Origin of the sequence: Kitasatospora cheerisanensis KCTC 2395 (assembly GCF_000696185.1) — a bacterium.
Taxonomy (GTDB): Bacteria; Actinomycetota; Actinomycetes; order Streptomycetales; family Streptomycetaceae; genus Kitasatospora; species Kitasatospora cheerisanensis.
Window position 1 is genome coordinate 7242554 of sequence record NZ_KK853997.1, and the last position, 55955, is coordinate 7298508.

49 protein-coding genes and 10 pseudogenes (2 of these 59 running past the window's edge) are annotated in these 55955 nt (G+C 74.3%); 30 read left to right on the plus strand and 29 right to left on the minus strand.

The window, feature by feature from the left end:
* From KCH_RS32565 to KCH_RS32580, 4 genes and pseudogenes are all read right to left on the minus strand, one after another.
* Positions 1 to 121: the 5' end (the start) of a rhodanese-like domain-containing protein gene (locus KCH_RS32565; RefSeq protein WP_035869110.1), read on the minus strand. It extends 452 nt beyond the left edge of the window; 121 of the gene's 573 nt are visible here — the first part of the coding sequence; its start codon is at positions 119 to 121; its stop codon lies beyond the left edge, outside the window.
* 156 nt (positions 122 to 277) lie between these two features.
* Positions 278 to 631: pseudogene (locus tag KCH_RS46790) on the minus strand (TSUP family transporter); the annotation flags it as partial.
* 189 nt (positions 632 to 820) lie between these two features.
* Positions 821 to 1287: pseudogene (locus KCH_RS46795) on the minus strand (TSUP family transporter); the annotation flags it as partial.
* Positions 1284 to 1706, minus strand: a complete 423-nt coding sequence (locus KCH_RS32580) for a rhodanese-like domain-containing protein (RefSeq protein ID WP_244305531.1) — start codon at positions 1704 to 1706, stop codon at positions 1284 to 1286. The gene KCH_RS32580 and the pseudogene KCH_RS46795, both read right to left, overlap by 4 nt.
* A 323-nt stretch (positions 1707 to 2029) precedes the next feature.
* On the opposite strand from KCH_RS32580, the gene KCH_RS32585 reads away from it, so the two are divergent.
* Complete coding sequence (locus KCH_RS32585) at positions 2030 to 3400, plus strand: MBL fold metallo-hydrolase (RefSeq protein WP_035869114.1); 1371 nt, start codon at positions 2030 to 2032, stop codon at positions 3398 to 3400.
* 128 nt (positions 3401 to 3528) lie between these two features.
* Positions 3529 to 3795 (plus strand): metal-sensitive transcriptional regulator, encoded by a 267-nt coding sequence (locus KCH_RS32590; RefSeq protein ID WP_035869117.1) that lies wholly within the window; start codon positions 3529 to 3531, stop codon positions 3793 to 3795.
* 236 nt (positions 3796 to 4031) lie between these two features.
* Here the strand turns inward: KCH_RS32590 and KCH_RS32595 are convergent, their stop codons facing one another.
* The 3 genes from KCH_RS32595 to KCH_RS32605 form a co-directional block, all read right to left on the minus strand.
* On the minus strand, positions 4032 to 4298 hold the full coding sequence (locus KCH_RS32595) for a metal-sensitive transcriptional regulator (protein WP_035869119.1): 267 nt from the start codon (positions 4296 to 4298) through the stop codon (positions 4032 to 4034).
* Between the two features lie 131 nt (positions 4299 to 4429).
* On the minus strand, positions 4430 to 5371 hold the full coding sequence (locus KCH_RS32600; RefSeq protein ID WP_063750215.1) for a lysophospholipid acyltransferase family protein: 942 nt from the start codon (positions 5369 to 5371) through the stop codon (positions 4430 to 4432).
* A complete protein-coding gene (locus KCH_RS32605) occupies positions 5368 to 6255 on the minus strand; it encodes a GNAT family N-acetyltransferase (protein ID WP_084224052.1) in 888 nt (295 codons plus the stop codon). Before KCH_RS32605 ends, KCH_RS32600 begins: the two co-directional genes overlap by 4 nt.
* Before the next feature lie 364 nt (positions 6256 to 6619).
* Between KCH_RS32605 and mptB the strand changes: the two genes are divergently transcribed.
* The 3 genes and pseudogenes from mptB (at position 6620) to KCH_RS32620 (ending at position 10567) form a co-directional block, all read left to right on the plus strand.
* A complete protein-coding gene (mptB, locus tag KCH_RS32610) occupies positions 6620 to 8068 on the plus strand; it encodes a polyprenol phosphomannose-dependent alpha 1,6 mannosyltransferase MptB (protein WP_051653701.1) in 1449 nt (482 codons plus the stop codon).
* Between the two features lie 224 nt (positions 8069 to 8292).
* Positions 8293 to 8910: pseudogene (locus tag KCH_RS40360) on the plus strand (glycosyltransferase family 87 protein); the annotation flags it as partial.
* Between the two features lie 531 nt (positions 8911 to 9441).
* Positions 9442 to 10567, plus strand: a pseudogene (locus KCH_RS32620) (DUF4037 domain-containing protein).
* Between the two features lie 120 nt (positions 10568 to 10687).
* Here the strand turns inward: KCH_RS32620 and KCH_RS32625 are convergent.
* From KCH_RS32625 to KCH_RS32645, 5 genes and pseudogenes are all read right to left on the minus strand, one after another.
* Positions 10688 to 11400, minus strand: a pseudogene (locus KCH_RS32625) (class I SAM-dependent methyltransferase).
* A gap of 265 nt (positions 11401 to 11665) precedes the next feature.
* Positions 11666 to 12766, minus strand: coding sequence for a glycerate kinase (locus KCH_RS32630; protein WP_035869122.1), 1101 nt, complete (start codon positions 12764 to 12766; stop codon positions 11666 to 11668).
* A 202-nt stretch (positions 12767 to 12968) separates the two neighbouring features.
* Positions 12969 to 13847 (minus strand): sugar phosphate isomerase/epimerase family protein, encoded by an 879-nt coding sequence (locus KCH_RS32635; protein WP_244305532.1) that lies wholly within the window; start codon positions 13845 to 13847, stop codon positions 12969 to 12971.
* 14 nt (positions 13848 to 13861) lie between these two features.
* Complete coding sequence (locus tag KCH_RS32640; protein WP_035869124.1) at positions 13862 to 15010, minus strand: dihydrodipicolinate synthase family protein; 1149 nt, start codon at positions 15008 to 15010, stop codon at positions 13862 to 13864.
* Positions 15011 to 15228: 218 nt separating this feature from the next.
* Positions 15229 to 16380 carry a Gfo/Idh/MocA family protein gene (locus tag KCH_RS32645; protein WP_035869127.1) on the minus strand — a complete coding sequence of 384 codons (1152 nt, stop codon included), beginning with the start codon at positions 16378 to 16380 and terminating at the stop codon, positions 15229 to 15231.
* Between the two features lie 403 nt (positions 16381 to 16783).
* Between KCH_RS32645 and KCH_RS32650 the strand changes: the two genes are divergently transcribed.
* Entirely contained in the window at positions 16784 to 17827 is a 1044-nt protein-coding gene (locus tag KCH_RS32650) for a LacI family DNA-binding transcriptional regulator (RefSeq protein WP_035869130.1), read from the plus strand.
* Positions 17828 to 18006: 179 nt separating this feature from the next.
* Here the strand turns inward: KCH_RS32650 and KCH_RS32655 are convergent, their stop codons facing one another.
* The gene (locus KCH_RS32655; protein ID WP_244305533.1) at positions 18007 to 18510 is read right to left on the minus strand and encodes a MarR family winged helix-turn-helix transcriptional regulator; all 504 of its coding nucleotides are present in this window, start codon (positions 18508 to 18510) and stop codon (positions 18007 to 18009) included.
* 462 nt (positions 18511 to 18972) lie between these two features.
* Here KCH_RS32655 and KCH_RS32660 point away from each other — a divergent pair, with 462 nt between their 5' ends.
* The 8 genes from KCH_RS32660 to KCH_RS32695 all read left to right on the plus strand — a co-directional run bounded on the left by KCH_RS32660 (position 18973) and on the right by KCH_RS32695 (position 28941).
* Positions 18973 to 20013, plus strand: a complete 1041-nt coding sequence (locus tag KCH_RS32660) for a hypothetical protein (RefSeq protein ID WP_051653703.1) — start codon at positions 18973 to 18975, stop codon at positions 20011 to 20013.
* Positions 20010 to 22310 (plus strand): molybdopterin oxidoreductase family protein, encoded by a 2301-nt coding sequence (locus tag KCH_RS32665; RefSeq protein ID WP_035869140.1) that lies wholly within the window; start codon positions 20010 to 20012, stop codon positions 22308 to 22310. The genes KCH_RS32660 and KCH_RS32665 overlap by 4 nt, the downstream gene beginning before the upstream one ends.
* Positions 22311 to 22316: 6 nt before the next feature.
* Positions 22317 to 22934, plus strand: a complete 618-nt coding sequence (locus tag KCH_RS32670; RefSeq protein WP_035869143.1) for a 4Fe-4S dicluster domain-containing protein — start codon at positions 22317 to 22319, stop codon at positions 22932 to 22934.
* A complete protein-coding gene (locus KCH_RS32675) occupies positions 22931 to 23563 on the plus strand; it encodes a QcrA and Rieske domain-containing protein (RefSeq protein ID WP_035869146.1) in 633 nt (210 codons plus the stop codon). The genes KCH_RS32670 and KCH_RS32675 overlap by 4 nt, the downstream gene beginning before the upstream one ends.
* A 52-nt stretch (positions 23564 to 23615) precedes the next feature.
* Positions 23616 to 23984: a hypothetical protein gene (locus KCH_RS32680; RefSeq protein WP_208866011.1), complete on the plus strand. Its 369-nt coding sequence runs from the start codon at positions 23616 to 23618 to the stop codon at positions 23982 to 23984.
* 164 nt (positions 23985 to 24148) lie between these two features.
* Complete coding sequence (locus KCH_RS32685; RefSeq protein WP_035869161.1) at positions 24149 to 24553, plus strand: SHOCT domain-containing protein; 405 nt, start codon at positions 24149 to 24151, stop codon at positions 24551 to 24553.
* 39 nt (positions 24554 to 24592) lie between these two features.
* Positions 24593 to 26638 carry a SpoIIE family protein phosphatase gene (locus KCH_RS32690; protein WP_051653704.1) on the plus strand — a complete coding sequence of 682 codons (2046 nt, stop codon included), beginning with the start codon at positions 24593 to 24595 and terminating at the stop codon, positions 26636 to 26638.
* Positions 26635 to 28941: an ATP-binding SpoIIE family protein phosphatase gene (locus KCH_RS32695; RefSeq protein WP_244305534.1), complete on the plus strand. Its 2307-nt coding sequence runs from the start codon at positions 26635 to 26637 to the stop codon at positions 28939 to 28941. The genes KCH_RS32690 and KCH_RS32695 overlap by 4 nt, the downstream gene beginning before the upstream one ends.
* A 156-nt stretch (positions 28942 to 29097) precedes the next feature.
* Here the strand turns inward: KCH_RS32695 and KCH_RS40365 are convergent.
* Positions 29098 to 30075, minus strand: a pseudogene (locus tag KCH_RS40365) (aldo/keto reductase family protein); the annotation flags it as partial.
* A 316-nt stretch (positions 30076 to 30391) separates the two neighbouring features.
* On the opposite strand from KCH_RS40365, the pseudogene KCH_RS46800 reads away from it, so the two are divergent.
* The 5 genes and pseudogenes from KCH_RS46800 to KCH_RS46295 form a co-directional block, all read left to right on the plus strand.
* A pseudogene (locus tag KCH_RS46800) lies at positions 30392 to 30550 on the plus strand (hypothetical protein); the annotation flags it as partial.
* Positions 30551 to 30854: 304 nt separating this feature from the next.
* Entirely contained in the window at positions 30855 to 31616 is a 762-nt protein-coding gene (locus KCH_RS46805) for an ROK family protein (RefSeq protein WP_341865443.1), read from the plus strand.
* A 194-nt stretch (positions 31617 to 31810) separates the two neighbouring features.
* Positions 31811 to 32821 carry an Acg family FMN-binding oxidoreductase gene (locus KCH_RS32715; RefSeq protein WP_051653705.1) on the plus strand — a complete coding sequence of 337 codons (1011 nt, stop codon included), beginning with the start codon at positions 31811 to 31813 and terminating at the stop codon, positions 32819 to 32821.
* An 87-nt stretch (positions 32822 to 32908) separates the two neighbouring features.
* Positions 32909 to 33250 (plus strand): DUF5713 family protein, encoded by a 342-nt coding sequence (locus KCH_RS32720; RefSeq protein WP_035869170.1) that lies wholly within the window; start codon positions 32909 to 32911, stop codon positions 33248 to 33250.
* 37 nt (positions 33251 to 33287) lie between these two features.
* The gene (locus tag KCH_RS46295; protein WP_425268923.1) at positions 33288 to 33512 is read left to right on the plus strand and encodes a DUF5713 family protein; all 225 of its coding nucleotides are present in this window, start codon (positions 33288 to 33290) and stop codon (positions 33510 to 33512) included.
* 128 nt (positions 33513 to 33640) lie between these two features.
* Here the strand turns inward: KCH_RS46295 and KCH_RS32730 are convergent, their stop codons facing one another.
* On the minus strand, positions 33641 to 34465 hold the full coding sequence (locus tag KCH_RS32730) for a class I SAM-dependent methyltransferase (protein WP_035869187.1): 825 nt from the start codon (positions 34463 to 34465) through the stop codon (positions 33641 to 33643).
* Between the two features lie 495 nt (positions 34466 to 34960).
* Here KCH_RS32730 and KCH_RS32735 point away from each other — a divergent pair, with 495 nt between their 5' ends.
* The 3 genes from KCH_RS32735 to KCH_RS32745 all read left to right on the plus strand — a co-directional run bounded on the left by KCH_RS32735 (position 34961) and on the right by KCH_RS32745 (position 37022).
* Complete coding sequence (locus KCH_RS32735; protein WP_035869190.1) at positions 34961 to 35584, plus strand: ArsR/SmtB family transcription factor; 624 nt, start codon at positions 34961 to 34963, stop codon at positions 35582 to 35584.
* Positions 35581 to 36327, plus strand: a complete 747-nt coding sequence (locus KCH_RS32740) for an SRPBCC family protein (protein ID WP_035869194.1) — start codon at positions 35581 to 35583, stop codon at positions 36325 to 36327. The genes KCH_RS32735 and KCH_RS32740 overlap by 4 nt, the downstream gene beginning before the upstream one ends.
* Positions 36328 to 36449: 122 nt before the next feature.
* Positions 36450 to 37022: a dihydrofolate reductase family protein gene (locus KCH_RS32745; RefSeq protein WP_035869197.1), complete on the plus strand. Its 573-nt coding sequence runs from the start codon at positions 36450 to 36452 to the stop codon at positions 37020 to 37022.
* 97 nt (positions 37023 to 37119) lie between these two features.
* Here the strand turns inward: KCH_RS32745 and KCH_RS32750 are convergent, their stop codons facing one another.
* From KCH_RS32750 to KCH_RS32765, 4 genes are all read right to left on the minus strand, one after another.
* Entirely contained in the window at positions 37120 to 37761 is a 642-nt protein-coding gene (locus tag KCH_RS32750; protein WP_035869200.1) for a DedA family protein, read from the minus strand.
* A 165-nt stretch (positions 37762 to 37926) separates the two neighbouring features.
* A complete protein-coding gene (locus KCH_RS32755) occupies positions 37927 to 38883 on the minus strand; it encodes an electron transfer flavoprotein subunit alpha/FixB family protein (protein ID WP_035869203.1) in 957 nt (318 codons plus the stop codon).
* A 39-nt stretch (positions 38884 to 38922) separates the two neighbouring features.
* Positions 38923 to 39708, minus strand: a complete 786-nt coding sequence (locus KCH_RS32760) for an electron transfer flavoprotein subunit beta/FixA family protein (RefSeq protein ID WP_425268744.1) — start codon at positions 39706 to 39708, stop codon at positions 38923 to 38925.
* Between the two features lie 95 nt (positions 39709 to 39803).
* Positions 39804 to 41501, minus strand: a complete 1698-nt coding sequence (locus KCH_RS32765) for an FAD-dependent oxidoreductase (RefSeq protein ID WP_063750216.1) — start codon at positions 41499 to 41501, stop codon at positions 39804 to 39806.
* A gap of 96 nt (positions 41502 to 41597) precedes the next feature.
* Here KCH_RS32765 and KCH_RS32770 point away from each other — a divergent pair, with 96 nt between their 5' ends.
* The gene (locus tag KCH_RS32770) at positions 41598 to 42206 is read left to right on the plus strand and encodes a helix-turn-helix domain-containing protein (RefSeq protein WP_035869206.1); all 609 of its coding nucleotides are present in this window, start codon (positions 41598 to 41600) and stop codon (positions 42204 to 42206) included.
* 66 nt (positions 42207 to 42272) lie between these two features.
* Here KCH_RS32770 and KCH_RS32775 read toward each other — a convergent pair whose 3' ends face one another.
* From KCH_RS32775 to KCH_RS41880, 3 genes are all read right to left on the minus strand, one after another.
* The gene (locus KCH_RS32775; protein ID WP_051653706.1) at positions 42273 to 42953 is read right to left on the minus strand and encodes a hypothetical protein; all 681 of its coding nucleotides are present in this window, start codon (positions 42951 to 42953) and stop codon (positions 42273 to 42275) included.
* Between the two features lie 229 nt (positions 42954 to 43182).
* Positions 43183 to 43470, minus strand: coding sequence for a hypothetical protein (locus tag KCH_RS41875; RefSeq protein ID WP_035869209.1), 288 nt, complete (start codon positions 43468 to 43470; stop codon positions 43183 to 43185).
* Positions 43467 to 44153: a hypothetical protein gene (locus KCH_RS41880; RefSeq protein ID WP_035869212.1), complete on the minus strand. Its 687-nt coding sequence runs from the start codon at positions 44151 to 44153 to the stop codon at positions 43467 to 43469. Before KCH_RS41880 ends, KCH_RS41875 begins: the two co-directional genes overlap by 4 nt.
* Before the next feature lie 673 nt (positions 44154 to 44826).
* On the opposite strand from KCH_RS41880, the gene KCH_RS32790 reads away from it, so the two are divergent.
* The 4 genes and pseudogenes from KCH_RS32790 (at position 44827) to KCH_RS32805 (ending at position 47648) form a co-directional block, all read left to right on the plus strand.
* Positions 44827 to 45363 (plus strand): DUF6230 family protein, encoded by a 537-nt coding sequence (locus KCH_RS32790; RefSeq protein ID WP_425268858.1) that lies wholly within the window; start codon positions 44827 to 44829, stop codon positions 45361 to 45363.
* Between the two features lie 131 nt (positions 45364 to 45494).
* Positions 45495 to 45944, plus strand: coding sequence for a DUF6114 domain-containing protein (locus KCH_RS32795; protein WP_084224056.1), 450 nt, complete (start codon positions 45495 to 45497; stop codon positions 45942 to 45944).
* Positions 45945 to 46163: 219 nt separating this feature from the next.
* Positions 46164 to 46802, plus strand: coding sequence for a 5-oxoprolinase subunit B family protein (locus tag KCH_RS32800; RefSeq protein WP_035869214.1), 639 nt, complete (start codon positions 46164 to 46166; stop codon positions 46800 to 46802).
* Positions 46789 to 47648 (plus strand): annotated as a pseudogene (locus tag KCH_RS32805) (5-oxoprolinase subunit C family protein). Before KCH_RS32800 ends, KCH_RS32805 begins: the two are co-directional and overlap by 14 nt.
* 13 nt (positions 47649 to 47661) lie before the next feature.
* Here the strand turns inward: KCH_RS32805 and KCH_RS32810 are convergent.
* The 3 genes and pseudogenes from KCH_RS32810 to KCH_RS47485 all read right to left on the minus strand — a co-directional run.
* Complete coding sequence (locus tag KCH_RS32810) at positions 47662 to 48870, minus strand: vWA domain-containing protein (protein WP_035869217.1); 1209 nt, start codon at positions 48868 to 48870, stop codon at positions 47662 to 47664.
* A 157-nt stretch (positions 48871 to 49027) separates the two neighbouring features.
* Positions 49028 to 50247 (minus strand): annotated as a pseudogene (locus KCH_RS32815) (AAA family ATPase).
* Between the two features lie 386 nt (positions 50248 to 50633).
* Positions 50634 to 51864, minus strand: a pseudogene (locus KCH_RS47485) (hypothetical protein); the annotation flags it as partial.
* Between the two features lie 167 nt (positions 51865 to 52031).
* Between KCH_RS47485 and KCH_RS32825 the strand changes: the two are divergent.
* A complete protein-coding gene (locus KCH_RS32825; RefSeq protein WP_063750220.1) occupies positions 52032 to 52949 on the plus strand; it encodes an oxygenase MpaB family protein in 918 nt (305 codons plus the stop codon).
* Between the two features lie 146 nt (positions 52950 to 53095).
* Here KCH_RS32825 and KCH_RS47690 read toward each other — a convergent pair whose 3' ends face one another.
* Positions 53096 to 53173 carry a 50S ribosomal protein bL37 gene (locus KCH_RS47690; RefSeq protein WP_482793303.1) on the minus strand — a complete coding sequence of 26 codons (78 nt, stop codon included), beginning with the start codon at positions 53171 to 53173 and terminating at the stop codon, positions 53096 to 53098.
* A gap of 191 nt (positions 53174 to 53364) precedes the next feature.
* Between KCH_RS47690 and KCH_RS32830 the strand changes: the two genes are divergently transcribed.
* Positions 53365 to 53550, plus strand: coding sequence for a hypothetical protein (locus KCH_RS32830; RefSeq protein WP_035869220.1), 186 nt, complete (start codon positions 53365 to 53367; stop codon positions 53548 to 53550).
* A 187-nt stretch (positions 53551 to 53737) separates the two neighbouring features.
* Positions 53738 to 54031 carry a WhiB family transcriptional regulator gene (locus KCH_RS32835; RefSeq protein ID WP_035869222.1) on the plus strand — a complete coding sequence of 98 codons (294 nt, stop codon included), beginning with the start codon at positions 53738 to 53740 and terminating at the stop codon, positions 54029 to 54031.
* A gap of 121 nt (positions 54032 to 54152) precedes the next feature.
* On the opposite strand, the gene KCH_RS32840 is transcribed toward KCH_RS32835, so the two are convergent.
* From KCH_RS32840 to KCH_RS32850, 3 genes are all read right to left on the minus strand, one after another.
* Positions 54153 to 54512: an ATP-binding protein gene (locus KCH_RS32840; RefSeq protein WP_244305535.1), complete on the minus strand. Its 360-nt coding sequence runs from the start codon at positions 54510 to 54512 to the stop codon at positions 54153 to 54155.
* A 207-nt stretch (positions 54513 to 54719) separates the two neighbouring features.
* Entirely contained in the window at positions 54720 to 55073 is a 354-nt protein-coding gene (locus KCH_RS32845; protein ID WP_244305536.1) for an STAS domain-containing protein, read from the minus strand.
* 145 nt (positions 55074 to 55218) lie between these two features.
* A protein-coding gene (locus KCH_RS32850; RefSeq protein ID WP_035869231.1) for an RNA polymerase sigma factor SigF crosses the window boundary here: on the minus strand, positions 55219 to 55955 show its 3' portion. 193 nt of this gene lie beyond the right edge of the window; 737 of the gene's 930 nt are visible here — the last part of the coding sequence; its start codon lies off the right edge, out of view; the stop codon is at positions 55219 to 55221.

A 55955-nucleotide genomic window follows, 5' to 3' on the forward strand; every position in this document is an offset into this window, starting at 1 on the left:
GCGGCACGTTGTGGGCACCGGGAATGTGGCCGCCGGCGAACTCGCCGGGCGACCGCACGTCGATGACGGTCAGCTGCTGAAGCCGGGGCTGGAGCTGGTCGACAGTCAGGGGCGTGGTCATAGGGGTGGGGGCCTTTCGGGCAGGAGTGACCCGGCGTGCGGTTGCCGCCGGGCAGGGGAGTGGAGGCGAGGGGGGCCACGCGGAGTGGACGGGCGCCGCGCGGCCGGGACGCTGCGGCCGCCGCGGTCGGAGCACGGCGGCCACCAGCAGCCGTGGTCAGAGCACGGCGTCCACCAGCATCAGGGCGGCCACCGCGAGCAGGGCGGCGGCGAAGATCCGCTGCAGGGCGCGGCCGGACAGCTTGGACGCCAGCCGCTTGCCGTCCCACGCGCCGAGGATCGCCGCGGCGGCGAACGGGCCGACCACGGACCACGGGATCTCGGCGGCGCCGCCGAGCCGGGGAAGCAGCGCGGAGAGCGAATTGAGCGTGATCACCAGCAAGCTGGTGCCGATCGCCTCGGCCATCGGGAACGCCAGGAACGACACCAGCGCGGGCACGGCGAGGAACCCGCCGCCGACGCCCAGCACGCCGGTCGCCGCACCCAGCCCCGCCCCGGCCAGCGCCGACCGCCGCGCGGAGGCGGGAACGGGTGCCGGAACGGGAGCGGCGGAGTCGGAGTCGGGGTTCTCGCCAGGAAGCGGGAAAGCGTTTTCCCTCTGCGGTTCGTCAACCAGCGGATCCGCGAAGCGAACCGTTCCTGAGGCGCCGTCATCGGACGTGAGGACCACGGCAGTCTGCTTCGTGCCCGTCCCGGCCCGAGACAGCTGCGTGGACGCCTGCGCCCGGGCAGGCGCCGGAACCGCGACCTGGCCCGCGACCAGGCCCGTGGCCCGACCCGCGGCCGCGGCGGCGCGGCGCCGTCGCGGTGTGCCCGAGGCCAGCATCCGCCAGGCGGCCAGTCCGGCGAGCAGTGCGAACGCGGCGGTCAGGGCGGGCCGGGCAGGTGCCGGGAGAGCGCGCCGCCGAGGGCGGCGAACGGGAGTCCGGCGGCGCCGAACAGCAGGCCGCTGCGCCAGCGGACCCGTCCGGCCCGGGCGTGCGCGACCAGCCCGGTGAGGGAGGTCACGGCGACGATCAGCAGGCTGGCGGTGGTCGCGGTGCCGGGCGTCAGGCCCAGCAGGTAGATCAGGGCGGGGACGGCCAGCATGCTGCCGCCGCCGCCGAGTCCGCCGAGGGCCAGCCCGACCACCGCGCCGGCGATCAGGGCGAGGACGACGGCGGTCATATCGCGGTGCCGCAGGGGCACGCGCCCTGGTGCGAGGGCAGCCCGGCCTCCAGCCAGGCGCGCATCCCGCCCGTCACGTTGACCGTCCGGACGCCGCGCGCGTTCAGCACGTCGGTGGCGACCTGGGAGCGGTTCCCGGAACGGCACAGGGCCAGTACCAGCGGGCCTTCGGCGTCCGGGCCGTCGGCGCCGGCGGAACTGCCGAAGCCGTCCAGGCTGCCGAGCGGGACGAGCACGGCGCCGGGTGCGTGCACCTCGGCGTACTCCGCGGGCTCGCGGACGTCGAGCAGCAGCGCCTCGCCGGCGGTGGCCAGGCGGTGCGCCTCGGCGGGGTCGATCTGCGCGGGCGGCTGGTGGAACCGGGCCACGGGGTCCTCCTGGGCGGTGGTGAGGGTGAGGCGGTGCGGCGTCGTGCGCACGGGGTGGTGCGGACGGATTCGTGCGGGTCCTGCGGCAGTTCGCGGCGGCGGGGTGCCCCGGGAAGATACGGGCAGGGGTATATCGTTGGTGTCGAGCATATACCCCCACCGGTATCGACCGGGATCCGCTAAGGTCGGGAACTGCCTGCAATAATACCCATGGGGGTATCGACGGGTCGAGGGACGGGCAGCGCCCGGACCCCCGCAGCACCCGCGCCCGCATCCGGGTCCGCGCCCGCATTCGGGTCCGGGCCCGCATCCGGGTCCGTACCCGAACCCCCACCCTCCAGCCGTGACCGGCCGACGCAGAGATGAGGACATCCGTGTTCTTCGCCCAGTACTACCTCGACTGCCTCTCCCAGGCCTCGTACCTGATCGCGGACGAGACCACCGGCCGCGCCGTCGTGGTCGACCCGCGCCGGGACGTGGACGAGTACCTGGCCGAGGCCGAAGCGCGCGGCTTCACGGTCGAGGGCGTCATCAACACGCACTTCCACGCCGACTTCCTCTCCGGCCACCTCGAACTCGCCGCCCGCACCGGCGCCTGGATCGGCTACGGCCGGCGCGCCGAGACCGAGTACCCGATCCGCAAGCTCGCCGAGGGCGAGCGGATCAGCCTCGGCACGGTCGAGCTGGAGATCCTGGAGACGCCCGGCCACACCCCCGAGTCGATCAGCGTGCTGGTGCGCGAGAACGCCGAGGACACCGTCCCGTACGGCGTGCTCACCGGTGACGCGCTGTTCATCGGCGACGTCGGCCGCCCCGACCTGCTGGCCTCCGCCGGCGTCACCGCCGACGAGCTGGGCCGGATGCTGTACGACAGCGTCCAGCACAAGCTGATGGGCCTGCCCGACGAGGTCCGGGTCTACCCCGCGCACGGCGCCGGCTCCGCCTGCGGCAAGAACCTGTCCACCGAGCGGCAGTCCACCATCGGGCAGCAGCGCGCCACCAACTACGCCTGCGCGCCGATGGGCGAGGACGAGTTCGTGGCCATCGTCACCGCCGGACAGCCCGCCGCCCCCGGCTACTTCGGCTACGACGCCGACCTCAACCGGCGCGAGCGCGAGCTGTTCGACGCCGAGGCCCTCGCCGCCCCGCTGGACGCCGAGGCCTTCCTCGCCCGCCGCGCCGAGGGCGCCGTCGTGGTCGACGCCCGCGACCCGCTCGAGTTCGCCGCCGGCCACCTGGCCGGCGCCATCAACATCCCCGCCGACGGACGCTTCGCCGAGCAGGCCGGCACCGTCCTCGACCCGGCCTGGCCGCTGCTGGTGGTCGCCCCCGAGGGCCGCGAGCAGGAGACCGTCACCCGGCTCGCCCGGATCGGCTTCGACCGGGTCGCCGGCCACCTCGCCGACCCGGAGACCGCGTTCCGCTCGGTGCCCGAGCAGATGCGCCAGGCCGCCCGCCGCACCGTCGCCGACCTGCGCGCCGAACTCGCGGGCGACGAACCGCCGTTGGTCCTGGACGTGCGCGGCGCCGGGGAGCGCGAGGGCGGCCTGATCCCCGGCTCGATGCACCTCCCGCTGGCCGAACTCCCGCAGCGCCTGGCCGAGATACCGCAGGACCGGCCCGTCGTCGTGCACTGCGCCGGCGGCCACCGCTCGTCCATCGCGGCGAGCCTGCTGCGCCACCACGGCCACCCGCAGACCTCCGACCTGCTCGGCGGCTACGGCGCGTGGGAGACCGCGGTCTGACCGCGACCGACCCCACCCCGACCGGTGGGCGGGAATGCACCGCCCACCGTCCCGGTTGATACCGGCGGGGGTATCACCAGCCCCATCCGGCACCGGCCGGAGAAGGCCCAGGACGAGGAGGAGACCCGATGCAGGTGGACGAGGCAGCCGTCGGCGCCGTACTGAACCGGCTGCGCCGCGCCCAGGGCCAACTGGCCGGAGTCATCGCGATGATCGAGGCCGGGCGCGACTGCAAGGACGTGGTCACCCAGCTCGCCGCGGTCTCCCGCGCCCTCGACCGGGCCGGGTTCAAGATCGTGGCCAGCGGGATGCGCCAGTGCATGGCCGAAGCCGAAGAGGGTGGCGCGCCGATGAGCGAGGCCGAGCTGGAGAAGCTCTTCCTCGCCCTCGCCTGAGCCGAGACTGCGAGGCTCGCCCTGAGCCCGCGAGGCTCGCGCCGAGTCCTCGGTGCCGGCGCTGAGTCCGCGAGGCTCGCGCCGAGTCCGCGGATGCTTGGAGTCCGTGCCCCGGGTGCGCAGTGGCCGCGCCCGGGGTCCGGCGTGCGTGCGTTCGTCGCCGGCCCGGTCGCTGGCCTGGTGGCCGGCCCGGTCGCCGGACCGATCAACGGACCGGCGCGTCCGCCGGGGCCGGGTCAGGCCAGGGTCAGGAACAGCTTCTCGAGTTCCGCCTCGGTCATCGGCGGAGCTCCCTCCTCGCCGGACGCGAGACACTGCCGCATGCCACTGGCGAGGATCTTGAAACCGGCCCGGTCGAGGGCCCGCGAGACCGCGGCGAGCTGGGTGACCACGTCCTTGCAGTCACGGCCGGCCTCGATCATCGCGATCACACCGGTCAGCTGGCCCTGTGCCCGGCGCAGCCGGTTCAGCACCGCCCCGACGGCCTCCTCGTCCACCTGCATCGAGCACTCCTCGCCTTCTCCGAACTGGCCCGATCATACGGGAGCCGTACCGTCGCACCGCCGCCACCGCCGCAGGTGGGCCCACCCGCCCACCTGGCGCGCGGTGGTTCGACGCGTACCTGTCGGCCCGGTCAGCGGGTGATCCCCGCACGGTCGCGCGGGAGGTGCGCCGCGTCGGGCCGCCGGCCCGGAACGCGGACCGGCTGCTCGGACAGGTGGCCGCCGACGGCCGGACCGGGGTAGGTCGCGCAGCCGGAGACGGTGTCCGGCAGGCGCCGACGGTCCACCACCCGCTGGGCGGCGGCGGCCAGTTGGCGCCGGCCCGGGAACAGCGCGGGCGGCAGCTCCGGCAGGAACTCGACCTCCGCGGCAAGGCCGCGCACCGACACCACCCGCCACAGCGAGGGCAGCAGCCCGTCCTCACCGACGAACGCCGGCGCGGTGGTCGGGCCCTCCGCCGTGCGGTAGCGCAGCGTCAGCGGCTGCACGGGAACGTCCGCGCGCACCGCCGCCTCGAACAGCGCGGGCCGGAACCGCCCGCCGCCGCGCCCGCACCACGTGGAGCCCTCCGGGAACACCACCACCCGCTCGCCCCGGCGCAGCGCCGCCGCGATCTCCTCGACGGTGCCGGGCAGTGCGCGCAGGCGGTCCCGGTCGATGAAGATGGTGCCGCCCCAAGAGGTCAGCGGGCCGAGCAGCGGCCAGCGGCCGACCTCGGTCTTGGCCAGCATCCGGCCCGGCCGGACGGCCGCGATCAGCAGGATGTCCAGCCAGGAGATGTGATTGGCCACCAGCAGCGAACCGGTGGTGCCGCCAACCTGCTTGCCCGGTACGGCGATCGGACGCACTTGCACGCCCAGCGCGGCCAGCAGCAGCCTCGCCCAGCAGCGCACCAGCCGCTCGGCCGGCAGCCAACTCAGCGCCCGCACCAGCGGCACCGCCGCGACACCGGCCAGCAGCACCGTCAGGCACCCCGCCACCCGCAGCACCCGGTGCGCCACTCCCGCCCGCGGCCCGGCGACCGTCACGCAGTCGCCGGGCGTGCACGGTGCGGACGGCAGCCAGGCGCTCATGCCGCCGTCGCCGTACGGTCCGAAGTGCGGGCGGCCTCACGGGCGTTGATCGCCGAGATCGGCAGGTCAGCGGCCGCGGCGAGGAAGTGGCGCAGGTAGCGCGGGTCGGTGCGCTCCAGCGACAGCAGCACGTACATGTCCGCGACGTCGAAGTCCGGGTCGTACGCGGGCTCCCCGCACACCCACGCGCCCAGCCGCAGGTAGCCGCGCAGCAGCGCCGGGATCGGCGTCCGCCCCTGCCGGGCCACCCCGTCCGCCGACCACGGGCGCAGCGGCGCGACCCGGTACTCCTGCGGCGCAAGGTACTTGGCGGACACCGCGTCCCACACCCCGGCCGCGGTCGCGCCGCCGTCGGCCAGCGGCACCGAGCAGCAGCCCGCCAGCCAGGCGTTGCCGGTGGCCGTCATGTAGCGCGCGATGCCGCCCCACATCAGGTTGATCACCGCGCCGTTGCCCCGGTGCGCCTCGGCGATGCAGGACCGGCCCACCTCCACCAGGTTGTCCCGCAGGCCGCCGAGCCGGCCCAGGTCGAACTCGGTGTCCGAGTACAACCGGCCCGCGCGGCGCGCCTGTTCGGGACGGAGCAGCCGGTACGTGCCGACCACCTCGCCGGTGGACTGCTCGCGCACCAGCAGGTGGTCGCAGAACTCGTCGAACGGGTCCGCGTCCAGGCCCGGCAGCGGCGAGTCCAGCACCGCTCCCATCTCCTGCGCGAACACCTGGTACCGCAGCCGCTGCGCGGCCCGCACCTCCTCCTCGGTGCGCGCGAACACCAGCTGGTACGAGGGCTGTTGGCCGGCCGCGCCGAGCGCGGAGGACGACTCGACGGGTCGGGCGGGGGTGGCCGGGGACGGCTGGACGGGGCGGGCGGGGGCGGTGGTCATGGCGGGCTCTCCGGGATCTCGGGACGCGATACGGTGGCGACGAACGGCACGGGACGACACGCAACGACACGTTCGCCCGGCCCGGTCCGCCGGTCGGGCGGCGCCGGTCACGAGCGGCATGGGTATGTCTCCCCGACCCGCCTGGCCCGCAGATGGCCGTTCGACGGAGACCAGATGTGCACATGCTGAATGGCCGGTTCGGCAAGCGGAGCACGCACGGTCGCGGTCCGCGAGCGGCCCGGACCCGGCACCTTCCCCGACCAGGACGACGACGGACGGCCGCCCCGATCCGGACGCCCCCCGGTCACCCGCCGGACGCGGACCCGTCGCCCGGCCGCCACACCGCCGTGCCAGCGTTCCCGACATGCCGAACACGGGCGCGAACGCCTACCCGAGCCGGTACCGGTGGCTCGGACTCCTGGGCTCGCTCGCCCTCGCCGCAGGCGCCCTCACCGCAGGCGCTCGACCCGCCGCCGACACCGGGCCCACCCTGCGCGCCTCCGGCGGCGCCGGCACCATCCTGGTGTTCGCGGGCATCGCCGCCCTCACTGCCGCCTGGCTGCTGCTCGGCCGCCCCGAACCAGGCCAACCCCCGCCCGGCACCCGCTGGTTGACCACCACCCTGGCCTGGTGGGCCGCCCCGCTGCTGCTCCTGCCGCCGCTGTTCAGCCGCGACGTCTACAGCTACCTCGCCCAAGGGGCCATGCTCGCCCACGGGTTGGACGTCTACACACACGGACCCGCCGACCTCGGCGGCCCGACCGCCGCCCAGATACCGCCGGTCTGGCAGCACACCCCCGCCCCCTACGGCCCCGCGTTCCTGCTGCTGGCCCGCGCCGCCGCCCCGCTCGCCGAACACCCGTGGGCCGGAACGCTGGTGCTGCGCCTGGCCGCTGTCCTCGCCGTCGCGGCCCTCGCCGCCCTGCTGCCCGCCCTCGCCCGCACCTTCGGCGCCGACCCCGCCGCCGCGCTCCGCCTCGGCGCGCTGAACCCGCTGGTGCTGCTCCACCTGATCGCCGGCGCGCACAACGACGCGCCGATGGCCGCCCTGCTGCTCGGCGGTCTGCTGGCCGCCGCCCGCCGGCACGCCGCGCTCGGCGCCGCGCTGGTCACGCTGGCCGCGCTGGTGAAGGCCCCGGCCGCGCTCGCCCTGCCCGTGGTGCTCCTGCTGGCCACCGCCGACCGCGACCGGCCCGCCCAACTGCTCACCGCTGCACGGGCGGTGGCCGCCACCGCCCTGACGGTGGCGGCCGTCACCGCCGCCGCGGGAACCGGCTACGGCTGGATCGCCGCGCTCACCACCCCGGCCACCAGCACCAGTTGGTCCCTCACCAGCAGCCTCGGCCGGCTCGCCGCCGACCTCACCGGCACCGCCCCGGACGGCGCGGTCACCGCCGCCCGGATGCTCGGCCTGGCCTGCGCGGCGGGGACGATCGGCGTACTGGCGTGGCGAGTTGCCCGGCGGCAGGGCGATCCGATGACCGCACTGGCAGTCGCGTTCGCGGCGCTGGTCGTCCTCGGACCGGCGTTCCGTCCTTGGTACGCGCTGTGGGCGGTCCTCCCCGCGGCGTGCACCGTCCGCACCCCGGCCGTCCGCACCCCGGACGTGCGCACATCGGTCGTCCGCACCTCGCCCGTCCACCGCAGCATCGAACTGTGGTGCGCGGCACTCGCGTTCAGCGTGATGCCGGACGGCTTCAGCCCGGACGGGGCGGAACTGCTGCTCGCCGTCGGCGGGTTCGTGCTCGGGGCAGCCGCCGTGCTGGCGGCCGAACGCGGAACGGCGTTCCGGCAGAGGCAGTTGGCGTGCTGACCCGGGGCAGCACCGCCGCAAGGGCCGCGACCCTCGCCGCTGCCGTGCTCGCCACCACCGTCGTGCTGGCCGTCATCCCGGGCCACCGCGGCTGGTTCGACATCGGCGTCTACTACGGCACCGTCCGGCACTGGCTCGACACCGGGCAGCTCTACGACTACGTCCGCCCCGGCACCGTCTACGGTTTCACCTACCCGCCGTTCGCCGCCGTCTGCATGCTGCCGATGCGCCTGTTCGGCTGGCACCCGGCGATCGCCGTCGGCGTCGCGCTGTCCGCCCTCGCCACCGCGCTGGTGCTGTACTGGCTGGTCGACCCGATCGCCCGCCGGCGCGGCTGGTGCCGCTGGTACGCGTTCGGACTGGCCGCCTGCCTGTGCGCCCTCACCAACCCGGTGCGCGACACCTTCAGCTTCGGCCAGGTCAACCTGCTGCTGGTCGCGCTGGTCCTCGCCGATTGGCGACTCGCCCAACTCGCCGACAGCCGCTGGCGGTTCCTCACCGGCGTCGGCACCGGACTGGCCGCCGCGATCAAGCTCACCCCGGCGCTGTTCATCGTCCACCTGCTGATCACCCGTCAGTGGCGGGCCGCCGGAACCGCCACCGTCACCGCGCTCGGCGCGACCGGCCTCGGCTTCCTGATCGGACCCGAGGTGTCCCGCCAGTTCTGGACGGTCACCCTCTGGGACACCGACCGGGTCGGCGGCTTCGCCAACATGTCCAACCAGTCGCTGCAGGGCCTGATCGCCCGCCTCGGGCCCCAACTCCCGGGCCGCGTCCTGTGGGTGGCCGCCTCGCTGGCCGTCCTCGCGATCTGGGCGCACCGCCTGCACCGCGCCGCCCGGGCCCGCGACACCCTCGCCGCCTACAGCCTCACCGGCCTGGCCTGCTGCCTGGTCAGCCCGATCACCTGGGTGCACCACCTGGTCTGGGCGCTGCCCGCACTGGTCGTCCTCGCCGACGCCGCCCTGCGCGAACGCCGCCGCGACCTGCTCGCCGCCGGCTGGCTGCTCCAACTGGTCATCAGCAGCGGCATGGTGTGGCTCTGGCGCCCCGAAGGACGCACCCCCGGCACCCTGTTCGGCGGCAGCGCCTACGTCCTGCTCACCGTCGCCCTGCTGGTCGCCATGCCGATCCGCCACCGCCCCGACGAGCCGGGCCCCGAGGACCCGAACCCACCCGCCGCCGGCCGACCGCGCATCGAGGACCGCACCGCTGCTCCCGCCGCGGCAACCCGACCCCGCCCGGACGGCCCCGCCGACGCCCTGCCGCGGTCGGCCGCGCGACCGCGCCGTCCTTGGCACGGCGTCAACCATGAGAGAGGCACGCCGATATGCGATGGACCTCCGGTCGCGCCCGCTGCCACAGTGAGCCGCATGATCACATCGGAGCCGCCGTTCGTACCGGGCCTCGAACTCGCCGCGGCACTGTACGAGGACGCCGTCCGCCCGCTGCTGGAAAGCGCTTACCCGCAGCTGCGTCACGCCGCCGCCCGGATCGGCGCCGGATCCGAGGTGCTCGGCTTCGACACGGCCCGCTCCACCGACCACGACTGGGGACCGCGACTCCAACTCTTCCTCACTCCGGAGGACGCCGAGCGGCACGGCCCGGCCATCACCGCCCTGCTCGCCGAACGGCTGCCCGACCGGATCCGCGGCTGGTCCACCCACTACCGGCACACCGGCGACCCCGAAAACCCGGTCAGCCACCTCGAACCCGCCGCCGGCAGCACCGTCGACCACCGCGTCACCGTGCACCACCTGCCCGGCTGGCTCGCCACCCACCTCGGCCGCGCGCCGCCGCCTGGACCGACACCGCCCCCACCGCCACCGACTGGCTCGCCCTCCCGCAGCAGCGGCTCGCCGAACTCACCCGCGGTACCGTCCTGCGCGACGACCACGGCACCCTCACCACCGTCCGCCGACGCCTCCGCTGGTACCCCGACCAGGTGTGGCGCCACCTGATGGCCTGCCAGTGGCAACGCCTCGCCCAGGAGGAGGCGTTCGTCGGCCGCTGCGCCGAGACCGGCGACGACCTCGGCTCCGCCGTCGTCGCCGCCCGCCTGGTCCGCGACCTGATGCGGCTCACCCTGCTGCAGCACCGCGTATACGCGCCTTACAGCAAGTGGCTCGGCCACGCCTTCGCCCGCCTGCCCGCCGACCCGGCCCTCGCCCCGCGCTGCGCGCCACCCTCGCCGCCACCGACCCCGACACCCGGGAACGCCGCCTCTGCGACGCCTACGAGTCCGCCGCCCGCACCCACAACACGCTCGCGCTCACCGAACCGCTCGATCCCACCCGCCGCCCGTACCACAGCCGCCCCTACCAGGTGCTGCACGCCGAACGGTTCGCCCAGGCCCTCCGACACACCGTCACCGACCCCGCGCTGCGCGACCTCCCGCTCACCGGCGCCGTCGACCAGTGGGCCGACAACACCGACCTGCTCGGCCTGCCGGAGGCGATCTACGGCGCCACCGATGTGCTCACCGGACGGGCAGGCTGAGCCACCGGGTCGGCTGACCGGCGGATGCGCCGACCGATGGAGGGGCTGACCGGCGGATGGGCTGACCGGCGGACGGACTGAGTGGCGGATGGACTGAGCGGCTCGTGGGCTGACGGGACGTCAGGCCGGGCGGGAGGCGCGCAGCGAGTAGACCAGCGGGACGCGGGGCCGGGCGGCAGGAAGAAGTGGCCGTGGGCGTGCTCGTGCAGGAACTCCAGGCGCAGCCCGGCCCCGGCCAGCGCGCTGACCACGTCGCCGACCCCGTGCCGCCACTGCACGGTGCGGGTCGAGGCCATTCCGGCGTCGCGGTCGGCGTAGCTGCCGGGCGTGTCGAGGACAGCCGGGGCGCGGTCGAAGTAGTCCTCGACCAGGGTGATGCCGTCCTCCGCGACGAGCTCCGCCACCGGGTGGAACTCCGCCAGGTACACGAAGCCGCCCGGGCGGGCCAGCGCCGCCACGGTGCGCGCCCAACGCGCCAGGTCGGGCAGCCAGTTCAGTGCGCCCATGCCGGTGTAGACGATGTCGAAGGTCTCGCCACCGAGGGCCTCCACCGCCCCGTACACGTCCGAGGCCACGAACCGTGCGGTGTCCGCCCCGATCCGCTTCGCCAACCGGGCGGCCTCCAGCACGGCCGGCTCCGAGAAGTCCAGGCCCGTCACCTCCGCGCCGCGGCGCGCCCACGACAGAGTGTCCAGGCCGAGGTGGCACTGCAGGTGCAGCAAGCGCTTTCCGGCCACCTCGCCGACCTCCGCGAGCTCGAAGTCCCGCAGGACCTCAGCACCCGCCACGAACCCCGGAACGTCGTAGAACGTGCCGCCGAGATGGACCGGCACCCGCTCGTCCCAGTTCGCGCGATTGACCGTCGCCCACTGGGTCCAGTCCGCCGCAGGATCGGCGTCGGCGTCGGCGTCGGCAGCGACATCGGCAGCGGCGGAGGCGGCGGGCTCGGGGGAGTGCTGGGCATGCTCAGGGGAGGTGGACATGGCGAGTCAGCCTCCCGGGCCGCCGCGGTTCGGTCAACGGAATATCGGTGCGAGCGGTCCGGGGTTCACCTGGACGGGTCGCCCGGCGGTCGCCCGGGCGCTTGCTGATGGCCCGTCAGCCCGTTGCCTCGGCCGACCGCTCGGCGAGTGCGGCCCCGGCCCGGCGCAGCCAGCGGGCCGGCTCGGACCGGGCGGCGGACGAGGAACCGGCCAGCGAGGACAGGGTCAGCACCTCGGGCGCGTCCGACTCGCCCGCCACCACCGCGGCCGGGACGCCCGCCGCGTCCGCCAGGCGGACCACCTCGCCGACGGCCTTCCCCTGGAGGCTGGTCGCGTCGTACCGGCCCTCGCCGGTGATCAGGAGGTCCGCCGACGCCAACAGGCCCGGCAGGCCCAGGAGTCGGGCCACCGCCGGCGCGCCCGGTTCGACCACCGCGCCCCAGCCGGCCAGCAGTCCGTAGCCCGTGCCGCCCGCCGCGCCCGCGCCCGGATGCGACGGATCGCCGCCCAGCAGCTCCGCCAGCCGCGTCAACCTCCGCTCCAGCAGGGGCAGTTCCGGCTCGCCCGCGCCCTTCTGCGGACCGTACACGGCCGCCGCGCCGCGCTCGCCCAGCAGCGGATTGGTCACGTCCGTGAGCAGCACCACGCCGCCGGGTGGCGCGGAACGGAGCCGCGAACGATCGAAGGAGACCGCAAGCTCCAGTGCCGCATCGAGATCCGACTCGGCGTCAGGAATCTCCTGGCCCGCTTCGTCGAGCAGTCGGCCGCCGAGCGCGGACAGCAGACCGAAGCCGCCGTCGGTGGAAGCCGAGCCGCCGAGGCCGATCAGCAGCCGGGACGCGCCCGCGTCCAGTGCGGCGGCGATGGTCTCGCCGGTACCCCGGGTGGTCGCCGTCAACGGACGCAACTCGCCACCCAGCAGCGGAAGTCCACTGGCCACGGCCAGCTCGACGACCACCGATCCGTCCGGCAGCAGCGCGAAGTGCCCCGGCACCGGCCGGCCGTCCGGGCCGGTCACGTCGGGAACGTCGAACAGCCGCGCACCCGGACCGGCCGACACGATGGCCGACAGCGTCCCCTCGCCGCCGTCGGCCATCGGCACGCACCGCACCTCGTCCGCCGACCGGACCGAACGCCAGCCCGCGGCCAGCGCCTCGGCGGCCTCCGCCGCGTCGATCGTCCCCTTGAACGAATCCGGCGCCACGACGATCCGCATCCGCCCACCTCCGCCTCTCTCGGCCCGGCCCCGAAAACCGGCCCGGCTCCCACTCCACCGGACCGCACCGGCCGGTTTGCCACTCAATCGAACCGCACCCGCCCGCACAGCGACGACACGGCGGACGGGCGGGTCGACCACCTACAGGTCGACCCGCCCGAGGGCTTCGCGCACAACGGAGGTCAGCCGCGTCCGCCCGGTGTCAGCCGCGCACGATGTGGGTGCGGTGACGCTCCTTCAGCTTCGCCAAGGTCTGCTCGCCCGGGGTGTTCCACACCGCCTCGTTGAACAACTCGACCTCGATCCAGCCCTCGTACCCGGCGGCCGCCACCAGGTCGGTCAGCCGGCCGAAGTCGATGTGGCCGTCGCCGACGTGACCCCGGCCCAGCAGCGCGTCCGCCGGCAGCGGCAGCGTCCAGTCGCACACCTGGTACGAGGCGATCCGGCCGCCGGCACCCGCGCGGGCCACCTGCTGCTCCAACTCCGGGTCCCACCACACGTGGTAGCTGTCCACCACGACACCGACCTGCTCGGCCGGGTGGGCCTCCGCCAGATCCAGCGCCTGCCCAAGCGTGGAGACCACCGCGCGGTCCGCGCAGAACATCGGGTGCAGCGGCTCGATGGCCAGTCGGACCCCGAAGTCGCCTGCGTGCGGCGCGAGTTCGCCGATCATGTCGGCCACCTGGCGGCGCGCGCCGACCAGGTCCCGGCTGCCGGCCGGCAGACCGCCGACCACCAACACCAGGGTGTCGGTGCCGAGTTCGGCCGCCTCCTCGAGCGCCGCCAGGTTGTCCGCGAACGCCGCCCGGCGGGCCGCCTCGTCACCGGCCGTCAGGAACCCGCCGCGGCACAGGCTGCTCACCGCGAGGCCAGCCTCCCGGCAGAGCCGCGCCGCCCGGGCCGGTCCGGCCTCGGCAACCTTGTCGCGCCACAGGCCGATCGCCGGGATTCCGGCGTCCACGCAGCCGCGCACCGCCTCCTCCAGGCTCCAGCCCTTCGTGGTGATCTGGTTCAGCGACAGCCGCTCGCAGCCCTCCGCCGCCTTCAGCTCGCCCCCGTTCATGCCCGCATTCCTGCTCATGCCCGCACCCCCGTTCATGCCCGCACCCCTGCCAGCGCCAGGAACTCGCGCATCCGGCCGGCCGCCAGCTCCGGATCGCCCAGCACCCCGGCCACGTCCGCCAGTCGGAACAGCTCCACCAGGTGGCTCACCGACCGGCCGCTCTGCGCACCCGCGACCATGGTGAAGTGGTCCTGGTGCCCGCACAGCCACGCCAGGAACACGATGCCGGTCTTGTAGTGGAACGTCGGCGCCGCGAACAGGTGCCGGGCCAGCGGCACCGTCGGCCCGAACAGCGCGTCGTAGCGCGCCACATCACCGGCGTCCAGCGCCTGCAGCGCCGCCGCCGCGACCTCCGCGATCGGGTCGAAGACGCCGAGCAGCGCGTCGCTGTGCCCGACCTCGTCACCCCGCACCAGCTCCGGGTAGTTGAAGTCGTCACCGGTGTACATCCGGACCCCGGACGGCAGTTCACGCCGCAGCGCGATCTCCCGGCCGGCGTCCAGCAGCGACACCTTGATGCCGTCGATCCGCCCCGGGTGGCTGCGGATCAGTTCGAGGACCGTCCGCGCGGCCTCGTCCAGGTCCGCCGACCCCCAGTAACCGGCCAGCGCCGGATCGAACATCTCGCCCAACCAGTGCAGGATCACCGGCCGTTCGGCCTGCTCGACCAGCTTCCCGTACACCGACAGGTAGTCCTCCGGGCCGCGCGCCGACGCCGCCAGCGCCCGGCTCGCCATCAGGATCGGCTGCGCGCCCGCTGCCTCGACCACCGCGAGCTGCTCCTCGTACGCGGCCGAGACCTCCGCCAACGAGACGTCCAGCGACGCCAGTTGGTCGGTTCCGGCGCCGCAGGCGAGGCGGCCGCCGACAGCCTTCGCCTCCGCGCCCGAACGGGCGATCAGCTGCTGGGTCGCCGCCCAGTCCAGGCCCATGCCGCGCTGCGCGGTGTCCATCGCGTCGGCGACGCCGAGGCCCAACTCCCAGAGCCGGTGCCGGAACTTGAGCGTGCCCTCCCAGTCCACGGCGGCCGGCGCGCCGGGCGCGTTGCCGCCCAGCGGATCGGCCACCACATGGGCGGCCGCGAACGCCACCCGGGACGTGGCCGGCCCCGACGGGGCGGCGAGCGCCACGGGCTCGCGCAACTCGTACCGGCCGATGCCGGGCAGATCGAGATGAGTCATGGTGTCAGGCCTTGGAGTTCGGTCGATCACACGGATCGGGGGAGACGATCGGGAAGGGCGATCGGGAAGGACGATCGGGAAGGGCGGTCGGGAAGGGCGATCGGGAGGGACGGGGCAGCGACACGGCGAGAGGGGTTCGGACCGGGGCCGCGCAGCCGCCGTCATCGGCCCGTACGGCCCGGTCCGTCCGCCCTCCCGGGCACGCGTCGTGCCGCGTCTCAGAGGCTGAGCTCCGGGACGTCCAGACGGCGGCCCTCGCGGGCCGAACGCAGGCCGAGCTCGGCCAGCTGCACGCCCTTCGCGCCCTCCAGCAGGTCCCATTGGTACGGGGCGCCGGTCACGACGTGCTTGAGGAACAGCTCCCACTGCACCTTGAAGCCGTTGTCGAACTCGGCGTTGTCCGGCACCTGCTGCCACTGCTCGCGGAACTGCTCGGTGGCGGGCAGGTCCGGGTTCCACACCGGCTTCGGGGTCGAACCGCGGTGCTGGATCCGGCAGTTGCGCAGGCCGGCGACGGCGCTGCCCTCGGTGCCGTCGACCTGGAACTCGACCAGCTCGTCCCGGTCCACCCGGACCGCCCACGAGGAGTTGACCTGGGCGACGATCCCGCCCTCCAGTTCGAACACGCCGTACGCCGCGTCGTCCGCGGTCGCCGGGTAGGCGCGTCCCTGCTCGTCGACGCGCTGCGGAATGTGCGTCGCGGCGTGCGCGTACACCGAGCGGACCGGGGCGATGATGCCGTCCAGCACGTAGCGCCAGTGCGGGAACATGTCGAGGATCATGCCGCCGCCGTCCTCGGCCCGGTAGTTCCAGGACGGACGCTGCGCGTCCTGCCAGTCGCCCTCGAACACCCAGTAGCCGAACTCGCCGCGGACGGACAGGATCCGGCCGAAGAAGCCGCCGTCGACCAGCCGCTTCAGCTTCAGCAGGCCCGGCAGGAACAGCTTGTCCTGCACCGCGCCGTTGCACACCCCGGCTTCCCGGGCCAGGCGCGCCAACTCCAGTGCCGCGTCCAGCGATTCGGCGGTGGGCTTCTCGGTGTAGATGTGCTTGCCGGCCGCGATCGCGGCCTTGATGGCGGACTCCCGGGCCTGGGTGACCTGCGCGTCGAAGTAGATCTCCGCCAGCGGGTGCGCCAGCGCCTCGTCCAGCGAGGTGGTCCAGTGCGTCAGGCCGTGACGCTTCGCCAGTTCCTCCAGCTTGGTAGCGCTGCGGCCGACCAGGATCGGCTCCGGCCACAGCACCTGGCCGTCGCCCAGCGGCAGGCCGCCCTGTTCGCGGATGGCCAGGATCGAGCGCACCAGGTGCTGGCGGTAGCCCATCCGACCGGTGACGCCGTTCATGACGATGCCGATGACCCTGCGGGACATGGGGGTCCTTTCCGTGGCGGAGATGCTCGGGGCGGCAGCGCGGCGGGCGGGCGGGAGGGCTGGAAAGCGCTTTCCGCGACTGCGTGCGGGATCCCGGAAGGCCGGGCCGCAGGTGGGTGGGAAAGCGCTTGCCAGCTCCCCCGGCCGACCGGCCCGACGCTCCGGCCGGGAGCGGGGGTGAGATGGCGGTCAGGCGCAGCAAAAGTGCTGCGGGAGCTGATGGAAAGCGCTTTCCGCGCTGGCCGTCGGAGACCGTTGGAAAGCGCTTTCCATGCGCCGAGGCTAAGCCGCCCGTCCGCCCCGGTCAAGGCACTGCCGCGGCCTCGGCCGGGCGGAGCCGTCCGAGCGGTAACCTGTCCCTCGATCATCGGCGTGCAGGGCAGAGGGAAACGGGGAGTATCGGGTGGCTGTCACTCTCGGGGATGTGGCGCGGCACGCTGGGGTCTCGCTGGCCACCGCCTCCCGGGCCCTGAACGGCTCGGCGCGGTCGGTGACGGAGGAACTGTCGGCCAAGGTCCGGGCGAGCGCCGACGCGCTCGGCTACCTCCCGAACGCGCCGGCCCAGGCGCTGGCCCGGTCATCCGGCGCGACGATCGGCGTCCTGCTGCACGACGTGGCCGACCCCTACTTCGGCGGGATCGCCCGCGGAGTGGGCGACGCCGCTGCCAGGGCGGGCCTGCTGTCGCTGGTGACCAGCACGGACGGCGACCCCCGCCGCGAGCTGGAGGCGATCCGGATGCTGCACGCGCACCGGGTCCGGGCGATCGTCCTGGCCGGCTCCGCGTACAACGACGTCTCGGTGATCCAGGAGCTGGACGAGGCACTGGCGGCCTATCAGGAGCAGGGCGGCCGGGTGGCGGCGATCACCGACCACGGCCCGCTGTACGACACCGTCGAGGTGGCCAACAAGGAGGGCGCCGCCGCGCTCACCCGCGCACTGCTCGACCTCGGCCACCGGCGCTTCGCGGTCATCACCGGCCCGGAGCGGATGCGGGTCGCCGAGGACCGCCTCGACGGCGTCCTGGAGGCCCTGGACGAGAGCGGTCTGACGCCGGTCGAGGGCATGCTCCAGCGCACCGAGTTCACCCGTGAGGGCGGCCGGGCCGCGATGGCCCGCATCGTGGACGTCGCCCGGGAGAGTGGAACGCCGCTGCCCACCGCCGTCATCGCGCTCTCCGACATTTGCGCCGCCGGCGTCCTCGCCGAACTCCGCGCCCGCGACATCGCGGTGCCCGAGGAGATCTCGGTGGCCGGCTTCGACGACATCCCGCTGGCGACCGACCTGGCCCCGGCGCTGAGCACCGTCCGCCTGCCGCTCGCCAGGATGGGCGAGTTCGCCGTCCGGCTGGCGCTCCGCGAGGGCGGCGGCCGCGACCTGGCCGACAACTCCCACGCGTCCGCCGAGGTGGTCCTGCGCGACAGCACCGCCGCGCCCGGCGTGTACTGACGGCCCGTCGGGCGCCGCCCGATCAGCCGTACGGCCGGCCGCGGTCGACGGCGGTCGACGGCGGTCGACGGCTGGACGGCCGGACGGCTGCGCCCGGCCCGGCCCGGGCCCCGCCGGGTCCGGGCAGCCGCGGCCCGTCGGTGCGTGGCCACCGCCCGTCAGCGGGCCGCCGACGCCCGTCAGTTGACGGACTGCTGCCCGCCGCCCAGGTAGTGCTCCAGTTGCTGCTGGTTGGCGACCAGGCGCAGGCACAGGTGGCGGAACTGCGCCAGTTCGTCGGGCGTGAAGCCGCGGAAGATCGCAGACATGGCGCGCTGGGTGGGGGCGCGGAAGGCGTCCAGCCAGTCGCGCCCGGCGGGGGTGATGGTGACCCGGACGGAGCGCCGGTCCTGGGGGTGCTGGACGCGGCGGGCGAGGGTCTCGCGTTCGAGGGTGTCGACCAGGCCGGTGACGTTGCGGGAGCTGACCCCGGCGGCGCGGGCCAATTCGCCGATGGTGAGGCCGTGTTCGTCGGCGGTGCCGAGCCGGGTGAGCAGGTCGAGGGCCCCGGAGCTGAGGCCGCGGCCGCCGGCGCCGTGGGCGCGGAGGCGGTCGACGGACTGCGAGGCGGAGCGGACGGCGGCGGCGGCTTCCAGGGCGAGGGTGTCGTCGCCGAGGGCGAACGCGCGCATCGAGCTGCGCACACCGGGGTCGTAGAGGTGGCCGTCCGGGTCCCGGACGAGAGGGGATTCGGGCTCGGGTGAGTTATGTACGTCCTTCAACATGAAGCAGTGCTCTAATCAGCGACCGTCCGCCCGTCCAGCCATCCGGGCGGGCTGACGCCCGCTCAGGCACCGTTCACCGAACAGGCGTTGACGGCGCGCCGACCGCTCATTCGTTCGGCCCAGCGACGCGCCGCCGTCGGCGCACCGGGCGGGCGGAGCGGGTGGGTCGCTCGCTAGCGTCCGTCGCTGAGAGGACGTCAGCGGCCGGATGCCGCACGTCCGATCGAACATCGGATCGAGTCGAGCGCGAGGAGAGTGCGCCGTGGCCGCGACACCGCCGCCCCCGGGGGGAGACCGGCCGGGGGTACCGGAGGCGGTCCGGCCGCGGACGGACCGCCTCCGTACCGCCGGGACGTCGAACCGGAGGGCGCGGAGCCGGACGTGCTGCGTCCTCCGGTGGGCCGGGCGTCGGTGGTGGCCGCCGCGGTGAGCGTGCTGCTGGTGGTGGCGATCGTGCTGGGCAGCCGAGGGCTACGGGACTTCGACTCGGCGCTGGTGCCGTACGCGGTGGCGTCGGTGTTCCTGGCGTTCGGCGTGGTGTACCGGTACATGGTGTGGGTCTCCGCCCCGGCCGCCCGCCGGCTGTTCCGGGAGGGCTGGCGGTCCGCGCTGTCCTGGGAGAACCTGAAGCGCTCGCCGACCGCGCTGCCGAAGATGATCGCCACCTACCTGGGGTTCCAGAAGTTCCTCGGCGCCCGCTCGCACGCCCGCTGGGCCGCACACCAACTCATTTTCTGGGGCTGCCTGTTGGCGGCTGCCATCACCTTTCCGCTGACCTGGGGCTGGTTCACCTTCACCTCCTCCAGCGCGGCCGGGCCGGGCTACGAGATGCGGCTGTGGGGGCTGAAGCTGTTCGGCTTCGACTCCGGCAGCTTCCTCGGCTGGGCGCTGTACCACGGGCTGGACCTGGCCGCGGTGATGGTGATCGGCGGCGTCGGCTACTTCCTGTGGCGGCGGGTCCGCGACCGCGCGGCGACCACCGGCCAGCGCTTCGGCTACGACTTCGTCCCGCTGCTGGCGCTGCTCACCATCTCGGTGACCGGGCTGCTGCTGACCTTCTCCGAGATGTTCCTGCACGGCGGCGGCTACGAGTTCCTGGCGATCCTGCACATGGCCTCGGTGGTGCTCACCCTGGTCTACCTGCCGTTCGGGAAGTTCTTCCACATCGTGCAGCGCCCGGCCGCGGTCGGCATGCAGCTGTTCAAGTACACGGCGCGGCGCAAGGGTTCGGACGCCGAGGAGTTGCAGGCGTGCCGCCGCTGCGGGCAGCCGATCGACACCGTCGCCGCGGTCGACAACCTGCGCGCCACGATGCGCGACCTGCGGCTCGGCTTCGACGAGTGGGCCGAGTACTGCCCGCGCTGCAAGCGGGTGCTGCGCGGCAGCGCCTACCTGGCGACCGTCAAGCGGGGGTTCAAGTGAGCGCCGGGCACGTGCCGTTGGACCCGAGCGTCGCCCCGCTCGGGGCGCGCAACTTCCGCGACGCGGGCGGTCTGCCCGCGGCCGCGTGGCGGGCCGACCAGACCGAGCAGACCCTGGTGCCGACGCACTGCTGCTTCTGCGGCGTGCAGTGCGGCATGTACCTGCGGGTGGACGGCCACGGCAAGGTGTTCGGGGTGGAGCCGCGCAACCACGACATCAACCGGATGCGCCTGTGCCCCAAGGGAATCAACGCCTACCAGCAGGTCAACCACCCGGACCGGCTGACCGCTCCGCTGCTCCGCCGGGACCGCAACCAGCCGTTCCGGGAGGTGAGTTGGGAGGAGGCGCTGGACCACACGGTGGAGCAGATCAACCGGATCCAGCAGGAGCACGGCCGGGACGCGTTCGGGATGCTCGGCGGGGCCAGCCTGTTCTCCGAAAAGACCTACCTGGTGGGCAAGTTCGCCCGGGTCGCGCTGAAGACCCGGCACGTGGACTACAACGGCCGGCTGTGCATGGTGAGCGCCGCGGGCGCCAACAAGCTGGCGTTCGGCATCGACCGGGCGGCCAATCCGTTCGCCGACATCCTGCAGACCGACTGCCTGCTGATCGCCGGCGCGAACGTCGGCGAGTGCTTCCCGGTGCTGACCCAGTACGTGTGGGGCGCCCGCGACCGGGGCGCGACGCTGATCGTGGTCGACCCGCGCGAGACCGCGGTGGCCCGGACCGCCGACATCCACGTCGCGCTCAAGTCCGGTACGGATTCGGCGTTCTTCAACGCGGTGCTGCACGTGATCGTCGAGGAGGGGCTGACCGACGAGGCGTTCCTGGCGGCGAACACCACCGGCTGGGCCGAGGTCAAGGCCGCCGTCAAGGCGTACCCGCCGAGCCGGGCCGCCGAGATCTGCGGCATCCCGGCCGAGCAAGTCGTCGAGGTGGCACGGGCGTTCGGGCGGGCGGAGCGGGCGATGGGCTGGCACGCGCGCGGCATCGAGCACCACACGCAGGGCGTGGAGAACTGCCTGACCGTCATCAACCTGTGCACCGCCACGGGCAACCTGGGCCGCCCGGGCGCCGGTTACGGCACCCTGACCGGCCAGGGGAACGGGCAGGGCGGCCGCGAGCACGGCCAGAAGTCCGACCTGCTGCCGGGCGGCCGGTCCATCAACGACCCGGCGCACCGCCGGCAGATCGCCGCGATCTGGGGCATCGACGAGTCCGAACTCCCGCCCGCCGGAACGTCGATGATGGAGATGGTCTGGCAGATGCAGCGCCAGGAGATCCGCGGCCTGATCGGCGTCTGCAACAACCCCTTCGTCTCGCTGCCCAACTACGCGGTGGTGAAGGACGGTTACGACAAGCTGGAGTTCCACGCCCAGTTCGACTTCTTCCTGTCCGAGACCGCCGCCAACGCGCACGTGGTCTTCCCCGTCACCGTCTGGGCCGAGGACGAGGGCGTGATGGCCAACGCCGAGGCCCGCGTGGTCAAGCACAACAAGGCGCAGGAGCCGCCCGAGGGCGTGCGCACCGACACCTGGGTGATGTGCGAGATCGCCCGACGGCTGGGCGTGGGAAGCAAGTTCGCCTTCGAGGGCTCCCGCGACGTGTTCGACGAACTGCGCCGCGCCTCCGCGGGCACGGTGATCGACTACTACGGCATCACCTACGACCGGCTGGAGCAGACCGGCGGCCTGGCGTGGCCCTGCCCGAGCCTCGAACACCCGGGCACCCCACGGCTGTTCGAGGACGGCAGGAGCTACCACCCGGACGGGAAGATCCACCTCCAGGTGGTCGAGTGGCACCCGCCGGCCGACCCGTACAGCGACGAGTACCCGATGACGCTGACCACCGGCCGGACCGTCGCGCACTTCCTGTCGGGCAACCAGACCCGGCGGCTGGGCGGTCTGGTCGAGCAGACGCCGCGCCCCTGGGTGGAGGTGCACCCCTCGCACGGGTTCCGCAACGGCGAGCCGGTCCGGGTGGTCACCCGGCGCGGCAGCGAGGTGCTGCCCGCGCTGGTGACGGAGGCGATCCGGCCCGACCACGTGTTCGTGCCCTACCACTGGCCCTACCCGGTGGCCGCCAACGAGCTGACCATCGACGCCCTCGACCCGCGCTCCAAGATCCCCGAGTACAAGGTGTGCGCGGTACGGATCGAACGGGCCGGGGCGATCGACCCGGTGCCCGCGCCGCCCGTCCCGCCGGGCCGCGAGGCCTACCCGGAGGCCCAGGTGTCGCGCACCGACCCGCTGCCGCCGACCGCGCCGCAGGGCCGCGGCACCGCCGAGAGGGGCTGAGCCACGATGCTGGGACGCACCATCTTCATCGACCCGGGCCGCTGCATCGGCTGCCAGGCCTGCGTGTCGGCGTGCCGCGAATGCGACTCGCACCGCGGTAAGTCGATGATCCACCTGGACTACCCCGACGAGGGGCACACCGTCGCCTCGCTGCCCACCGTCTGCATGCACTGCGAGGACCCGGTCGCCCCGTGCGCGGAGGTCTGCCCCGCCGACGCGATCCTGATCACCGCCGACGGCGTCGTCCAGGAGGCCGACCCGACCCGCTGCATCGGCTGCGCGAACTGCGTCAACGCCTGCCCGTTCGGCGTGCCCAAGATCGACCTGGACGCGAAGCTCCAGATGAAGTGCAACCTCTGCTACGACCGCACCTCCTACGGGCTCGCCCCGATGTGCGCCACCGTCTGCCCGACCGGCGCCCTGTTCTACGGCACCGTCGAGGAGTTGCAGGCCGAACGGCCCGGCGTGGACGTCTCCACGATGTTCGCGTTCGGCGCCACCACGGTCTCCACCGGCGTCGCCATGGTGGTGCCCTCCGACCGCCGGACGCCCGTCCCCGGAGGGATGTTGAACCTGATCGAAGTCAACGGGCGGCCCACGCCCGGGAATGGAGCGGAGGCGTGACCGGCCCCCTCGACCCGCCCGAACCGGACGACACCGCGGACGGCCACCGGGCCGAGCAGGCCGCGCTGCGCGAGCGGATCAGCGCCGACTCGCTCACCACCCGGCGCGACTACCTGCGGATCGTCGCCACCGTCTCCGGCGGCCTGGTGGTCGGCTCCACCGTCGTCTCCGCAGGCGTCCTGCACCGCCACGGCGACGGCGCCGCCGCCCCGTTGAAGGTCGCCGACCGGATCGAGCGCGGGCAGGCGGTGAGCTTCGACTACCCCGGCGAGGACGACCGGGCGATGGCGATCCGACTGCCCGACGGCACCCTGGTCGGCTACTCCACCGTCTGCACCCACCTCGCCTGCGGCGTGCTCTGGCGGCGCGACCACGGCCCCGACGGCGACCTCTACTGCCCGTGCCACGAAGGCAAGTTCGACTCCCGCACCGGCGAGGTGACGGCCGGGCCGCCGCCGCGCCCGCTGCCCAAGGTGGTCGTGGTCGAGGACGCCCAGGGCGCGGTGTGGGCGATCGGCACCGCCCGCTCCGGCGAGGACGAGCAGGCCGGCCTCTGCCGGGGCCTGCGCGAACGCAACCCGGCCCTGGCCGACGCGGCCGGCTGCGCGCACCGGAAGAGTGGCAAATGAACTGCCACACCGACGATCTGACGCAACGTCAACGTCTGTGCGGAGGTGCGCGGTGAGCGTTCCCGAGGGCCACTTCCCGGAGGGCTACCACCCCGGCAGCGACGAGCCGCGCCTCAACCGGCCCGTCCACGACCGGTACCCGCAGATCCGCCCGACCTCCGGCTACGCGGACGCCCGGGTCACCGCGACCGGCCCCGGCCCCGGCGCGGGCACCGACCAGCAGCCGGAACGCTCCGCGATCCTCACCGCCCGCGTCGCCCTCGCCGCCACCGTCGTCATCGGCCAGCTGTGGGCGCTGACCGTCGCCACCGACGCCTGGATGCGCGGCAACACCGGCACCGCCTGGTGGGCCACCGGCTTCAGCGCCGCCTCCTTCCTGGTGGTGCTGCTCGCCTGGCGGATCTCCCCGCACGACCGCTGACGCCCGCAGGCCCGGCCCACCCCCGCCCCGCTGCACCCGGGCCGCACCGCCCTCCGGAGCGCCCGCACGCCCCGCCGCTCTCCCGCCGGCGCGCCCGGCGGCCGACGTGCGGCGCCCGGAATGTGGTGATACCTCTCGAAGGACCTGTGGAAAGGGAGCCCCCGATGGACGACTATCCGCTGCTCGACCTGTTCTGGACGATGATGTGGCTGTTCCTCTGGATCCTCTGGTTCTTCCTGCTGTTCAAGGTGATCACCGACATCTTCCGCAGCCACGACATGGGCGGCTGGGGAAAGGCCGGCTGGACGATCTTCGTCATCGTGCTGCCCTACATCGGCGTCCTCGCGTACCTGATCGCCCGCGGCAAGTCCATGGGCAACCGCGACCGGGCACTCGCCGCGCAGGCCGAGGGCAACTTCCAGGACTACATCCGCAAGGCCGCCGGCACCGACCAGCAGGACGCCGGCGCCCGGCACGTCGCCGAACTCTCCCGGCTCGCCGACCTCAAGAACAGCGGCGCCATCTCCGAGGACGAGTTCCGAGCGGCGAAGGACAGACTGCTCGCCTGAGCGCCGCGCCGACAGGCGGGTGGGAGGAGGACCGGCGGGGTGCCGGAAACACAGCTGACCCCCGAGGTGTTCGACCGCGCCATCGTGGCGATCGCGCTGACCACCGGACACGACCACCGGCTGGTCTACTACAACGACGCGTTCCGCGACCTGTTCGGCGAACGCCCCCTCGGCGTCCCGGCCCGTGAGGTGTTCACGGAGCCGGGCGCCGAACGTTTCGTCGCCACCCTGGACGCCGTCCTCGCCGACGGCACCGCCCGGCAGGTCACCGCCCCGCGCACCCTCGGCTGCCCGGACGGGGCGACCGTCCACCGGCACTTCGTCTACTCCTGCTCGCCCGCCACCACCCGGGACGGCCCCGGCATCCTCGCCGCCGCCATCGACACCACCGCCGAACTGCACTCCGCCCACGAGGCCGAACGCCTGTCCGCGGAACGCGGGCAGGCCCTGCGCCGCTACGAGGCCCTGATGGCCGCCGCCGCCCAGATGGTGTGGCTCGTCCACGCCGACGGCAGCGCCGGCGAACTCGTCCCCGGCTGGGAGGCCCTCACCGGTCAGCCCTTCCCCGAGGCGGTCGGCTCCGGCTGGCTGGAGGTCGTCCACCCCCAGGACCGTGACCAGGTCGCCGCCCGCTGGGCCGAGGCCGCGCGCGACCTGCCCACCGCGTTCGAACACATCTTCCGGGTGCGCAGCGCGGACGGCGGCTACCGGCACGTCCGGGCCCGCGCCGTGCCCATCGTCCGCGACGGCGGGCCCGCCGAATGGATCGGCACCACCGCCGACATCGAGGACCAGTGGCGCAACCGCCTGCGCGAACGGCTGCTCGCCCGGGCCGGCGCCGTCACCGAGGCCGAACGCCCCGAGGACGCCTTCGCCGCCCTCGCCACCACCGTCGTCCCCGACCTCACCGACGTCTGCGCCGTCTACCTGCTGCGCGAGCCCGACGCCGCCGGCGGCGAGGTCGTCGCCACCCGGATCGCCTCCGTCGCCCGCCCCGGACTGCCCCCGCTGCCGCCCATCAACCGGCAGACCTTCACGCTCGGCGGACGCGCCCGGAAAGCGGTTTCCGACCGCACCCCCATCGTGATCGGCTTCACCCTCGGCGACGTCCCCGCCGGTACCCTCCCGGAGATCTCCGCCCGCTGGCTGCGCCGCGCCGGCGCCACCAGCCTCACCCTGCTGCCGATCGTCGTCGACGGCGCCGTGGTCGCCCTCGCCGCCACCGCCAACTGCGAAGGCGCACCCCCGCCCGGCCCCGCCGACGTCGACCTCCAGCACGAAGTCCTGCAACGCGCCCAGGCACCGCTGCGCCAGGCGCTCGCCCTGCAACGCGCCCGGCACGCCGCCGTCGTCCTGCAACGCGCCATGCTCACCACCCCGCCCCGGATCGGCGGCGCCGACCTCGCCGCCCGCTACCGGCCGGGCAGCCGCAACGTCGAGGTCGGCGGCGACTGGTACGACGCCTTCACCCTTCCCGACGGCTCGCTCGCCATGACCATCGGCGACGTCGCCGGCCACGACCTGGCCGCGGCCACCACCATGGGCCAGCTGCGCGCCATGCTCCGCTCCATCGCCTACACCCGCCCGCACGGCCACACCCCCGCCGACACGCTGCGCGAACTCGACACCGCCGCCGAAGGACTCGGCGTCGGCAGCTTCGCCACCGCCGTGCACGCCCGGCTCACCCGGCACGGCGCGGACGGCGGCTGGGAGGTCGAGTGGAGCAACGCCGGCCACCCGCCGCCCGTCCTGGTCCCCGTCACCGGCCCGCCCCGGCTGCTGGTCGCCGAGGACGCCGACGTCCCGCTGTGCGTCGACCCCGGCCGCCCCCGGGTCACCCACCGCGACCCGGTCGGCCCCGGAGAGACGCTGCTGTTCTACACCGACGGCCTGGTCGAAGTCCCCGGCGAACACCTCAACGAGGGCATCGCCCGGCTCTGCGAAGCCGCCGCCCAGGCCCGCCACCGCCCGCTCGCCGAGCTGTGCGAACACCTGACCGGCCGGGTCGCCGACGTCCGCGACGACATCGCCATGATCGCGTTCCGCCCCACCCCGGCGGGCCCGGCGGAAGGCAGGCGCCCATGAGCACCACCGACGGCGAGCCGAAGCCGGGCCACCCGGAGCGGAAGGACGGCATGGACAGCACGGACCGCACGGACCGCACGCCCGCCGAGAACCGCCCCGCAGCCGAACCCGAACGACGCCGCACCCCCGGCCACGGCGGCGCCGACCCGACCGTGGACGCGGCCCTGCTCGACTCGCTGTTCGAGCAGACCCCGGTCGCCCTCTACCTGCTCGACGAGGACCTCCGGGTGGTGCGCCACAACGCCGCCGCGCAGGCCGGCGAAAGCCGCGCCGGACGCGAGATCGGCGGCCGCCGCTGCGACTTCGCCCCCGGCTTCGACGACGCCGAACTCGAAACGCTCGCCCGGCAGGCACTCCAGGACGGCGAGTGGATCCGCGGCCACCTGGTCCGCGGCCGCACCCCCACCGACCCCTGCCGCGACCTGATCGGCGCCGTCTCCTACTTCCGGATCGTCACCGAGGACGGCCGGCGCCACTTGGTCGCCGCCGTCGAGGACGTCACCGAACGGCAGGCCGCCCTCGACCGCCTCGACATCCTGCACACCGCGCACCGGCAGATCGGCGCCTCCCTCGACGCCGTCGGCTCCGCCCAGGAACTCGCCGACGTCGCCGTCCCGCGCCTCGCCGACATCGCCACCGTCGACCTGCTCGACGAACCGCTGCGCGGACTGCCGCCCCGCCCCGCCCCGGTCGACCCGGCCGCCCCGCTGCGCCGCTACGCCTACCGGGCCGTCCGCGGCCACGGCCGGCCCGCCGGCGACCGCGGCCCGATCCCGTACGGCGAACTGTCCACGTACGCGGTTCCCACGCCGTACAGCCAGGTGCTGGACGACGCGCGGGCGCGGCTGGTGCGGCGGCTGGGCAGCAACCAGGACTGGCTGGCCGCCGACCCGGAACGGGCCGGGCGGCTGGCCGAACTCGGCGTCCACTCGATGATCGTCGCGCCGCTGGTGGTGCACGACGCGGTGCTCGGCCTGCTCGCGCTGTACCGCAGCCGGCGGCCGGAACCGTTCGAGGAGGCCGACCTGGAACTGGCGGTCGAACTCGCCGAACGCGGCGCGCTCTCCATCGACAAGGCCCGCAGCTACGCGCGCGAACGCTCGATCGCGACCACGCTGCAACGCCAACTGCTGCCCAGGGAACCGTCCGAGCTGAGCGCCGTGGAGACCGCGCAGGTCTACCTGCCGGGCGTGGTCGGACCCGGCGGCGACTGGTACGACATCGTCCCGCTGTCCGCCGCCCGGGTCGGCCTGGCGATCGGCAGCGTCACCGGCAACGGCATCGAGGCCGCCGCGCTGATGGGCCAACTCCGCACCGCGCTGCGCACCTTGGCGGTGCAGGACCTGCCGCCGGACGAACTGCTGGTGCGGCTGGACGAGGCGGCGCGGGTGCTGACCGACGAGCAGCGCGGCAGCCTGCCGCCCGGCGCGGACGGGCTGCCGGACGGTCTCGCGTCCTGCCTGTACCTGGTGTACGACCCGATCGCGCGGACCTGCACCGGCGCGTCCGCCGGGCACCACGGCCCGGTGCTGGTCGGCCCGGACGGCATGCCGCTGCCGTTCCCGGTCGAAGCGGCGCTGCCGCTGGGCTGCGGCGACAGCTGCTACGAGACTGCCACGGTCGAACTGGAGCCGGGCAGCGTGCTGGCGCTGTACACCGACGGGCTGATGTCCGGCCGGGCCCGCCGCAAGGACGGCCGGGAGCCGGCGGCGGACGGTCCGGTGGAGCGGCGCGGGGTGCTGGAACGGTCGCTGGCCCGGGCCGGCGAGGAGCAGTTGCGCGACCTGTGCGACCGGGTGGTGTACGCGCTGCTGCCCGAACGCCAGCGGGAGGACGCGGTGCTGCTGCTGGCGCGCACCCGCGCGCTGCCCGACGAGCAGGTCGCGGTGTGGACGCTGCCCGACGACCCGGCGGTGGTGCGCACCGCCCGTCGGCTGGCCGAACACCAGCTCGCCGCCTGGGGGTTGACGGACCTGGAGTTCGCCACCGACCTGATCGTCAGCGAGCTGGTGACCAACGCGATCCGGTACGGCAAGCCGCCGATCCGGCTCCGGCTGATCCGCGACCAGGGACTGATCTGCGAGGTGTCGGACAGCTCGGACAGCACCCCGCACCTGCGTCGCGCCAAGAGCACCGACGAGGGCGGCCGCGGACTGTTCATCATCGGGCAGTTGGCGCAGCGCTGGGGCACCCGGTTCGCCCGGCACGGCAAGACCATCTGGGCCCAGCAGGACCTGCCGGCGGCGGACGCGCCGCCAACCGGTCTGCCCGGCGCGGGAATCGGCGGCGAGCTCACCTCCTGACCGGAGCCGGAGCCGGAACCGAGTGTCGGAACCGAGCGCCGGGACCGAGTGCCGGACCGGGCGTCGGACCCGAGCGCCGGGCGGCGCCGCGCAGGTACGCGGCGCCGCCCGGCGGGGTGTCGGGGCGGGGTCAGGGGCGCGCCTTGGGGCGTTCTCCGCGGTCATCGCCGGGTCGAACACGGCCACGGGGGCGAGGATCTCGTCCATCCTGGCGAGCAGTTCCGGCTCCAGCTTCACGCCGGCGGCCTTGACGTTCTCGGTGACCTGCTCGGGCCGGGAGGCGCCGATGATCGCGGCCGACACGTTGGGGTTCTGCAGCACCCAGGCGACGGCCAGTTGGGCGAGCGAGAGCCCCGCCTGGTCGGCGAGCGGGCGCAGCAGCTGGACGCGCTCCAGCACGTCGTCGCGCAGCCAGCGGGCGACGAAGTTCGCGCCGCCCTTGTCGTCGGTGGCGCGGGAGCCGGCCGGCGGCTCCACGCCCGGCCGGTACTTGCCGGTGAGCACACCCTGCGCGATCGGCGACCAGACCACCTGGCCGAGGCCCAACTCCTCGGACACCGGCACGACTTCGCCCTCGATGACCCGCCACAGCGCGCTGTACTGCGGCTGGTTGGAGACGAACGGGACGCGCAGCTCGCGGGCGAGCGCGTGGCCGGCCCGGATCTGGTCGGCGGTCCACTCGGACACGCCGATGTACAGCGCCTTGCCGGAGCGGACCACGTCGGCGAACGCCTCCATGGTCTCCTCCAGCGGAGTCGACGGGTCGTAGCGGTGCGCCTGGTAGACGTCGACGTAGTCGGTCTGCAGGCGGCGCAGCGAGTTGTCGATCGACTCCATGACGTGCTTGCGGCCCAGCCCGCGGTCGTTGCGGCCGGGGCCGGTCGGCCAGAACACCTTGGTGAGGATCTCCAGCCCCTCACGGCGCTCGCCCTTGAGGGCCCGGCCGAGGACCGACTCGGCGCGGGTCTCCGCGTACACGTCGGCCGTGTCGAAGGTGGTGATGCCCGCGTCGAGGGCGGCCCGGATGCAGGCGGCCGCGGTCTCCTCCTCGACCTGCGAGCCATGGGTGAGCCAATTGCCGTAGGCGATCTCACTGACGATCAGGCCGCTGCGGCCCAGGTGACGGAATTCCATGAACCGTACGGTACGTCAGCAGTGACGGCAGGTGTCGGTACCATCACCGTGCCGCGGGTGCCGGGAGCGGGCCGGCACCGGGCGGCCGCGTCGACGCCCCGGCGGGCATCGGCGCGAACGCGTCGCCGTCCACCCGGGCGCCTGCGCGCGGACGGGGCCGGCGTCGACCGGGCCGGTCGGCGTGCCGGTGCACCGGTGGGGTGCTGGCGCAGGTGTGACGACCTGGACGTGCACGACAGTGAGTGTGGCGGTGTTGCCGGCGGGGGCGGGCGGACTGTCCGACCGGAGAAGAGGAACCGTGACCCACCCGCATGCGATGCCCGCCGTCCGGAGACAGCCGACCGGCGTGCCCCCGGAGCCCGCACGGTGGAACCGGCAGCGGCTGCGCAGCAACAACGAGTGGCTGCTGCTGGAACTGCTGCGCACCGGCGGCCCGTCCTCGCGGGCCCAACTCGCCCGGGACACCGGCCTGTCGAAGCCCACCGTGTCCGCTGCGCTGGGCTCGCTGGAGACCGCCGGACTGGTCCGCGAGGCCGGCACGCTGGCCCCCGACCGGGCCGCACCGCCGTCCTGTACCGGGCCGACGCGGGCGCCGGGCACGTGCTGGGGATGGACGTCGGCCGGGCCCGGCTGCGGGTCGCCGTCGCCGACCTGGCCGGCCGGGTGGTCGCCCGGCGGACGTCCCCAACCGCGGCCGGACCGGCGCCTCCGTCGCGGACGCGCTGGTCGCCACCGCCCGCGACACCCTCGCCGACGCCGGACTCGGCGGCGACGGCCCCGTGGACGGCGTGGTGCGGGCGGTGATCGGCAGCCCCGGCGTGTGGGACGAGCGCCACCGCGTGATGCGGCACGCCGCGCACCTGCCCGGCTGGGCCCGGCCCGGCCTGTTCGACCGGATCGCGGACGGCCTCGGCATGCCCGTCCAGGTCGGCAACGATGCCAACCTCGCGGCGCTCGGCGAGTACACCTACGGTGCGGGCGCGGGCAGTTCGGTCTTCGCCTACCTGCTGGTCGGGACGGGCGTCGGCGTCGGCCTGGTGCGCGACGGTGAACTGTGGACCGGGGCGCACGGCGCGGCCGGGGAGATCGGCATGCTGCAACTCCCGCATCCCGAGGCGCTCATGACGGAATGTCAGAGTCTCAGGCTGGAGCAGGTGGTGGCGGCGGACGCCGTGGTCGGCGAGGCCTGGCGGCTCGGACTGAGCAGCGTCACCACCGCCGAGCAGGTCTGCGAGGCCGCCCGGGCCGGCGACCCCGCCGCGCGGGCGGCGATCGTCCGGCACGCGCAGCAACTCGCCTTCGCCGTCGCCATGGTGGCGGCCGTCGCCGACCCCGAACTGCTCGTGCTGGGCGGCGGCCTCGGCCGCAGCGCCGACCTGCTGCTGCCGCCGCTGGAGGACGCGCTGCACCGCACCTGCACACTGCGGCCCCGGCTGGTGGCCAGCACGCTCGGCGAGGACGCGGTGCTGCTGGGCGCGGTGGCGACCGCGCTGGACGCGGCCCGGCTGGAGGTGTTCGTCCGGCGCACCGCGACCGCCTGAGCGCGGCGGGCGGTCGGCGGGCCCCGGTTCCGGCGGCCCCACCCGTCCGCGAAAGGGGCGGAGGTCGCCCGGAGCGGGCCTTTGGGCCCTACCGCAGCGGCCCCGCCGAGGCGCACGCTCAAGCACAGGGACACGTGGAACCGCACGCGGGGACACGTGCCATCCGACGAGGATGCGGCGAGGAGTGATCCGCGATGGCCGAGTCGACGGCTGGTGCGAGGGGCGGACCGGGCGCAACGCTGAGCGTGCAGGAACTGCGGGTGTTGGTGGCGGCGGCCGGGGCCGCGCCCTCACTGCACAACACCCAGCCCTGGCAGTTCCGGGCGGCCGACGACGGCCACGGCGTCCTGGTGTTCGCGGACCCGGGCCGGGCGGTGCCGCTGGCCGACCCGGAGGGCCGCGGCATGCTGCTCTCGGTCGGCGCGGCCCTGTTCAACCTCCGGGTCGCCGCCGCCCGGCAGGGCCTGCCGGTGGACGAACTGGAACTGCTGCCCGGCCCCGCCGAGGAGGGCTCCCCGGTCGCCGTGGTGCACTTCGGCCCACGCGGAGTCCCGGACGAGACCGCCGAGTTGGCCGACGCGATCGCGCTGCGCCACTCCAGCCGGGAGCCGTTCAACAACCGCGACGTCCCCGAGGCGGTGATCGGCGAACTGATCGCGGCCGCCGCCGCCGAGGACACCGTGCTCGACCCGCTGGAGGAGGCCGAGGCGCGCCGCGTCCTCGCCCTGATCGCCGAGGCCGAGGCGCGGATCGTCGCGGACGCCGCCCGCCTTGCGGAGACCGGCAGTTGGCTGCGCGGCGAGCCCGCCGCGGACGGCATCCCGGTCGCGGCGCTCGGCCCGCAGGACCACGAAGCGCGCGTCCCCATGCGGGACTTCACCGGGCGTGGACCCGCCGGCTCGCAACGCTTCGAAGCGCTCCCGCAGTTGCTGACCATCGCCACCCGCGGCGACACGGCGGCCGACTGGCTGCGCGCCGGACAGGCCATGGAACGCGTGTGGCTGGTCGCCACCGCGCACGGCCTGCGGGTCTCCGTCCTGCACCAGGCCGTCGAACTCCCCGAGACCCGCTGGCGCTTGCGCAACCCCGAGTCCGGCGTCGGCACCGTCCAGGTGGTCCTCCGCGTCGGCTACGGCCCGCCCGGCGCAGCCACCCCGCGCCGCGAGATCGACGAACTCCTGCACGGCCCCGTCCCGGCCACCTGAACCCCCGCGCGGCGGTCTGTCGGTGCCGGCGGCGATGATCGGCACCGTTGACCTTCGAGTTCGAGTTCGAGTGGACGGAGCGGCCGGGTGGCGATCACGAACGAGCGCACGGCAGGGTACGAGTTCCTGCGGGAGATGGCCGGGGACGCGTACTACCCCCGGCAGCTGGTCGCGCAGGGGGCCGCGGTGCTGCGCACGCTGTGCGAGCGGATCGAGGCCGAACGTCCCTCCGGGCTGGGGGAGTTGTACGCGCTGACGCATGCCGCGACGGAGGAGTTCAACCGGCTGGGGGAGGCGTTCGAGGAGGCCGGCAGCGAGATCGAGACGGTGGCGCGGGAGGTGATCGGCGCTGACTTCGCGTTCGTCGCGGCGGCGTACGGCTTCGCCGACGCGGACGGGGAGGAGTTGATCGCGCCGCGCGACTGGTGACGGGTGGTGGGCGGCCTGCGGGTGGCGAACGCGGGCTCTGCGGGCGGCAGCTCGCCGTTGCGACTGCGGGCGGGTGAGCGGGTTGGGGGAGTTGTACGTCCTGACGCATGCCGCGGCGGAGGAGTTCTACCGGTTGGGGGAGGCGTTCGAGGAGGCCGGTAGCAAGATAGGGACGGTGGCGCGGGATCGCCCCGTGCGACTGGTGACGGGCGGCCTGCGGGTGGCGACCGCGAACTCTGCGGTCGGCAGTTCGTCGTTGTGATAGCGGGCGGGTGATGTACGCCCTGGGGCATGCCGCGGCGGAGGGGTTCAACCGCTGGGGGAGGCGTTCGAGGGGGCCGGGAGGGAGATCGAAACGGTGGCGCGGCTTCGCCGATGTGGGGGGCCGGGTCAGCGGGTGGCTGTGGCGAGTAGGGCGGTGTGGGGGAGGGCGAGGGTGCCGTTCGGGGTGTGGAAGGCGGTGGCGAGGCGGTCGTAGTGGCGGCGGGCCTCGGACTGGATGGCGGGGGTCTGGGCGAGCAGGGTGAGGCCGATGGTGGCGACGCCGGAGGCCGGGCCGGACCACCAGGTGTCGGCGGTGGCGTGGTGGTCCCAGGTGACAGTGCGGCAAGTCGCGCTCTGGAGGCCGGCGGTGGTGAGGAGGGCGGCCAGCCCGTCCGGGGTGCGGGGGAAGTCGTCGGCGGGGTCGAGCGGGCCCAGGTGCGGCGGGCGGACGGCGCCGGCGGCCTGGAGCGCACTGGGGATCAGGGCCTGTCCGGCGCCCGGCGTGCCGGACCAGATGGTCAGCGCGAGCCGCCCGCCCGGCCGCAGCACGCGGCGCAGTTCGGCGAGGGCGAGCAGTGGACGGCCGACGTGGTTGAGCACGAAGTTTGCTACCACCACGTCGAACCCGGCGTCCGGGAAGGGGAGTTCGGGCAGCACCGCAAGCTCGACGCGCGCGGACGGCGCGGCGCGGCGGGCGAGGTCGACCATGCTCGGCTCGGCGTCCACCGCGTGCACGTCCGCGCCCAGGTCGCAGGCCGCCGCGGCGACGGTGCCCGGGCCGGTGCCCACGTCCAGCAGTCGGGTGCCGCCGAACACCTCGGCGGCGTCCAGGAGTTCGGGCACCGTGTGTGCGCAGAGCCGCCCGAAGGTCGCCGCGTAGTCCTCGGCCCGCCCGGCCCAGGCGGTGCGCTCGTTGGCATCGAAGGGCGTGGTCGGTGCGGTCGGCGTCACGGTTCCCCCAGGCTGTGCGTCGGTTGGTGGACGATCATAGTCCGGCGTGCGTACGCCGTTGAGGTCGGCCCGGCAGTTGGGTCGGGCGCCGCCAGGCGCGGCGCTGGCGCACTTTTGCGGCGAGGTCGTGGGGGACGTCCAGGGCGAAGGCTGAGGTTGAAGGGGGCGTACAGGTGCTCGCCCTGCGGAGGCGCGTCGGTGACCAGCCATGTGGGCAGGCCGTCGGCCGACCAGGGGTGCGCTTTCCGTCGATCCGCCCATCATCGGGGATGACCACGAAGTCCAGGTGGGCGTCCAGCGCAGTGCGGAGGCGGGCTGGGCGGGTGGTTGCGGGGGTTCGCGTCGATGCGGCGGTCGAGTGTCGTGCTGCGGGCAGTCAGTGGGCAACCCAGTAGTCCACCGACAAGAAAATTTGTCTTGACAGGAAAACCGGTCGGCGCGATGCTGGAAGCACACCCGGAGACGCCGGGGGCGCCGGGAACCGGAGGTGGAGAGGTGCTGGACGTCGCAGTGATCGAAGAGCCCGCCGCAGCCGAATCGTCGTTGGATCCGATACGGTCGCGGATTCTCGCCGCCCTCGCGGAGCCCGGCTCGGCCGCGATGCTGGCCGGGCGGTTGGGGCTGCCCCGGCAGAAGGTCAACTACCACTTGAAGGAGCTGGAGCGGCACGGCCTGGTCGAGCTCGCCGAGGAGCGGAGGAAGGGCAACGTCACGGAGCGGGTCTACCGCGCCACGGCGGCGTCCTACGTGATCTCGCCGAGCGCGCTGGCCGCGGTCAGCCCGGATCCGGCGCGGTCGCCCGATCAGCTCTCGGCGCGGTGGCTGCTGGCGCTCGGGGCCCGGCTGGTGCAGGAGGTCGGCTCGCTGCTGACGGGCGCGGCGCAGGCCGGCCGGCGGGTGGCGAGCTTCGGGATCGACGCGGAGGTGCGGTTCGCCTCCGCCGCCGACCGGGCCGCCTTCGCCGAGGAACTCTCGCAGACCGTGGCGGCGCTGGTCGGCCGGTACCACGACGAATCCGCGCCGCAGGGCCGCCGGCACCGGGTGGTGGTCGGCCTGCACCAGATCCCCGACCCGCCGGACCGGCCCGGAACCGACGAAGCACAGGAGAACCCCCGATGACGCACCCCTTCGAGATCACGCAGGAGATCGTCCTGCCGGCCGACCCCGAGCAGGTCTGGGAGGCGATCGCCACCGGGCCCGGCATCGAGTCGTGGTTCATGGGCCGCAACGAGGTCGAGCCGCGCGAGGGCGGCGCCGCCGCGATGGACGTCGGCGGCAACCGGGAGGAGGCGCTGATCACGGCGTACGAGCCCGGCAAGCGCTTCGCCACCCGCACCGGCACCGCGGCCGACGGCCGGTTCATGGCCTTCGAGTACCTGATCGAGGGCCGCGGGGGCGGCAGCACGGTGCTGCGCGTCGTCCACAGCGGCATGCTCGGCGACGACTGGGAGGACGAGTACGACGCGCTGCGTCGCGGCTGGCCGTTCCACCTGCACACGCTGCGCGAGTACCTGGCGCACTTCCCCGGGCGCACCGGCCGGCCGGTCTTCGCGATGGCGCAGACCGGCGAGCGGCCCGGCCAGGAGGTGCGGGCGGCGCTGGCCGGCGGACTGTCGTTGCCGGCCGCCGTCACGGTCGGGGCCCGGGCGCAGGCCGAGCCGGCGGGGCTGCCGCCGCTGGCCGGCGAGGTGACGTGGGCCGACGAGGAGCGCTTCGAAGTCCGCACCGGGGACGGGCTGTTCACCTTCCATCAGGCTCCCGGCCTGGTGCTGATGTTCCACCACCTGTTCGACAGCGGGGCCCCGGCCGGCCCGGACGCCGAGGCCGGCTGGGCGAGTTGGCTGGCCGGAGTCCTGGCCTGACCCGGCCCCGCGCCGACCGCCGCACCGGCCACGCACTGAAGACACCACCCGTACACCGCCACACACCCGCACACCGTCACATCCGTACGCCGTCACACCCGCACACCGAGGAGAGCACCACCATGCGCACCCTGATCAGCACGGCCTTCGTCTCGCTCGACGGCGTCGTGGAGGCCCCGGGCGGCGAGCCCGGCTACCGCAACTCCGGCTGGACGTTCAAGGACGTCGAGTTCGTGCCCGAGGCGTTCGAGCTGAAGGAGCGCGAGCAGGCGGAGTCGACCGCGATCCTGATGGGCCGGGTCAGCTACGAGGCGTTCAGCCCGGTCTGGCCGGACATGGCGGAGTTCGCGCACTACCGGACGGTGCCGAAGTACGTCGTCTCGACCACGCTCACCGAGGACCGGCTGGTCTCCAACTGGGGCGAGACCACCATCCTGCGTTCGCTCGACGAGGTCGCCGCGCTGAAGGAGACCGACGGCGGCCCGATCATCGTGCACGGCAGCGCCAGTCTGAACCGGGCGCTGTCCGACGCGGGCCTGATCGACCGTTACCACCTGCTGGTCTTCCCGCTGCTGCTCGGGGCCGGCAAGCGGCTGTTCAGCGCGACCGACAAGGACGCGCAGAAGCTGGAGCTGGTCGAGCACGCGGTGTACCGCAACGGCGTGCAGAAGCAGGTCTTCGACGTGGTCCGCTGACACGCCGCCGTACACCGCCGTACACCGCCGTACAGCGCAGAACCGCCCGCCGCCGACGATCCGTCGGCGGCGGGCGGTTCTGCGTGCGCCGGGGTGCTCAGTGCCGGGCGGCGCGGGTGCGGCGGAACTCGAGGACGAGCGGGAGCAGCGAGAGCGCCACGATGACCGCGATGGCGGGGAGCAGGTAGTGGTCGACGCTGGGGATCGTGGAGCCGAGGGCGTACCCGGCGAGGATCAGGCCGACGGTCCAGACCAGGCCGCCGACGGCCTGCCAGAGGGCGAAGGTGCGGGTGGGGACGCCGAGGGCGCCGGCCAGCGGGTTGAGGACGGTGCGGACCACGGGGACGAAGCGGGCCAGCGTGATCGCCTTGGCGTGGCCGTAGCGGGCGAGCAGTTCCTCGGCGCGCTGGGCGCCCTCGTGCAGGCGGCGGTTGCGGGAACGTTCCAGCAGGGCTCGGCCGCCCTTGCGGCCGAGCAGGTGGCCGACCTGGGCCCCGGCGAGGGCACCGACGACGGCGGCGGCGAGGACCTGCGGCAGGTTCAGGTGCGGGCCGGAGTGCTGGCCGGGGGTGCAGAGCAGGCCGGCGGTGAACAGCAGGGAGTCGCCGGGCAGGAAGAAGCCGATCAGCAGTCCGGTCTCGGCGAACAGGACGGCGGCGATGCCGAGCGCGCCGAACGCCGCGAGCAGGGAGGACGCGTCGAGCGGGTTGACCGCCAGCAGGGCGGAGTGGGCGTACACGGCGTGGCCTCCGGAGGGCGCTCTGCGTCTACAGGAAAGTAGACCGTCTACGTGACTGTAGACGATTGTGGTGGGGGAGGCGCAAGCGCGGGCGTCCGGACGCGGGAACGCCGGAAGGGCGCGACCGCAGCGGTCGCGCCCTTCCGAGCAGCTGGTGACGGGGTGTCAGCCGGCCTTCACCTGGTCGGTGAGCTGGGGGAGGACGTTGAAGAGGTCTCCGACGACGCCGTAGTCGACGAGTTCGAAGATGGGGGCTTCGGGGTCCTTGTTGACGGCGACGATGGTCTTGGAGGTCTGCATGCCGGCGCGGTGCTGGATGGCGCCGGAGATGCCCGCGGCGATGTAGAGCTGCGGGGAGACCTGCTTGCCGGTCTGGCCGACCTGGTTGGTGTGGGGGTACCAGCCGGCGTCGACCGCGGCGCGGGAGGCGCCGACGGCGGCGCCGAGGGCGTCGGCGAGGTCCTCGACCACGGAGAAGCCGTCGGCGGCGCCGACGCCGCGGCCGCCGGAGACCACGATGGCGGCCTCGGTCAGCTCGGGGCGGCCGGTGGACACCCGCGGCGTGCGGGAGGTGACGGTCGCGGCGTTGCCGGTGAACGCCACGGTCACGTTCTCGACCGCGCCGGCGGCGGGGGCGGCCTCGGGGGCGACGCTGTTCGGCTTGACGGTGATGACCGGCGCGCCGGTGGTGACGGCCGACTTCACCTGGTAGGACGCGGCGAACACCGACTGCGTGGCGACCGGGCCGTCCGCACCGGCCTCGACGTCGACGGCGTCGGTGATGATGCCCGACCCCAGGCGCAGGGCGGTGCGGGCGGCGACCTCCTTGCCCTCGCCGCCGGAGGTGACCAGCACCGCGGCCGCGCCCGCGGCCTTCGCGATCTGGGTGAGGGCGTCGACCTTGGGAACGACGAGGCGGGTGGCGAACTCCTCGCCGTCGGCGACGTAGACCTTCTCCGCACCGAACTCGGCGGCCTTCGCGGCGATCGCGGCGGCGGCGTCGCCGGCGCCCAGCACCACCGCGGAGGGGGCGCCCAGGCGGCGGGCCAGCGTCAGCAGCTCCAGCGCGGGCTTGCGCACCGCGCCGTCGGCGTGGTCGACCAGGACCAGGATCTCACTCATTGACTAACTCCAAACCCTTCGATGGTTCCTGGCGGCCCGTCAGATGAACTTCTGCTCGGCGAGGTACGCGGCGAGCTGCTTGCCGCCCTCGCCCTCGTCGGTCACGACCTGGCCCTGCGTGCGGGCCGGACGCGCGGTGATCTCCGCGACCTTCGTCCACGCCCCGGCCAGACCCACCGCACCGGCGTCGATGCCCAGATCGTCCAGGTCCAGCGACTGCACCGGCTTCTTCTTCGCCGCCATGATGCCCTTGAACGACGGGTAACGCGCCTCACCCGACTGGTCGGTCACCGACACCACCGCCGGCAGCGCCGCCTCGACCAGCTCCGTCGCCGCATCGCCGTCCCGACGACCCGACACCACACCCCCGGCCACCGACACCTCCGACAGCAGCGTCGCCTGCGCCACGCCCAGGCGCTCGGCCAGCAGCGCCGGCAGCACGCCCATCGTGCCGTCGGTGGAGGCCATGCCGCACACCACCAGGTCGTAGCCGGTCTTCTCCAGCGCCGCCGCGAGGACCGCCGACGTGCCGATCACGTCCGAGCCGTGGATGTCGTCGTCGTTGACGTGCACGGCCTTGTCCGCGCCCATCGACAGCGCCTTGCGCAGCGCGTCCTTCGCGTCGTCCGGCCCGACCGTCAGCACCGTCACCTCGGCGCCGTCGTTCGCCTCCGCGATCCGCAGCGCCTGCTCGACGCCGTACTCGTCCAGCTCCGACAGGAGGCCGTCCACGCCCTCCCGGTCGGTGGTGGCATCGTCCGCGAAGCGACGGTCACCGGTCGCGTCGGGCACGTACTTCACACAGACAACGATCCTCAAGCTCACGGCCGCCTCGTCCTTTCACGCGGGAGGGAACTCAGTACCCCCACTAGACCACACTCCGTGCCACGGATCCACTCCTCATTGAAGTGAGAGGGGCCTCAGTGTCTCGGTGCAGGGGAACTGAGTGTCAGCATCTCCCGGGGGTCAGGTCTTGCGGTGCAGGCGGAGCGTCGAGTCGCGGTGCGGGCGGCGTCCGGGTCGGTGACGGGGTGCCCGGGGTGGTCGTGCCGGGCGTGCTCCTCGGCGCGCTCCACCGTCCAGAGGTCGGGGTCGAGTTGGAGGGAGGAGAGCATCTCGTCGGGGGTCGGGAAGTTCATCTCGGGGTGCGGGTGGTCGTGCCGGGCCGGGAAGGCGGCGTGGCTGACGATCAGCAGGGTGCCGCCGGGGGCGACCGCGGCGGCGGCGCGGCGCAGCACCCGCTCGCGCGGGAACTCGGCGGGGGAGTGCAGGAACTGGGCGGAGACGAGGTCGTAGGAGCCGGTCGGGAAAGCGTTTGCCAGGTCGGTGCGCCGCCAGGTGATCCGGTCCGCGACGCCTTCGACGGCGGCCCGGGCGGCGGCCCGGTCCAGGGCGACCCGGGAGATGTCGACGGCGGTGACCTGCCAGCCCTGCTGGGCCAGCCAGATGGCGTCGCCGCCCTCGCCGCAGCCCAGGTCGAGGGCGTGGCCGGGGGCGAGGTCGGCGGCCTCGCGGGTGAGCGAGGCGTTCGGGCGGCCGCTCCAGATCTGCTCGCCCTCGCCGTAGCGGCGCTCCCAGAACTCGACGGCCTCGACGGCGAGCCGGGTCTCCTCGGCGACCAGGTCGGCGTTGATCGCGGCGCCGGCCCGCAGGCCGTCCGCGACGGCGACGGCGACCTGCGCCATCGGGTCGGCCAGGTTGCCGGCCGCCCACACGCCGGGGACCTCGGTGGCGCCGGTCGGGCCGGTGGTGGCGATCCGCTCGGCGAGCTTGACGCCGTCGTGGACCAGGTCGACCGGGGCGAGGCCGAGGCCGTCCAGGAACGGGGCCCGCACCGTCAGCGCGGTGCCGACGGCGAGCGCGTCGCAGTCGACCACGGTGCCGTCGGCCAGCCGCACGCCGGTGAGGGCGGCGGCGTCGTCGGCGGGCAGCACGGCGGTCACCTCGCCGGGGTGCACGCTCACGCCGCGGGCGGCGAGTTCGCGCCGCTGCTGCTCGGTGAACGGCGCGGCGGTGTGGGCGAGCAGCGCGACGTCGGAGCTCCACTGGCGCCACAGCAGCGCCTGGTGGACGGCGACGGCCGGCTCGGTGGCGAGCACGGCGATCCGGCGGTCGCGGACCTCCCAGCCGTGGCAGTACGGGCAGTGCAGCACCTGGCTGCCCCAGCGCTCGGCCAGGCCCGGGACCTCGGGCAGCACGTCGACGGTGCCGGTGGCCAGCAGCAGCCGCCGGGCGTGCACGGCGGTGCCGTCGGACAGTTCGGCGCGGAAGGCGCCGTCCGGCTGCGGGGTGACGGCGCGCACCTCGGCCTCGTGGAACTCGCCGCCGTACGAGGCGACTTCGGCCCGGCCGCGGGCGAGCAGCTCGGCCGGCGGCAGGCCCTCCAGGCCGAGCAGGCCGTGGATGCCCGCGGCGGGGGCGTTGCGCGGCCGGCCGGCGTCGACGACCAGGACGGAGCGGCGGGCCCGGGCCAGCACGAGCGCCCCGCTCAGCCCGGCGGCGCCGCCGCCGACGACCAGGACGTCGTGGTGGCGGGCCGGCGCGTGCGGCCGGGCGTGCTCGTGCGGGTGCTCGGTCGGGTGCTCGTGGCGGTGCGGATCGCGATGCGTGGTGGTCATGGCTCGATGGTGCGGCGCTGTCGCCGGATTGACAAACAATGTTGCTGAGGTGGCAAATGGAAGAGTCGAACGGGAGCCGGGCGTGAGGAGTGGCGGATGGGCGCGGAGGACGAGGACTTCGAGGCGGTGCTGACCGCGGTCGGGCCGCGGCTGCGGGCGATCCGGCAGCAGCGCGGCACCACGCTGGCGCAGCTCAGCGAGGAGACCGGCATCTCGGTGAGCACGCTGTCCCGGCTGGAGTCGGGCGGCCGCCGGCCCACCCTGGAGCTGCTGCTGCCGCTGGCCCGGGCGCACGGGGTGGCGCTGGACGAGCTGGTGGACGCGCCGCCGACGGGCGATCCGCGGGTGCGGCTGCGCCCGTTCGTCCGGCACGGCTGGACGTACCTGCCGCTGGCCCGGAACCTCGGCGGGATGCAGGCGTACAAGATGATCGTCCCGCCGGGCGCGCGGGAGGAGGCCGAGCAGCGCACCCATGACGGCCACGAGTGGCTGTACGTGCTGTCGGGGCAGCTGCGGCTGCGGCTCGGCGAGCACGACGTGGTGCTGAAGGCGGGCGAGGCGGCCGAGTTCGACACCCGCACGCCGCACGTGTTCACCAACGCGGGGTCCACGCCGGTGGAGTTCCTGAGCCTGTTCGGCCCGCAGGGCGAGCGGGTGCACGTGCGCGCACGGACCACCAACGGCCGGTCGGAGCATAATAATTGACGTATCGTCAGGGCGGAGCGCCGCGCCCCGGGGAGGGCGCGGCGCCGGAGTGCCGGTGGCGGGGCGTCAGTTGACCAGGACGGTGCCGCCGTTGTTGGTGTCCTTGACGGGGCCGTAGGCCGCCGTGAAGTACACGGTCGGGAAGCAGATGCTCGGGCCGCTGAACTTGGTGAGCGGCTGGTTGACCAGGCTGATCTGCGGCGGGGTGTTGGTGGCGTTGCCGTTCAGCGTCGCCGCGGAGGAGCGGAAGGTGCAGGTGGCGGTGCCGGCCAGCGTCTTGAGGACGGCGGTCGCCTGGATGACGCTGCCCGCCGCGGGCGCGAGCGAGACCGGGTAGCCGGCCGTGTCGCTGATGCTCAGCGTGTAGGGCAGGTTGTCCATCGTCAGGCTGTTCACGGCGGTGACGCCGACCACGTTGGAGGTGCAGCCGGAGAAGGTCAGGGTGGTGACCGGGCCGGACGCGGTGCCGCTGACGGTGGGGCTGACGGTCGGGTTGGCGGCCACGCTGCCGCCGATGTGCGAGGCGGTGCACTTGACGCCGGTGCTGCCGGCCGGGGTGCTGTACATGGTCGCGACGGTGCCGGAGACCAGGTCGGCGGAGAGGGCGTCGCCGACGTTGACCGGGGCGCCGATGTCCGTGTAGAGCAGGGGCCCGCTGACGGTGGCACTGGCGGGGCCGGCCTGCAGGGCGACCAGGGCGGTGGCGGCGGCCAGGGCGGCGGCGCCGGCGAAGAGGCGGTTGCGCACGAGGGTTCCTTCCGGTGGGTGGGGCATCCGGTGGGTGGGGGCGGCCCTCGGCCGATGGCCGGGGCGCGGCTCCGGCGGTGCGGAGCGCGTGCCCGCCCGCGGCGGGGCGGGCACGAGTCGGTGGGGGATCGGGCGGTGCGCCGCGCGGGACGGGTCAGCGTCCGGTGGGGCACGGCGGCGCGGCGTCACCGCCCGGGCAGCGGGCCTGCGCCGGTATCCGGCGCGGCGGTCAGTGCGCGGCGCTGTCGCTCAGCGCGGCGGTCAGGTCGGCGAGGTTGTCGTCCAGCACGAAGTTCGCGTTGGTCTGCGCGAAGCTCACTGAATTCTTGCCGGGTGCGGCGGGCAGGTTCATGGTCCAGTTGATGATCTGGTTGAGCGAGCCGAGCAGGCCGCAGCCGTTGGCGCCGGGCACCTTGAAGGTGTTGTCGACCAGGTTGGCGTTGTTCTCCGAAATCACCAGCGCGTTGTGGCCGTTGGGGTCCATGGTGAAGTCGATGCTCCCCGGGTCGCCGGTCATGGGGCGGCCGGCGCGGGCGGGGCGGTGGTGCCGGTGGTCGGCTTGAGGATCAGCGGCGCGGAGTTCGAGCCGACGTAGCAGTCCGGGCCGAACAGGGCGTTGTACAGGTGCAGTTTGATCGGCAGCTGGAAGACGGGGTACGGCTCACCGGTGGCCATCGGCGTGAACGCGGTGACCGGGCCGGCCTGTTCGACCTGCGCGAAGACGCTGGTGATGCCGGGCAGGAAGTTCTGGATGCCGGGGATGGTGATCTCCACCATCGGCGCGCTCATCAGCGGGGCGTTGGTCGGCGGCACCACCCGGTACTGGTTGGCGGTGGTGCCGTCCGGGAAGGTCACCTCGGGCGCGGACTTGTCCCAGTAGAAGCCGAACTGCAGCTTGATCGGCGAGTTGAACGGCACCACGGTGCTGCCCAGGGTGAACTTCCCGCCGTTGGTCACCGACACCAGGCAGCCGACCTGGAGGTTCGCCGGGTCGGCCATGGCCGGCGCGGACAGCGGGCAGTTGCCCATGCCGGTGTACGGCCCGCCGGGCGCGGCGGCGGAGGCCGGAACGGTGCCGGCCAGCAGCGCGGCGCCGGCCAGCGCGGCCGGTACGGCGAGGCGGCCGAGCTTCCGGCGGGAGCCGGCGCGGTCGGCGGTGCGGTCGGGGCTGGCGGAGTGGTCCGGCGGGGTGCGGCGCATGGTGGGGGGACTCCTCACGGCAAAAGGGGTGGGGTGGCGGGCCCGTTCGGGACGCGCCAACGGCGTTGCGGCGTACGGGTGTTCGGCGAGCGGCCCGGCCGCTCGACGCCACGAGCGACCGGGCCGAAGACGCGCGACTGCCACCGTGCCGCCGGGGCGGACCGTGGTACCGGGGCGCGACGCCCCGGATCGGGAGGGCGCCGACGGGCGGGGTGACGAGGAACCCGGGGCTGCGTCCGACAGCGCCGTGTTACCGCCGGGTACACCGCAAATTTCTAGGCTGGCCCGATGGCAACGTCAAGAAGGCGTGCGGAAGTTGGCAGGTCGGTGAGCGTAGTTCGGATGCGCTGGCGCCTCAAATGCCCCACCAGTCACAGGAATTGACTGTCGTTCAGATGTGTGGGGACGGTGCGCGAAGTATTGACCCGCCATGTACCCCGGGGTAACTTCCAGTCAGCTCGCAGGTATGAGAAAGATCGTCAACTGCACTCCTGCGTACGACTGTTGGCGCATCCGTCCACGCCAGGAACTCACTGCCGACGAGCCGCGCATCCCCCACCGAACCCTCTGGAGCTGCACATGGCCCACTCCGCAGAACAACCCGCCGCCACCCCCCACCGGGCGCGGCCGGGTCCGGCTGCGCCGAGCCGCACTGATGGCGATACCCGCCTGCGTGACCGCCGGCGTCCTGGTGACCCTGACCGCGCAGAACGTCCTCGCCACCCAGTTCGCCATCTCCGGCATGGCCTTCGAGGTCACCGCCGACCGCCTGGAAGGCAGCGGGTTCGAGCAGTTCGGCACCCTCGACAACATGATCGAGAACAGCCCCAACGCCGGGGACACCGGCGGCCAGCTGTTCCTGATCCAGACCGTGGTCAAGAAGGCCTCGCTGACCAAGCTCTGCCAGAGCGTCAACCTGGGCGGCATCAACCTGCTGATCACGGCCGGCGACAACGGCACCCCCGTCACCGCCGAGAACCTCAGCACCGACTCCGACCTGATGAGCGGCAACGCCGAGTTCTCCAACATCGAGGTCGGCCGCGACGCCAGCACCTACGACAAGGCCGGAGTCGCCGGCCCGCCCGGAATGTTCGGCCAGCAGGCCGACACCGTGGCGGTCAGCAACTTCCGCCAGCAGAACTACGCCACCACCGCCGGAACCTTCCGGCTGCCGAACATGCACCTCAGCTTCAGCGCCAATGGCTGCTGAGTTCGACTCGGCACCGGACCGGGCGGCCGAGCACCCCGCGGCCGCCCGGCCCACCGGCCCCGAGCACCCCACCGGCCCCGGGCCGCCGGCAGCGCCGAGCACCCCGGTGGCGCCGAGCACCACGCCAACCCCTGGCACCCCGCCAACCCCGCGCCCCCGCCGCGGACGCCCCGCCGCTCGCCGCCGCGCGAACCGGCTTCGCCGGGTGGCGCGACCGCCGCCCCTTCTGGGGCGGCCTGCTGGTCGCGCTGGCCGGTGCCGAGATCCTCTTCACCGAGAAGGCCCCGATGCGGATGGTCATCCGTATCGGACTGCTCGGCCTGGCCGGCTACATCATCCCGATCCTGATGGTGCTCTGCGGCCTGCTCCTCATCTTCCACCCCGTCCAGCGGCTGTTCTACTCCATGGTTGCTGTCCTCGCGACCCTCGGAAGCTGGATCACCTCCAACATCGGAGGCTTCTTCATCGGCCTGCTGCTCGGGCTGATCGGCAGCACCCTCGCCTTCGGCTGGATGCCCGACCAACCCCTCAGCAAGCGGAAGGCGCGCCGAGCCGCCGCCCGCCCAGCGACCCCGGCCTGACCGGGCGGCCCGCGGCGGAGGAGCGTGGCCTCCGCCGCGCGGACCGTCCGCGGCCCCGCACACCGAGCGGTCGGGGGCCGCGGACGGCAATCAACGGACCGGCCCGCGGCGGCCGCGGCACTCCGGTGTACGGCGTACGCACCGCACCCGCCGCCCACTTGGTAGCTTGGGCCGAGGACGGCCCGGCAGCGGCCGGTCGAACGGAACAGGACGGTCCGGGTGCGAGTACTGCCGTGTGGGAGCGACGCCGTCCTGATCGAGGTCGACACCGCCGACCAGGTCCAACGACTGCACGGTGCACTGCGCACCGCACCACCCACCGGCGTGACCGAACTCGTCCCCGCCGCCCGCACCGTCCTGGTCCGCTACGACCCCCGCAGCACCGACCCGCAGCGCCTGCGCACCGCCCTCGCCGCACTGCCGCTCACCGCTGCCGCGGCCGACGAACCCGCCGACACCGTCCACATCCCCGTCCGCTACGACGGACCCGACCTCGCCGAGGTCGCCCGCCGCACGGGACTGACGGAACGCCAGGTGATCGAACGTCACACCGCCGCGCACTACCGCGTCGCGTTCTGCGGATTCTCACCCGGCTTCGCCTACCTCACCGGACTCGACCCGGTGCTGCGCCTGCCCCGCCGGGCCGAACCCCGCACCAGGGTGCCCGCCGGGGCCGTCGCCGTCGCCGACGAGTACACCGGCATCTACCCCAGCCCCTCGCCCGGCGGCTGGCACCTGCTCGGCAGCACCGGCCTCACCCTCTGGGACGCCACCGCCGACCCGCCCACCCGGCTGCGCCCCGGCACCGCCGTCCGCTTCGTCGAACAGACCGGGGAGGCCGACCGTGACCCGCGGTGAACTGCTGGTCGTCCGGGCCGGGTTCGGCGCCACCGTGCAGGACCTCGGGCGCCCCGGACTGGCCGCGCTCGGCGTCGGCCGGGCCGGCGCCGCCGACCGCGAAGCGCTCCGGCTCGCCAACCGGCTGGTCGGCAACCCCGAGGACGCCGCCGGCATCGAAGCCCCCATGGGCGGCGTCGAACTCGCCTTCCCCCGCACCACCACCTGCGCCCTCGCCGGCGCCGACTGCCCGCCTGGATCGACGCCCGCCCCGCCGGCACCCGCACCCCGCTGCGCGTCCCCGCCGGCGCCCGGCTGCGCCTCGGCACCCCCACCCGCGGCCTGCGCGTCTACCTCGCCGTCCGCGGCGGCCTGGACGTCCCCCCGGTGCTCGGCTCCCGCGCCACCGACACCATCGCCGGCCTCGGCCCCGGCCGGCTGACGGCCGGTCAACTGCTGCCGCTCGGCGACGCCGCCACCGGCTGGCCCGCCGCCGATCTCGCCCCGCAGCCCGCCCCCGCCGCGCGCACCGTGCTGCACGTCCTGCCCGGACCGCGCGACGACTGGTTCACCGCCGACGCGCTGCACACCCTGCTCACCGAGCCGTACACCGTCACCCCCGACAGCGACCGGGTCGGCATGCGCCTCGACGGGCCCGCGCTGGAGCGCGCCCGGAGCGGCGAACTCCCCTCCGAGGGCATGGTCGGCGGGGCGCTCCAGGTGCCGCCGACCGGGCGGCCGATCCTGTTCCTGGCCGACCACCCCGTCACCGGCGGCTACCCCGTCATCGCGGTGGTCCGCCGCGAGGACCTCGGCGCGGCGGCGCAGGCCCGGCCCGGCGACGCCCTGCACTTCCGGCTCGCCTGAACGCCGGTGCGTCTCAGCCCAGTTGAACCGTGTGCGCCCACTCCGGAGGAAGCTCCGGCCGGTAGTCCGGATCGTGCTCGCTGACGGTGGACGGCCGGCGGAACAGGCCGATCACCGTACGGCAGGGCGGGCGGCGGCTCGGCCACGCGGTCTGACCGTCCGTCAGGACCACCATCACGTCCGGGGGCGGGTTCAGTCGCAGCGCCGCCGCGAAGCCCTCCCGCAGATCGGTGCCGCCGCCGCCGACCAGCGTCAACCCGCCCTCGGCGCCGATCCGTTGGACCAGCTGGGCGGCGGCGTCGCAGGACACCACCGAGAGCAGCTCGCGCCGCCCGCCGAGCGTGCGGGAGATCGCCGCGATCTCGACCAGCGCGGTGCCCAGCTCCTGTTCGGCGACCGAGCCGGAGGTGTCCACCACCACCGCCACCCGCGGCAGTTGGTGGCGCAGCGAGGGAAGCACCACCCCCGGCAGCGCGGTGGCGCGGCGCGCCGGACGGCCGTACGTGTAGTCCGAGCCCGCACCCGCCCCGGCCACCGCCGAGCGGACCGCCGCCCCCAGCAACTCCCGCCACGGCTGCGGCGGATGGAACGCCTCCCGGGCCCAGCGCCGCCACCCCGCCGGGGCGTCGCCCGGCCGCCCGAGGATGCCCTCGGCGACCCGGAACCGAACCAGGTCGCGCTCGTGCTCCCGCAGCGCCCGCGCCTCGCCCGGACCGAGCTCCCACTCCCGGTCCAGGCCGTCCGCGCCGCTGCCGCACTCCAGCCAGGTGACCGGCTCGGTGCGCGCGCCGAGGGTGAACATCGGCAGGTAGTCCTCCATCAGCAGGTTCGGCGGCAGGCCGAGGGAGGCCGGGTAGGCGGCGTCCTTGGGCGGCACCAGGCCGTCGCCGAACGCGTCGTCGTTGATCTCGCAGTCCGCCGCGAGGTTGATCCGCAGGCGGTCGCCCGCCCCGTCCCAGCCGTACTTGCGCATCGCCCGGCCGGCCCGGCGGGCGTGGTCGCGCAGCAGGTGGGAGACCTCGTGCACCCAGACCGAGGCGAGCACCTCCTCCGAGCGGGCGGCGACGAACGACGGCGAGACGTAGCAGCGCCAGTACCGGTCCACCGCCATGGTCGGCACCCGCGCCGACTCGACCACCCGCATGGCGAACAGTGCGGTGGCCAGGTACGGCCGGGCGCGGGCCGCCAGCAGGCGGGCCGCGTACAGCTTCGCCAGATCCAGCGGCGGCCCGACCGGGGGCGGCTGGTCCGGCTTCGCCGGGGCGGGCCTGGGCGGGGCGGACCCGGTTTCGGGCGGCTCGGCTTCGGGAGGCCGGGCTTCCGCGCTGCGGGCCTCGGCGGTTCGACTGTCGAGTGCTGTGCGTGCTTCGGGGGGATGGTCATCGGCGGCCCGCCCGGGCGGTGGCGGGGATCCGGGCGGCGGCGCGGTCGGCGCGCCTGGACAGTTCCAGGGCGCCTTCGAAGCGTTCGATCAACGCCGGTACCTCCCAGTCGGGTTGCCGCAGCGAGACGAGCGTGGTGACGGGCACCACCAGCACGTCCGGGCTGCCGGTCCGCAGCGCGTGGGCCATCAACGTCCAGGCGGCGTCCCAGCGTTGCCGGGTCGGCCGGGAGCGGACGGCCGAGACCACGGCGTCCAGTGCGACCTGCCGCAGGTCGCCGCGCTCGGGCAGCACGGCCGCGTCCGGGTCGGCGAGCAGGTCCTCGGGTGCGGGCAGGTCCATCCGGTCGACGGCGGCCAGCAGTTCGACCCCCGGGCCGTCACCGACCGTGCCGCGCACCAGCATCGACAGCACCTCGCGGGACGAGCCGGCGGCCGAGCCGAACGCAAGCAGCCGCACCGTCATCTCCCAGCTGCGCGGCGACGGCCAGGCCCGGCCGCGCCGGGTCTCGGCCGCCGGCAGCCGGTGCGTCAACTCGGGCCGGACGGTCAGCAGATCGCACACCGCCCGGCGGGCGAACCCGACCGCGTCGGGCAGCCGTTCGGCGTCCAGCCGGGCAGCTCGGCCCGCGGCCACACCCCGCCGAGACCACGCACCACCACCTCCGGGTCGTGCACCCAGTCCAGGTGAACGAAGCGGTTGGCCAGCGGCGCGCTCAGCTCCCAGCCGTCGGCGGCCGAGGCGCGCGGGTTGGCCGCCGCCACGATCCTTACTCCCGGCGGGAGTTGGAGCGAGCCGATCCGGCGCTCCAGGACGAGCCGCAGCAGGGCCGCCTGTACGGCGGGCGGAGCGGTCGACAGCTCGTCGAGGAACAGCAGCCCCCGGCCCTGCCGCACCAGCCGCACCGCCCAGTCCGGCGGCGCGAGCGGCACGCCCTGGGTGGCCGGGTCCGCCCCGATCACCGGCAGGCCGGAGAAGTCGGACGGCTCGTGCACGCTGGCGATCACCGTGGTGAGCGGCAGGTCGAGTTCGACGGCGAGCTGGTTCAGGGCGGCGGTCTTTCCGATGCCTGGCTCTCCCCACAGGAGGACCGGGAGATCGGCGGCGACAGCCAGGGTGAGGGCCTCGACCTGGAGATCCTGCCGGGGCTCGGTGGCGGACTCGGAGAGCAGCGCCAGCAGGTGGCCGGCGACGGTGAGTTGGGCGGTGGAAGACATGGTGATCACCTGGGATGGGAGGAGTGGGACGTGCGGGAGGCGGTGGGGTCAGTGGTGGGTGGGTGGTGCGGTGGTGTTCCAGTGGCTGTCGTCGGGGGTGGTGGCGTGGGTGGTTCGGGTGGTCAACGGGTGCTCCGGGTGGGTGAGTCGGGTGATGGAGGGCATGGGGGCTCGCCTGGGTGGGAGAAGGGGTGCCGCGAAGGGGTCTTGCCGATGCCGGGCTTGTCCGATGGGGGGACAGGGAGGTTGGCGGCAGGAGGGCATGGGGGATCGCCTCGGGTGGGTGGGGCGGCGCCCGAGTGGTGAGGGGGTGGTGGGGTCAGGGGCGGTGGTAGAAGTCGCAGCAGCGGCACTTGCGGCCGCGGGGTGGGCGTGGGCGGTACGGGTGGCCGTCCGGGTGGCGGGAGGTGGAGGTGGGGTGGTGGGGTGGTGGAGGCCGGCCGGTGGAGGGTGGCGAGGTCGCGTCGGCGGTCGTCGGCGGTGAGGCTGTCGGCGAGTGGTCCCTCACGCAAAGGCGTTTCGTCGCCGATCAGTTGACGGACGGTGGTGAGCGCGCCGGCCCGGTCGCCGTGCAGCAGGCGCTGCATGATGGCGTCCAGGTCGCCGGGCTTCCGGTGGGCGCGGTCGATGGTCCGAAGGCAGGGGAGCGGTGGCCCGCCGAACGCCAACAGGAGTTCCTCCCGGCGCAGTTGCTCGGGCGGATGGTCGAGCGCGGTGAGCCGGCCGTCCACCAGTGCCACCCGGTGCCGGGCTCCCCGGCAGTCCACCAGCAGCGGATCCGCCGCGGACGGTGGCGCGGCCGCGGCCGACCGGTGGCCGGGCACGAGCGCGGCCGCGACCAGCGGGTGCAGCCGGTCGGCGTCCACGGCCCCGGTACGCAGCAGCCACAGGTCGGGCGGCGCCCAGGTGGCGGCGTCCGGGAGCACGGCGGCGTCGCCCGGCGCGCGCAGTTCCGCGTCCACCGGCCCGAGTTCGGGCGAGAGCAGCAGGAATCGGCGCGCCGCCAGCCGTACCGCGACCGGTGCGTAGGGCGGCAGCCCGTCCGCCGCCCGCAGCAGGCCGGCCTCGAACTCCCATGAACGCACCGGTGACTGATGGTCGGTCAGCAACGCGGTGCGGGAGGCGAGTTCGGGGCGCGGCGGGCGTCCCAGAGGTGCCGGTGCAGGTCGAGGCGGAAGCGTGGCTGCGGGCGCGGACCGGCGTCCCGCCACAGCGCCAGGCTCACCCGCTGGCCCGCCGACGCGCGGTGGGGCGCGGTGCGGGCGACCAGGTGGAACGCGGTTGGTCCGTCCCGGGGGTAGCGGGCCAGGGTGGCGCTCAGGTTCGGCCGCAGCAGCCCGTCGGGGGCCACCCGGGGCAGGTGCCAGCGCAGCAGGTCCGGAGCCAAGTGGCGCAGGTCGTCGCGCAGTTGGCCGGCGAGTTCGGAACCGTGCGCCCGGGCCACGGCCCGGACGTCCAGCTCCGGGTCGAACCGGGCTGCTGCGCAGGCGCCGCCCAGTCGCCCAGCTCACGGCGGGCGGTGGCGGCATCGATCATGGCCGGGGGAACGGCGAACTGCCGGACGCGCGGCCAGAAGCAGGTACGAGTGTCCTCGTCCGTCGGCGAAGTGTGGTGCATCAGCACTCACTTCGGGCGGACGGGACCTCCAATCCACGAGTAGTCATCGCCGGTGATCGTAGCGGCTGTCGAGGCGTGCTGTCAGCCCCATTCGGCGGCGGGGGTGGGCGGCGTAGGGTGGGCGGGAAGGAAGAACGCGGGGGAACCGGGGCGGGAGGTGCTCGGCGGTGGCAGGTGGGTGGCGGCCGGTCCAGGCGCTGCGGCGGAGGCTGCTGCGGGAGATCAATTCCACGGTGCACGGCGCCGAACTGCACCTGGAGCGCTACGACCGGCCGCCCGGGGACCCGGGGCTGTTCGGCGCGTCCAGCGTGGTGTGGCGGGTGCACGAGCACCCGGCCGGGATGCTGGTCGGCGGGTTCGCCGCGCTGATGCTGCAGTCGCTGCACCCGGTGGCGATGCGCGCCGTCGCCGAGCACTCCGACTACCGCACCGACCCGACGGGCCGCCTGCACCGCACCGCGCGCTTCGTGTCCACCACCACGCTCGGCTCGTCCGCCGCCGCCGAGGCCGCGATCGAGGGCGTGCGCCGCATCCACCGTCACGTCCGTGGCTTCGACGCGGCCGGACGGCCGTACCGGGCGGACGAACCGGAACTGCTCTGCTGGGTGCACACGGCGGAGGTGTCCTGCTTCCTGATGGGACATCAGGTATTCGCCGGGAGCGGCCGGTTGAGCGAGGCGGAGTGCGACGCCTACCTGTCCGAGGTGGCGCTGATCGGCGAACTGCTCGGCGCGGACGGGGTCCCCGGCTCGCGGGCCGCGCTGGCCGGCTACCTGGCCCGGGTGCGGCGCGAACTGCGGGTCACCCCCGAGGCCCTGGAGGCCGTCGCGCTGCTGCGCGGCTTCGGGCGGACCGGGCGCGAGCGGCTCGCGGTGCGGGTGCTCACCAACGCGGCGGTCGGGCTGCTGCCCGGCTGGGCCCGCCGCGAGCTGGGCATCAGCCGGCCGTGGGCGGTCCGCCGGCTCTGGGACCGGCCGCTGGCCCGGGCCCTCGGCGCGGTGATGGTCTGGGCGTGCGGGCTGTCACCGATCCGCGAGGCCGCCCACGCGAGGGCGGCGGCGCCCCGGATCCCGGTCACCGGCTGACGGCCCGCGCCGCGCGGGGAAGGCGGAGCGCGGCAGCCGGAGGCGCAACGGGAAGCGGCCGCCGTCCGGGGCTGGGTCCGGATCGGGCGGCCGCTCCACCGTCGTCGGTGTTCGGGGTTCGGCGTTGCGGGAAACGCGGGCGGGCCTCAGTACTGGGGCCGACGGCCGTGGTTCGCCTTGCGCCTGGCGCGGGCCTTCTTCTTGCGGCGTCGCTTGGACGACATGGCCACACTCTCCTCTCGCGGCGGGGTGGACAACGACCCCCCGTCCACCGTGCGCCCGCCGCCCGGAAGTTGCCAGCCGGCCCCGGGGACGCGGCGTGCTCCCGCCGACACGCCCCGGAATGGCCGGGTGCCGCAGCGGGCAGGGACGCACCATGGAGACAGGGGGGTCGAACAGAGCCGCGGGAGGCGAGATGTCGCACCACACGCACGGAGACCACGACGCACCGGCCGACGAGTGGCCGCCCACCGAGACCCCGGAAGCCCGGATGACCGCCGAGGGATCGCCGCCGCCCCCGGACGAGTCGGAGAAGACCGCGGAGGACGGCCCCGAGTTCGCCGTCCCGGCCTCCTCGCCGCCGGAGCCCGAGGAGGACTGACCGCGGCGGCCGCGGCACCGGCGGTGACCGCGGCACCGGCGGCGGCCGCAGCGCGGGCGGTGACCGCGCGATGGTCGGAGGCGCCGCAGGAGGCGGCGCGCAGGGCGGTTCGGACGGCGGATCGGGGTTACACGGACGGCACACCCGTTCGTCCGTTGATCCGATCGTCCGACCCTAGGAGCATCCGATGACCGTGATCTCCCGCCTGCCCGGAGCCGTCGAGGAGGAGTGGGACTGGCAGCTGCAGGGCGCCTGCCGAGCCGCCGACTCCCGGCTGTTCTTCCACCCGTCCGGCGAACGCGGACAGGCCCACGACGACCGCGACCGCGCCGCCAAGGCGGTCTGCGCCCGCTGCCCCGTCCGGGAACGCTGCCTGCGGCACGCCCTGGCCACCCGGGAGCGCTACGGGGTCTGGGGCGGCCGCACCGAGGAGGAACGGCAGCTCATGCTGCGCCGCCGGCGGCGCAATCGCAGCAGGTGAGTCCGCGCACCGGAGCCGGACAGCCGAGAAGGCGGCCCCCGAGGATCGGGGGCCGCCTTCGTGGTGCGGTGCAGGGGCGAGGCCGGTGGGCCTTCGTGGTGCGGTGCCGGCGCGGGGCGGCTCAGGCGAGCAGGCGGCCGGCGTCGATCTCCGCCCAGATGGACTTGCCCTGGGAGTGCAGGTCGGAGCCCCAGCGGTCGGCGGTGTGCTGCACGATGTACAGGCCGTGGCCGCCGGGCAGGCCGGGACGGTGCGGGGTGCGCAGCGTGGGCAGTACGGAGGAGGCGTCGGAGACCTCGATCCGCAGCCGGGCGGGGGTGGCGTCCAGCACGAGTTCGAGCGGGCCGCCGGCGTGCAGCATGGCGTTGCCGACGAGTTCGGCGACCAGCAGCACGACGTCCTCGCCGAGGTCGGCGTCCGGCGGGGTGGACCAGGACCAGTCGCGGAGCGCCTCGGTGGTGAAGGCGCGGGCGCGGGCCACCGGGCGGGGGACGCCCGCCAGCCGCAGCCGGCGGCGCTGGCCGCCGGGGGCAGGACCGCGCCGGTGTCCGGGCGGTCGCCGTCCAGGGTTCCCCGGCTGGGCGTCACGGGCGGGTTCCCTTCGGTCTCGGCGGCAGGCTCAGGGGTCGGTTTCCCGACCGGGGCCGGATTATGCCTGGTGCGGCGGACGGCACGCGGCGGGCGGGCCTCACCGGTCGGCGGGGAGGGCCGCATCCACGGTGTCGTGGATGGTGAAGACGGCCTTCGCGCCGGTCAGTTCGAGCAAGTGCCGGACCGGTCCGGAGAGCGCCGCGAGGTGGAACGGCAGGTCGGCCTCGGCGGCGGCCATCCGGGTCTGGAGCAGCAGGTTCAGACCGGAGGAGTCGCAGAAGTCGACGCGGCCCAGGTCGACGACCAGGGCCGGGGGGCGCTGGGCCAGCAGGTGGTCCAACGCCTCGCGGGCGGGCTCCAGGGTCTCGATGTCGAGATCGCCCGACAGCGTGCACACCGCCGCGTTCGACGGCGTGCGCCGGACCTCCACCGCCAGGGGCGCCACGGGCATGTTCTCGGCTGGCATCCTCGTCCTGTTCCCTCGACCGATCTGGTTCGACCTTACGCACACCGGGGTGCGGCGGTCGACACGGGGTGCCCGGTGCGGTGGGGTCGGACGGCCGAAGGCCACCGGGCACCCCGTGGTTGACGTCCCGTCAGGTCGCGTCGGCGGCCAGGCCGGTGCGCAGCTTGGCCAGCGTGCGGGACAGCAGCCGCGAGACGTGCATCTGGGACAGGCCCAGGCGCGCGCCGATCTGGGACTGGGTGAGGTCCTCGGTGAAGCGCATCGAGAGGATCAGCCGTTCCCGTTCGGGCAGTCGGGCGATCAGCGGCTTCAGCGCGACCAGGTTCTCCACCAGCCCGTAGCCGCCGTCGACGTGACCGAGCCGTTCGGCGGGCTGCTGCCCGTCGCCCTCGCCCGGGGAGGTCAGGTCGAGGGAGCCGGCGGTGTGCGCGTTGGCGGCGGCCAGGCCCTCGATCACCTCCTCCTCGGGCAGGGACAGGTACTCGGCGAGGTCGGTGACGGTCGGCTCGTGGTCCAGCGTCTGGGCGAGCGCGTCCTGCGCCTTGGCGAGGTCCAGGCGCAGCTCCTGGAGCCGGCGCGGCACGTGCACGGACCAGGTGGTGTCGCGGAAGTGGCGCCGTATCTCGCCGACGATGGTGGGTACGGCGTAGGTGGTGAACTCCACCCCGAGGTCCGGGTCGAACCGGTCGATGGCCTTGATCAGGCCGACCGAGCCGACCTGGAGGAGGTCCTCGTACGGCTCCTTGGTGTGGCCGAAGCGGCGGATGGCGAACTTGACCAGGGTCAGGTTCAGCTCGATCAGCGTGCTGCGGACGTACGAGAACTCCCGGGTTCCCTCCTCCAGTCCGGCCAGGCGGCGGAGCAGCA

Coding starts and splice junctions, on each gene's coding strand:
- KCH_RS32590 (WP_035869117.1), top strand. CDS start 3,529: ATGCAGGTGGACGAGGCAGCCGTCGGCGCCGTACTGAACCGGCTGCGC.
- KCH_RS32595 (WP_035869119.1), bottom strand. CDS start 4,298: ATGCAGGTGGACGAGGAGGCCGTCGGGGCGGTGCTGAACCGGCTGCGC.
- KCH_RS32600 (WP_063750215.1), bottom strand. CDS start 5,371: ATGAGCGCCTGGCTGCCGTCCGCACCGTGCACGCCCGGCGACTGCGTG.
- KCH_RS32605 (WP_084224052.1), bottom strand. CDS start 6,255: ATGACCACCGCCCCCGCCCGCCCCGTCCAGCCGTCCCCGGCCACCCCC.
- mptB (WP_051653701.1), top strand. CDS start 6,620: ATGCCGAACACGGGCGCGAACGCCTACCCGAGCCGGTACCGGTGGCTC.
- KCH_RS32630 (WP_035869122.1), bottom strand. CDS start 12,766: ATGCGGATCGTCGTGGCGCCGGATTCGTTCAAGGGGACGATCGACGCG.
- KCH_RS32635 (WP_244305532.1), bottom strand. CDS start 13,847: ATGAGCAGGAATGCGGGCATGAACGGGGGCGAGCTGAAGGCGGCGGAG.
- KCH_RS32640 (WP_035869124.1), bottom strand. CDS start 15,010: ATGACTCATCTCGATCTGCCCGGCATCGGCCGGTACGAGTTGCGCGAG.
- KCH_RS32645 (WP_035869127.1), bottom strand. CDS start 16,380: ATGTCCCGCAGGGTCATCGGCATCGTCATGAACGGCGTCACCGGTCGG.
- KCH_RS32670 (WP_035869143.1), top strand. CDS start 22,317: ATGCTGGGACGCACCATCTTCATCGACCCGGGCCGCTGCATCGGCTGC.
- KCH_RS32685 (WP_035869161.1), top strand. CDS start 24,149: ATGGACGACTATCCGCTGCTCGACCTGTTCTGGACGATGATGTGGCTG.
- KCH_RS32695 (WP_244305534.1), top strand. CDS start 26,635: ATGAGCACCACCGACGGCGAGCCGAAGCCGGGCCACCCGGAGCGGAAG.
- KCH_RS32715 (WP_051653705.1), top strand. CDS start 31,811: ATGGCCGAGTCGACGGCTGGTGCGAGGGGCGGACCGGGCGCAACGCTG.
- KCH_RS32740 (WP_035869194.1), top strand. CDS start 35,581: ATGACGCACCCCTTCGAGATCACGCAGGAGATCGTCCTGCCGGCCGAC.
- KCH_RS32745 (WP_035869197.1), top strand. CDS start 36,450: ATGCGCACCCTGATCAGCACGGCCTTCGTCTCGCTCGACGGCGTCGTG.
- KCH_RS32755 (WP_035869203.1), bottom strand. CDS start 38,883: ATGAGTGAGATCCTGGTCCTGGTCGACCACGCCGACGGCGCGGTGCGC.
- KCH_RS32765 (WP_063750216.1), bottom strand. CDS start 41,501: ATGACCACCACGCATCGCGATCCGCACCGCCACGAGCACCCGACCGAG.
- KCH_RS32770 (WP_035869206.1), top strand. CDS start 41,598: ATGGGCGCGGAGGACGAGGACTTCGAGGCGGTGCTGACCGCGGTCGGG.
- KCH_RS41875 (WP_035869209.1), bottom strand. CDS start 43,470: ATGACCGGCGACCCGGGGAGCATCGACTTCACCATGGACCCCAACGGC.
- KCH_RS41880 (WP_035869212.1), bottom strand. CDS start 44,153: ATGCGCCGCACCCCGCCGGACCACTCCGCCAGCCCCGACCGCACCGCC.
- KCH_RS47690 (WP_482793303.1), bottom strand. CDS start 53,173: ATGTCGTCCAAGCGACGCCGCAAGAAGAAGGCCCGCGCCAGGCGCAAG.
- KCH_RS32830 (WP_035869220.1), top strand. CDS start 53,365: ATGTCGCACCACACGCACGGAGACCACGACGCACCGGCCGACGAGTGG.
- KCH_RS32835 (WP_035869222.1), top strand. CDS start 53,738: ATGACCGTGATCTCCCGCCTGCCCGGAGCCGTCGAGGAGGAGTGGGAC.
- KCH_RS32845 (WP_244305536.1), bottom strand. CDS start 55,073: ATGCCCGTGGCGCCCCTGGCGGTGGAGGTCCGGCGCACGCCGTCGAAC.